The organism is Paenarthrobacter sp. NPDC090520 (assembly GCF_044769205.1).
In the GTDB taxonomy this organism is placed as follows: domain Bacteria; phylum Actinomycetota; class Actinomycetes; order Actinomycetales; family Micrococcaceae; genus Arthrobacter.
The window spans coordinates 1-57,252 of sequence record NZ_JBIVXM010000011.1 but is presented as its reverse complement, the minus strand read 5'-3'; the positions used below and the strand labels follow the sequence as shown (position 1 = coordinate 57,252).

General features: G+C 64.3%; 52 protein-coding genes, 1 tRNA gene, 1 other RNA gene and 1 pseudogene (1 of these 55 only partly in view). 31 read left to right on the top strand and 24 right to left on the bottom strand.

All coding sequences use genetic code 11. The features are described from left to right. A protein-coding gene (locus ACIQTZ_RS14580) for a proline dehydrogenase family protein (protein ID WP_402981856.1) crosses the window boundary here: on the bottom strand, positions 1-2,309 show its 5' portion. 1,153 nt of this gene lie to the left of the window's left edge; only the first 2,309 of its 3,462 coding nucleotides appear in the window; it begins with the start codon at positions 2,307-2,309; the stop codon falls past the left edge of the window. A 124-nt stretch (positions 2,310-2,433) separates the two neighbouring features. Between ACIQTZ_RS14580 and ACIQTZ_RS14575 the strand changes: the two genes are divergently transcribed. Beyond that, positions 2,434-3,336 carry a LysR family transcriptional regulator gene (locus ACIQTZ_RS14575; protein WP_400336221.1) on the top strand — a complete coding sequence of 301 codons (903 nt, stop codon included), beginning with the start codon at positions 2,434-2,436 and terminating at the stop codon, positions 3,334-3,336. 60 nt (positions 3,337-3,396) lie between these two features. Here the strand turns inward: ACIQTZ_RS14575 and ACIQTZ_RS14570 are convergent. Then, positions 3,397-3,481 (bottom strand) — tRNA-Ser (locus ACIQTZ_RS14570). A 303-nt stretch (positions 3,482-3,784) separates the two neighbouring features. Here ACIQTZ_RS14570 and ACIQTZ_RS14565 point away from each other — a divergent pair. Next, positions 3,785-4,108 (top strand): hypothetical protein, encoded by a 324-nt coding sequence (locus tag ACIQTZ_RS14565; RefSeq protein WP_402981854.1) that lies wholly within the window; start codon positions 3,785-3,787, stop codon positions 4,106-4,108. 62 nt (positions 4,109-4,170) lie between these two features. On the opposite strand, the gene ACIQTZ_RS14560 is transcribed toward ACIQTZ_RS14565, so the two are convergent. Beyond that, positions 4,171-4,740, bottom strand: coding sequence for a recombinase family protein (locus ACIQTZ_RS14560; RefSeq protein ID WP_402981852.1), 570 nt, complete (start codon positions 4,738-4,740; stop codon positions 4,171-4,173). Between the two features lie 197 nt (positions 4,741-4,937). On the opposite strand from ACIQTZ_RS14560, the gene ACIQTZ_RS14555 reads away from it, so the two are divergent. From ACIQTZ_RS14555 to ACIQTZ_RS14495, 13 genes are all read left to right on the top strand, one after another. Next, the gene (locus tag ACIQTZ_RS14555; RefSeq protein ID WP_402981850.1) at positions 4,938-5,198 is read left to right on the top strand and encodes a keywimysin-related RiPP; all 261 of its coding nucleotides are present in this window, start codon (positions 4,938-4,940) and stop codon (positions 5,196-5,198) included. 251 nt (positions 5,199-5,449) lie between these two features. Next, entirely contained in the window at positions 5,450-5,581 is a 132-nt protein-coding gene (locus tag ACIQTZ_RS14550; RefSeq protein ID WP_400336226.1) for a lasso RiPP family leader peptide-containing protein, read from the top strand. A gap of 102 nt (positions 5,582-5,683) precedes the next feature. Beyond that, positions 5,684-7,324 (top strand): asparagine synthase-related protein, encoded by a 1,641-nt coding sequence (locus ACIQTZ_RS14545; RefSeq protein ID WP_402981848.1) that lies wholly within the window; start codon positions 5,684-5,686, stop codon positions 7,322-7,324. After that, positions 7,321-7,620 (top strand): HPr-rel-A system PqqD family peptide chaperone, encoded by a 300-nt coding sequence (locus tag ACIQTZ_RS14540; RefSeq protein ID WP_402981846.1) that lies wholly within the window; start codon positions 7,321-7,323, stop codon positions 7,618-7,620. Before ACIQTZ_RS14545 ends, ACIQTZ_RS14540 begins: the two co-directional genes overlap by 4 nt. After that, positions 7,617-8,042, top strand: coding sequence for a lasso peptide biosynthesis B2 protein (locus ACIQTZ_RS14535; protein ID WP_402981844.1), 426 nt, complete (start codon positions 7,617-7,619; stop codon positions 8,040-8,042). The genes ACIQTZ_RS14540 and ACIQTZ_RS14535 overlap by 4 nt, the downstream gene beginning before the upstream one ends. Then, on the top strand, positions 8,039-9,871 hold the full coding sequence (locus tag ACIQTZ_RS14530; RefSeq protein WP_402981843.1) for an ABC transporter ATP-binding protein: 1,833 nt from the start codon (positions 8,039-8,041) through the stop codon (positions 9,869-9,871). Before ACIQTZ_RS14535 ends, ACIQTZ_RS14530 begins: the two co-directional genes overlap by 4 nt. A 40-nt stretch (positions 9,872-9,911) precedes the next feature. Further along, the gene (locus tag ACIQTZ_RS14525; protein WP_402981842.1) at positions 9,912-10,667 is read left to right on the top strand and encodes a hypothetical protein; all 756 of its coding nucleotides are present in this window, start codon (positions 9,912-9,914) and stop codon (positions 10,665-10,667) included. Between the two features lie 21 nt (positions 10,668-10,688). Further along, positions 10,689-11,405: an ABC transporter ATP-binding protein gene (locus tag ACIQTZ_RS14520; RefSeq protein ID WP_400336237.1), complete on the top strand. Its 717-nt coding sequence runs from the start codon at positions 10,689-10,691 to the stop codon at positions 11,403-11,405. Further along, a complete protein-coding gene (locus ACIQTZ_RS14515) occupies positions 11,402-12,199 on the top strand; it encodes a hypothetical protein (RefSeq protein WP_402981840.1) in 798 nt (265 codons plus the stop codon). Before ACIQTZ_RS14520 ends, ACIQTZ_RS14515 begins: the two co-directional genes overlap by 4 nt. A gap of 94 nt (positions 12,200-12,293) precedes the next feature. Next, positions 12,294-12,390, top strand: an RNA gene (gene ffs, locus ACIQTZ_RS14510) — signal recognition particle sRNA small type. 33 nt (positions 12,391-12,423) lie between these two features. Further along, positions 12,424-16,131, top strand: a complete 3,708-nt coding sequence (locus tag ACIQTZ_RS14505) for a DNA polymerase III subunit gamma and tau (protein WP_402981838.1) — start codon at positions 12,424-12,426, stop codon at positions 16,129-16,131. 42 nt (positions 16,132-16,173) lie between these two features. Then, on the top strand, positions 16,174-16,773 hold the full coding sequence (gene recR, locus ACIQTZ_RS14500) for a recombination mediator RecR (protein WP_387434538.1): 600 nt from the start codon (positions 16,174-16,176) through the stop codon (positions 16,771-16,773). 1,283 nt (positions 16,774-18,056) lie between these two features. After that, a complete protein-coding gene (locus tag ACIQTZ_RS14495; RefSeq protein ID WP_397323637.1) occupies positions 18,057-19,403 on the top strand; it encodes an aspartate kinase in 1,347 nt (448 codons plus the stop codon). Between the two features lie 226 nt (positions 19,404-19,629). On the opposite strand, the gene ACIQTZ_RS14490 is transcribed toward ACIQTZ_RS14495, so the two are convergent. Continuing rightward, positions 19,630-20,223, bottom strand: a complete 594-nt coding sequence (locus ACIQTZ_RS14490) for a TetR/AcrR family transcriptional regulator (RefSeq protein ID WP_402981836.1) — start codon at positions 20,221-20,223, stop codon at positions 19,630-19,632. A 102-nt stretch (positions 20,224-20,325) separates the two neighbouring features. Here ACIQTZ_RS14490 and ACIQTZ_RS14485 point away from each other — a divergent pair, with 102 nt between their 5' ends. Further along, a complete protein-coding gene (locus ACIQTZ_RS14485; protein WP_402981834.1) occupies positions 20,326-22,821 on the top strand; it encodes a beta-glucosidase in 2,496 nt (831 codons plus the stop codon). 146 nt (positions 22,822-22,967) lie between these two features. Continuing rightward, entirely contained in the window at positions 22,968-23,267 is a 300-nt protein-coding gene (locus tag ACIQTZ_RS14480; protein ID WP_211713967.1) for a DUF4193 domain-containing protein, read from the top strand. A 107-nt stretch (positions 23,268-23,374) separates the two neighbouring features. Here ACIQTZ_RS14480 and ACIQTZ_RS14475 read toward each other — a convergent pair whose 3' ends face one another. The 3 genes from ACIQTZ_RS14475 to ACIQTZ_RS14465 all read right to left on the bottom strand — a co-directional run bounded on the left by ACIQTZ_RS14475 (position 23,375) and on the right by ACIQTZ_RS14465 (position 24,519). Further along, positions 23,375-23,818 (bottom strand): lipopolysaccharide assembly LapA domain-containing protein, encoded by a 444-nt coding sequence (locus tag ACIQTZ_RS14475; protein WP_400336247.1) that lies wholly within the window; start codon positions 23,816-23,818, stop codon positions 23,375-23,377. Between the two features lie 122 nt (positions 23,819-23,940). After that, positions 23,941-24,174 carry a hypothetical protein gene (locus ACIQTZ_RS14470; RefSeq protein ID WP_400336249.1) on the bottom strand — a complete coding sequence of 78 codons (234 nt, stop codon included), beginning with the start codon at positions 24,172-24,174 and terminating at the stop codon, positions 23,941-23,943. A 120-nt stretch (positions 24,175-24,294) separates the two neighbouring features. Then, a complete protein-coding gene (locus tag ACIQTZ_RS14465) occupies positions 24,295-24,519 on the bottom strand; it encodes a hypothetical protein (protein ID WP_397323627.1) in 225 nt (74 codons plus the stop codon). 106 nt (positions 24,520-24,625) lie between these two features. On the opposite strand from ACIQTZ_RS14465, the gene ACIQTZ_RS14460 reads away from it, so the two are divergent. Genes ACIQTZ_RS14460 through ACIQTZ_RS14445 form a run of 4 tightly spaced genes read left to right on the top strand, consistent with a single transcriptional unit; the run spans position 24,626 to position 27,020 of the window. Then, positions 24,626-25,093 (top strand): MarR family winged helix-turn-helix transcriptional regulator, encoded by a 468-nt coding sequence (locus ACIQTZ_RS14460; protein ID WP_402946308.1) that lies wholly within the window; start codon positions 24,626-24,628, stop codon positions 25,091-25,093. A gap of 9 nt (positions 25,094-25,102) precedes the next feature. After that, positions 25,103-25,684: a serine protease inhibitor gene (locus tag ACIQTZ_RS14455; protein ID WP_402981832.1), complete on the top strand. Its 582-nt coding sequence runs from the start codon at positions 25,103-25,105 to the stop codon at positions 25,682-25,684. Then, positions 25,641-26,600, top strand: a complete 960-nt coding sequence (locus tag ACIQTZ_RS14450; protein WP_402946304.1) for a 3-methyladenine DNA glycosylase — start codon at positions 25,641-25,643, stop codon at positions 26,598-26,600. Before ACIQTZ_RS14455 ends, ACIQTZ_RS14450 begins: the two co-directional genes overlap by 44 nt. 30 nt (positions 26,601-26,630) lie before the next feature. Then, complete coding sequence (locus tag ACIQTZ_RS14445; RefSeq protein WP_402981830.1) at positions 26,631-27,020, top strand: serine protease inhibitor; 390 nt, start codon at positions 26,631-26,633, stop codon at positions 27,018-27,020. 1 nt (position 27,021) lies between these two features. Here ACIQTZ_RS14445 and ACIQTZ_RS14440 read toward each other — a convergent pair whose 3' ends face one another. Beyond that, positions 27,022-28,407, bottom strand: a complete 1,386-nt coding sequence (locus ACIQTZ_RS14440; protein ID WP_402981982.1) for an MFS transporter — start codon at positions 28,405-28,407, stop codon at positions 27,022-27,024. A 238-nt stretch (positions 28,408-28,645) separates the two neighbouring features. Here ACIQTZ_RS14440 and ACIQTZ_RS14435 point away from each other — a divergent pair, with 238 nt between their 5' ends. Beyond that, positions 28,646-29,527, top strand: coding sequence for a helix-turn-helix transcriptional regulator (locus ACIQTZ_RS14435; protein ID WP_402981829.1), 882 nt, complete (start codon positions 28,646-28,648; stop codon positions 29,525-29,527). 98 nt (positions 29,528-29,625) lie between these two features. Here the strand turns inward: ACIQTZ_RS14435 and ACIQTZ_RS14430 are convergent, their stop codons facing one another. Both ACIQTZ_RS14430 and ACIQTZ_RS14425 read right to left on the bottom strand, forming a co-directional pair. After that, positions 29,626-32,739: a S8 family serine peptidase gene (locus ACIQTZ_RS14430; protein WP_402981980.1), complete on the bottom strand. Its 3,114-nt coding sequence runs from the start codon at positions 32,737-32,739 to the stop codon at positions 29,626-29,628. Between the two features lie 323 nt (positions 32,740-33,062). Next, positions 33,063-36,056 (bottom strand): exo-alpha-sialidase, encoded by a 2,994-nt coding sequence (locus ACIQTZ_RS14425; RefSeq protein WP_402981827.1) that lies wholly within the window; start codon positions 36,054-36,056, stop codon positions 33,063-33,065. A 152-nt stretch (positions 36,057-36,208) separates the two neighbouring features. Between ACIQTZ_RS14425 and ACIQTZ_RS14420 the strand changes: the two genes are divergently transcribed. Further along, a complete protein-coding gene (locus tag ACIQTZ_RS14420) occupies positions 36,209-37,147 on the top strand; it encodes an NAD(P)-dependent oxidoreductase (protein ID WP_402981825.1) in 939 nt (312 codons plus the stop codon). A 123-nt stretch (positions 37,148-37,270) separates the two neighbouring features. Then, positions 37,271-38,219, top strand: a pseudogene (locus ACIQTZ_RS14415) (manganese catalase family protein). A 60-nt stretch (positions 38,220-38,279) separates the two neighbouring features. Here ACIQTZ_RS14415 and ACIQTZ_RS14410 read toward each other — a convergent pair. Both ACIQTZ_RS14410 and ACIQTZ_RS14405 read right to left on the bottom strand, forming a co-directional pair. Beyond that, the gene (locus ACIQTZ_RS14410; RefSeq protein WP_397326439.1) at positions 38,280-38,570 is read right to left on the bottom strand and encodes a DUF1540 domain-containing protein; all 291 of its coding nucleotides are present in this window, start codon (positions 38,568-38,570) and stop codon (positions 38,280-38,282) included. Positions 38,571-38,683: 113 nt separating this feature from the next. Continuing rightward, positions 38,684-38,890 carry a hypothetical protein gene (locus ACIQTZ_RS14405; protein WP_402946295.1) on the bottom strand — a complete coding sequence of 69 codons (207 nt, stop codon included), beginning with the start codon at positions 38,888-38,890 and terminating at the stop codon, positions 38,684-38,686. 284 nt (positions 38,891-39,174) lie between these two features. Between ACIQTZ_RS14405 and purS the strand changes: the two genes are divergently transcribed. The 3 genes from purS to purL are packed head-to-tail and all read left to right on the top strand — an operon-like array spanning position 39,175 to position 42,492. Then, the gene (purS, locus tag ACIQTZ_RS14400) at positions 39,175-39,426 is read left to right on the top strand and encodes a phosphoribosylformylglycinamidine synthase subunit PurS (RefSeq protein ID WP_011773385.1); all 252 of its coding nucleotides are present in this window, start codon (positions 39,175-39,177) and stop codon (positions 39,424-39,426) included. 1 nt (position 39,427) lies between these two features. Then, entirely contained in the window at positions 39,428-40,186 is a 759-nt protein-coding gene (gene purQ / locus ACIQTZ_RS14395) for a phosphoribosylformylglycinamidine synthase subunit PurQ (protein WP_402981824.1), read from the top strand. Next, complete coding sequence (gene purL, locus ACIQTZ_RS14390; protein WP_402981822.1) at positions 40,183-42,492, top strand: phosphoribosylformylglycinamidine synthase subunit PurL; 2,310 nt, start codon at positions 40,183-40,185, stop codon at positions 42,490-42,492. The genes purQ and purL overlap by 4 nt, the downstream gene beginning before the upstream one ends. A gap of 48 nt (positions 42,493-42,540) precedes the next feature. Here the strand turns inward: purL and ACIQTZ_RS14385 are convergent, their stop codons facing one another. The 3 genes from ACIQTZ_RS14385 to ACIQTZ_RS14375 are packed head-to-tail and all read right to left on the bottom strand — an operon-like array spanning position 42,541 to position 45,559. Next, positions 42,541-43,884 (bottom strand): putative bifunctional diguanylate cyclase/phosphodiesterase, encoded by a 1,344-nt coding sequence (locus ACIQTZ_RS14385; RefSeq protein ID WP_402981820.1) that lies wholly within the window; start codon positions 43,882-43,884, stop codon positions 42,541-42,543. Then, positions 43,881-44,384, bottom strand: coding sequence for a hypothetical protein (locus ACIQTZ_RS14380; protein ID WP_400270966.1), 504 nt, complete (start codon positions 44,382-44,384; stop codon positions 43,881-43,883). The genes ACIQTZ_RS14385 and ACIQTZ_RS14380 overlap by 4 nt, the downstream gene beginning before the upstream one ends. Next, entirely contained in the window at positions 44,381-45,559 is a 1,179-nt protein-coding gene (locus ACIQTZ_RS14375) for a GGDEF domain-containing protein (RefSeq protein WP_402981818.1), read from the bottom strand. Before ACIQTZ_RS14375 ends, ACIQTZ_RS14380 begins: the two co-directional genes overlap by 4 nt. A gap of 396 nt (positions 45,560-45,955) precedes the next feature. On the opposite strand from ACIQTZ_RS14375, the gene ACIQTZ_RS14370 reads away from it, so the two are divergent. The 4 genes from ACIQTZ_RS14370 (at position 45,956) to ACIQTZ_RS14355 (ending at position 49,059) form a co-directional block, all read left to right on the top strand. After that, positions 45,956-47,206 carry a hypothetical protein gene (locus tag ACIQTZ_RS14370; protein ID WP_402981816.1) on the top strand — a complete coding sequence of 417 codons (1,251 nt, stop codon included), beginning with the start codon at positions 45,956-45,958 and terminating at the stop codon, positions 47,204-47,206. A gap of 653 nt (positions 47,207-47,859) precedes the next feature. Next, positions 47,860-48,306: a DNA/RNA non-specific endonuclease gene (locus ACIQTZ_RS14365; RefSeq protein ID WP_402981814.1), complete on the top strand. Its 447-nt coding sequence runs from the start codon at positions 47,860-47,862 to the stop codon at positions 48,304-48,306. Further along, positions 48,299-48,760 carry a hypothetical protein gene (locus tag ACIQTZ_RS14360; RefSeq protein WP_402946284.1) on the top strand — a complete coding sequence of 154 codons (462 nt, stop codon included), beginning with the start codon at positions 48,299-48,301 and terminating at the stop codon, positions 48,758-48,760. The genes ACIQTZ_RS14365 and ACIQTZ_RS14360 overlap by 8 nt, the downstream gene beginning before the upstream one ends. Positions 48,761-48,765: 5 nt before the next feature. Beyond that, positions 48,766-49,059, top strand: a complete 294-nt coding sequence (locus tag ACIQTZ_RS14355) for a DUF503 domain-containing protein (protein WP_402946282.1) — start codon at positions 48,766-48,768, stop codon at positions 49,057-49,059. Positions 49,060-49,174: 115 nt separating this feature from the next. On the opposite strand, the gene ACIQTZ_RS14350 is transcribed toward ACIQTZ_RS14355, so the two are convergent. The 9 genes from ACIQTZ_RS14350 to ACIQTZ_RS14310 form a co-directional block, all read right to left on the bottom strand. Further along, positions 49,175-49,498, bottom strand: a complete 324-nt coding sequence (locus tag ACIQTZ_RS14350) for a putative quinol monooxygenase (RefSeq protein ID WP_400336275.1) — start codon at positions 49,496-49,498, stop codon at positions 49,175-49,177. 135 nt (positions 49,499-49,633) lie between these two features. Then, entirely contained in the window at positions 49,634-50,527 is an 894-nt protein-coding gene (locus ACIQTZ_RS14345) for a carbohydrate ABC transporter permease (protein WP_400336277.1), read from the bottom strand. Then, positions 50,527-51,552: a carbohydrate ABC transporter permease gene (locus tag ACIQTZ_RS14340; protein WP_402981812.1), complete on the bottom strand. Its 1,026-nt coding sequence runs from the start codon at positions 51,550-51,552 to the stop codon at positions 50,527-50,529. Before ACIQTZ_RS14340 ends, ACIQTZ_RS14345 begins: the two co-directional genes overlap by 1 nt. Beyond that, the gene (ngcE, locus tag ACIQTZ_RS14335; RefSeq protein ID WP_400336281.1) at positions 51,549-52,958 is read right to left on the bottom strand and encodes an N-acetylglucosamine/diacetylchitobiose ABC transporter substrate-binding protein; all 1,410 of its coding nucleotides are present in this window, start codon (positions 52,956-52,958) and stop codon (positions 51,549-51,551) included. Before ngcE ends, ACIQTZ_RS14340 begins: the two co-directional genes overlap by 4 nt. Positions 52,959-53,215: 257 nt before the next feature. Next, complete coding sequence (locus tag ACIQTZ_RS14330; RefSeq protein ID WP_402981810.1) at positions 53,216-53,638, bottom strand: MmcQ/YjbR family DNA-binding protein; 423 nt, start codon at positions 53,636-53,638, stop codon at positions 53,216-53,218. A 33-nt stretch (positions 53,639-53,671) separates the two neighbouring features. After that, entirely contained in the window at positions 53,672-54,505 is an 834-nt protein-coding gene (locus tag ACIQTZ_RS14325) for a polysaccharide deacetylase family protein (protein ID WP_402981808.1), read from the bottom strand. 114 nt (positions 54,506-54,619) lie between these two features. Next, on the bottom strand, positions 54,620-55,045 hold the full coding sequence (locus tag ACIQTZ_RS14320; RefSeq protein ID WP_400336286.1) for a CoA-binding protein: 426 nt from the start codon (positions 55,043-55,045) through the stop codon (positions 54,620-54,622). Positions 55,046-55,083: 38 nt separating this feature from the next. Further along, complete coding sequence (locus ACIQTZ_RS14315) at positions 55,084-55,884, bottom strand: hypothetical protein (protein WP_402981806.1); 801 nt, start codon at positions 55,882-55,884, stop codon at positions 55,084-55,086. Beyond that, the gene (locus ACIQTZ_RS14310) at positions 55,881-56,435 is read right to left on the bottom strand and encodes an RNA polymerase sigma factor (protein ID WP_402981804.1); all 555 of its coding nucleotides are present in this window, start codon (positions 56,433-56,435) and stop codon (positions 55,881-55,883) included. Before ACIQTZ_RS14310 ends, ACIQTZ_RS14315 begins: the two co-directional genes overlap by 4 nt. Between the last annotated feature and the right edge of the window lie 817 nt (positions 56,436-57,252).

Genomic DNA, 57,252 nt, shown 5'->3' with positions numbered 1-57,252 from the left:
GACTTGGCCACGGAGCCAACCAGGATCACGAGGGACGCGGCGGAGCACTTCTGGCCGGCGTGGCCGAACGCGGAGTACACAACGTCCTTCGCTGCCAGGTCCAGGTCCGCGCTCGGGGTGACGATGATGGCGTTCTTGCCCGAGGTTTCCGCGAGCAACGGCAGGTCCTGGCGGAAGGAACGGAACAGCTCTGCGGTTTCATAGCCACCGGTGAGGATCACGCGGTCAACGCTCGGGTGCGAGACCAACTGGGTGCCCAGCTCCCGCTCTTCGAGCTGCACGAGTGCCAGCACGTCCTTCGGAACGCCTGCCTCCCACAGGGCCTCCACCATGACGGAACCTGAACGGCGGGCCTGCTTTGCGGGTTTGATCCCGACGGCGGAACCTGAGGCGAGTGCCGCGAGCGTCGAGCCCGCGGGAATCGCCACCGGGAAGTTCCACGGCGGGGTCACCACGGTGAGGTTGGCTGGGACGAACGTGGCGCCGTCCACCGTTTCAAGGTCCTTGGCGCGCTCGGCGTAGTAGTGCGCGAAGTCGATCGCTTCGCTGACCTCGGGATCGCCCTGGTCGATGGTCTTGCCGGTCTCGGAAGCCATGACCTCGAGGAGTTCTGCGCGGCGGGCTTCGAGGACCTCACCGGCGCGGTGCAGGATTGCGGCACGCTCGGCGGCGGGGCGCGTACCCCAGGCCTTGCCGGCGTCGACAGCGGTGGTGATGATGCGCTCAAGGTCGGCAGCATCGGAGACCTTGGTGGACTCGACGGTCTTGTTGCCTGCCGTGGAACCGGGGATGCGGGCCAGGATGTCACGGCCCCAGACGCGGTTTTGGGGGAGGGCGGGATCGGTGTCCGGGGTGTTGCGGAAGCCCTCGGTCGGGGCAGGCTCAGCCGGGAGGCGGCGGTCCTGCGTGCGGTTCGGTCCGGGGACGGTCTCGCTGAGGTTCGCCAGGGAGTTCAGGAAGCGCTGCTTCTCGCGCTCAAAGAGGGGTTCGTTCTCACTGAGCTCGAAGACCGCGGACATGAAGTTTTCCTGGCTGGCACCCTCTTCGAGGCGGCGGATCAAGTACGCGATGGCGACGTCGAATTCGCCGGGGTGGACTACGGGTGTGTAGAGGAGCAGGCTGCCAACGTCCTTGCGGACCGCCGTGGCTTGGCCGGTTGCCATGCCGAGCAGCATCTCGAACTCGATGCCCTCAGTGACACCACGCTGCTTGGCCAGCAGCCAGGCGAAAGCAACGTCGAACAGGTTGTGCCCGGCGACGCCGATGCGGACAGCGTCCACGCGCTCCGGCGTGAGGGCGTAGCTGATGACGCTCTTGTAGCTGGTGTCCGAATCCTGCTTGGTGCCCCATGTTGCCAGCGGCCAGTCGTGAAGGGATGCCTCAACCTGCTCCATGGGAAGGTTGGCACCCTTGACCACGCGGACCTTGATGGGAGCACCCCCCTGGGCACGGCGGGCCGCGGCCCACTCCTGGAGTTCCTGCATTGCAGCCAACGCGTCCGGAAGGTAGGCCTGCAGGACGATGCCGGCCTCGAGGTTCTTGAATTCAGGCATGTCCAGGATCCGCTTGAAGACGGCGATGGTCATGCTCAGGTCCTTGTATTCCTCCATGTCCAGGTTGATGAACTTGGGCTTGCTGAAGGACGCAGCGAGGCGGTACAGCGGGGTGAGCTTCTCCACCACGTGGTTGACGGCTTCGTCGAAGGCCCACGGGGAGTGCGGGGCCACGGTGGAGGATTCCTTGATGGAGACGTAGTCCACGTCCTCGCGGGCAAGGAGCTTGAGCGTCCCGTCGAGGCGGCGCTGTGCCTCGTGTTCGCCCAGCACTGCCTCCCCCAGGAGGTTGACGTTGAGGTGGACGCCGTCCTGGCGGATTTTGGAGATGGCCGGGCCGAGCTTGGCATCAGTGGCATCCACGATCAGGTGACCCACCATCTCACGGAGCACGCGGCGGGCGATCGGAATGACCACCTGCGGCATGACCGGGGCCATCAGGCCGCCGACGCGGACCGCGCTGCGCATGTACCACGGCAGGAACGTGGGCACCTTGGGGGCAAGTTCGGCGAGTTTCCGGGCGGCGACCGAGAGATCCTCGGGGCGGATGACGCCGTCGACGAATCCCACCGTGAAGTCCAATCCGTTCGGGTCCTTCAAGACGCCGGCAAGGCGCTGGGCGGAGACATCAACGGGGATCTTGCTGGCTTCTGTCAGCCAGTGACGGACCAAGGCAATGGCTTCGGTGGCCAGTGCGTCGAACTGCCCGGAATCCTGGGTGCGCGGGGAGGTCGCATCCGGGAGAGTGCTGGTCATGAAGGGCTCCTTATGGGACGGAGTAGTTTGCTTGTTTCCATCAGTATGGATCTACAATCCCATTAGGAAAAGCGATCTTTTCTGACGAATATTCGTTATCCATCCCGATGTTTTGGAGGCAGCCGTGCTGGACGTCCGCAGGCTCCGTTTGCTGCACGAATTGAAGATCCGCGGGACGCTCGCGGAAGTGGCCGATGCCATGCAGTACAGCCCTTCCTCGGTGTCCCAGCAGTTGACGCTCCTGGAAAAGGAAGCCGGCGTGGAGCTGCTCCGGAAGGCCGGACGCCGCGTGCAGCTCACACCGCAGGCGGAGATCCTGGTGGCGCACACAGCGGCACTCCTGGAAACGCTGGAACGCGCCGAGACCGAACTGGCCGCCTCCCTGTCCACGGTCACCGGAACTGTGCGGCTGGCGGTCTTCCAGTCCGCTGCGCTCGCGTTGCTCCCCGATTTCCTCACCATCATGCGCCAGGAGTACCCCGAGGTCCGGGTGGAAATGACACAGCGCGAACCGGAGACAGCCCTCTATGAGACGTGGGCCCGGGACTTCGACATTGTGGTGGCCGAGCAGTACCCCGGTCACGCCGCCCCGCACCACACGGGCCTTGACCGCGCCACCCTGACCAGCGACGCCATCCGGCTCGCCACTCCCCCAGTGGGCCTGGGCGGCGAACACATCGCGTCGATCGCGGACACGGCATCCATGCCCTGGGTCATGGAACCCCGCGGAGCGGCGTCACGCCACTGGGCAGAGCAGGCCTGCCGCTCGGCCGGCTTCGAGCCGGACGTCCGATACGAAACCGCGGACCTCCAGGCACAGATCCGGCTCATCGAGTCAGGAAACGCCGTGGCTTTGATGCCCGATCTTGTGTGGACGGACATGGAGCGGCCGGTGCAACTGCTTGACCTCCCCGGATTGCCCGCCCGGACCATCTTCACGTCCACGCGGACAGCAGGGCGGATCCACCCCGCCATCCTCGCCTGCCGCGAGGTTCTGGAGCGGGTGGCGGCCGCGCACCGCCAGTAATCCCGGGCACTATCCCCGGGGCACGCAAAAGGCCCCGGTCCAAGGGACCGGGGCCAACCGCGGAGAATGGGGGATTTGAACCCCCGAGGGCGTTAACCCAACACGCGTTCCAGGCGTGCGCCATAGGCCGCTAGGCGAATTCTCCTTGCTTTCGAACCGAAAGCAGATACCACTGTACCCGAGATTTTCGGCATCGCCCAATCGGGGGTTGGCACTCACATCAGGCAGCGTTTTCGGCCCACGCTTTAACGGAAAAATGGACGCCCCCAACGCGCCCATTCTTGCGGTATCACCGTTGAGCTGCCGGGTCCGGCCCCTCTTGCCCAGGCCCCGCAGCTCACAATCTGGAAATTGCCCCAATCGGTGTACATACTTATGGTCCGCTGTGACTCGCGGATATGCAATGGTTTGGCCGCCATTTGGGGTTCTTTACTGACAGGATGTGCCCATGATGCAGCTCCATGCCCTGGTCGCCTACGTGCCGGCAGACCACGCCGACGCGGTTCTGCGGGCGATCGGAAATGCCGGCGCCGGGCGGATCGGCGACTACTCGCATTGCGCCTTCACGTCCCTGGGGACGGGTCATTTCACGCCCCTCGCGGGAGCCCAACCCTTCATCGGTGAAGTGGGCGTGGCGGAGCAGGTGCCTGAAGCGCGGGTTGAGTGTGTGGTTGCCGAGGACATGCTCGACGGCGTGGTGCTGGCTTTACGGGCAGCACACCCGTATGAGGAACCGGCTTTCATGACCTGGCCGGTACAGGGGTGGCGGTGAGGGTCTGGGCCCCCACATCCGGGGATTCGCCTGCTTGATCGGTTGGGTTCACTACCCAGGCCCTAGGGTGGGCCACCGCCCAAGGCCCTGGCGACGGTGGAGATACTGACACCCAGCGTGCTGGCTATTTCGCCGAGGGTCATCTTCTTGAGCCTGAGGTCGCGGGCCGTCTCCAGCTTGTTCTGCGTCATCGCGGGAGGCCTCCCGCCCAGCCGGCCCCGGGCACGCGCCGCATTCAGCCCGGCCCTGGTCCGTTCGGACATCCTGTTGCGCTCGTACCTGCCAATCGATTCGAAGATCTCAAGGATGAGTTGACCGCACGGGCTCCCCGTATCCAGCCACGGTTCGGCGAGGGCGCGAAACCTGACGCCTTTCCCGGCGAGCGAGGCAACAATATCGGCGAGATCCACCGCACTGCGGCCCAGCCGGGACATGTCGCTGACCATGAGCGTATCTCCGCTCTTCAGGTCCTCGATGCAAGCCCGCCACTGCTCCCTGATTTCAGTAGCTCCCGAGGCGCGCTCCTCATACACCTTCACTGCTCCCGCCGCCTTGAGGGTTGCGATTTGGAACGAAAGCGATGGACCCACCGTCCCTTCCCTCGCGTAACCAACTGAAATATTTCCTTCCAACAATTTCCCAAAAACCTCCCTTTCTTGGGTTTCTCGCTTTTTGATTCAGAGAACGACTTTTGACATGCAAACCCTTTCGTTCAAGCGCATGAAACCCGGCGGGAAGTTTCGTTTGCGGAAATCGACTTTAGAGGGAACCCCCCGGGAGCCGACCACGGAAACCACTTATGGCCTCCGCACGGCCATTATGACACACGGTGAAGAACGCGGACCGGAATTGCAAAATCGCTGGTTATGGGGATTTTGCGCTGTTCCCATCGATGGCAATACTCAATTCACGTCAGGCAATCCGCCTGATCACGTTTCCTTCAAAAGGATGGATCACGATGGAAAACAGCTATTCAGCTCCCCGCATTGCCCACGCCGGCTCGTTCCGCAAGGTGACCAACGGAATTTGGTGCGGCCGCTACCGCGACCTCTTCTGCGGCCGCTCCATTTTCAAGCCCTGGTTCTGCTAGAACCTTGAACCCACCCAAGACGGGTCCCGCCTCTTTGCGGTAACCCGTGTTGATTTCGGCAACGGGTTTTGGCAAAGGATCATCCCTTGCACGAGGTGGCCCACCCGGCTCCGAGCCGACTTTCCCGGAATTGACTTTCGGGAATTAGCTGGTGGAACAATGAATTTCAAACCAAGGGAATCCCCGGGTTTGTTCGTTATCCAGCAAACAACTCAGTGAAACCAGACTCTCCAAGGGAAGGAGGGAAAACGATGGAAAACACCTATTACGCTCCGCGCGTCGCACGGGTCGGTTCGTTCCGCAAAGTGACGAATGGTTATTGGTTCGGCCGTTGGCGTGACATCTTCGGCGGTCATGCCTTCATCAAGATCACCATTGGCTAATCCGCGTCACGCCGTTCAGGCGGGAGCCCCACCCTCGGGACGGGGCTCCCGCTCTGCGCCACTCTCCATCCTCCGACGAAGACCGCAGGTGCCATCGATTCCATGCATGAATACTTCCTTCCCCACCACGCTTCCGCCGCTGGCCAAGCCGGGTTGATTCCTGCCGGCGCCCAGGCCACCTTCCTCGATCCGGACTACGACTCCGTTGCCCGGCACAGCCGCAACCACAAACCGGCTGAAGGTCCGGAGCCGCGCTACGCCCCTTTCGCGTACGGCTCGCTTTCCACGGCACGGACGCTGTACTGGACCGACATCGAGGGAACCCCCGTCGGATCAACATCCCAGGGCGCCCTGCGTCGTATCGCCAAGAGGAAGCTGGACCAAAACCGTGTCCGGTTGGCCCTGTGCTCCAACCTGCCTGGCTTCCTCCGCCACTTGCCCTTTTGGGAAGGTGTTCACGCCGTACAGCCCGGCTTCGCCCTGACATTCAGCGATGGCCGCGCCAAGTCCGTGGACCTCGCACCAGTGGCGGGTGAACCTTTCGCCGACCTGTCGGACGCGGCACATGCCATGTCCGGTGCACTCAAGGAGTCCATCGCCGGACGGCTGGCCAGCTACGGAACGGTGAGCGCCGATGTCTCAGGGGGCATGGACTCCACAAGTTTGGCCTTCTTCCTGGACTCGCTGCAGGAAGGAAGCATCTTCTACCACGCGGGCACCGACGATCCGCAAAACCGCGATTCCGAGTTCGCCCGGAGGGCAGCCGACGACTTGCGGGGGCAACTCATTGAACTGGAATCGCTGACGTCCACCTCTGCCGCCTTCGGCGAACCCGACCCCGCCATTGGCGCCCTCGACGACGGTCCTCCCGGGTGGGCTGCAAACTCCCACCACCTGGGCGCGTTGTTCGCGGATGCCGCCCGACGCGGAGTGCGCGCACATTTGACCGGGATTGGCGGAGACGAATTGTTCGATCCCCTTCCCGCCATGGCCCTTGGACTTCTCTCCACGTCATCCTGGAGAGCCGGCGTCCGCGTCCTGCGACGGCTCGGCAAAATGCAACGATGGCCGGCCCTCGCGCTCGGCCGGGCAGTCGCCTCAAAAGTCGGATTCGACACGGAGGTGCTGCGGCGCGCCGGGAATCCAGGCACTACGGTTGACGGACCCGGCGAAGCCTTCTCGTGGGCTCCGGGGTTCGGCCTGTCACGGTTCGCCACCAAGGAAGCCCGTGAGGCGGTGGCATACAAAGTACGCGAAGGCCTGGAACGGGGAGCAAGACCCCACCACGCTGAACGCTTCAGGCACCAAATGACCGAATCCTTGATGTTCCAAGGCGAGATCGCCCGCCAAGTCAACCATGCGTACAGCCAGTTGGGCGTCGCATGGGAAGCGCCCTTCCTGGACGACCACGTCATACGGCTGGTCCACAACCTGCCTGTCGAAGCGATCCTGGGCGTCGTGGAAAGCAAACCGCTCCTGGCCCGCGCCACCAACGGAGTGGTACCCCGCTGGATCTTCACCCGCGAAGACAAAGGCGAATACAGCTCGGACCTCTTCCAGGAGTTCAAGGCAAGGCGCCGCGAACTGTCCAGGCTGTTCGATGACAGCTGCCTGGTGGACATGGGACACGTTGACCCGACTGCCGTACGGAGTGCGCTCAGCATGCCGGTCATCGGCACGGACGAGCTGTATGAACTGGAGCACCTGGCTGGTGTGGAGCGATGGATAAGGAGACTCATATGAGGAAAGCCACCAAGGTGATCGCCGCTGCGGATGTTTTTGAACCCGCGCCCAAGCTGACGTTCAACCTCGACGACGACGGCCTGACGGTTTTCGACGCACGCGGCGGCTCGTACTGGCGCGGAAACGCAACGGCGGGAGAGGTGATGGAAGGCATCCGGCTGGGCCGGCCGGTCAACACCCTCATCACGTCCATCGCAGAGGCCTACAAGGTGGACCATGAACGAGTACGTGAGGACATTCATGCACTCCTGGCAGAGCTGGAGCAGCACGGAATCATCCGGCGGGTGCGTCCATGAGCCTGCCCATCGTCCCCCAGCGTGCCATCATGCCCCGGGGACTGGCATTGCTGAGGACACGGGCTGTTGTTGCTTTGGCGTGGCCCATGACCCTGCTTCCCCCGGCGCTGCTCGAGTCAGCCTTCCGGACCGTAGTGCACCGTTCCCGTCCAAGCAGCCACGCCCAAGCGCGCCGCATCCGGGCTGCCGTGTGCGCGGTCAGCTCCCGGTGTGCGGGCGAGGGCTGCCTGCAGCGTTCCATCGCCGTGTTCCTCCTTTGCCGTTTGGAGGGCCACTCCCCGGCGTGGAAGACCGGCTACCGGCTTGAGCCGTTCACCGCACACGCGTGGGTAGAGGTGGGTGGTCAGCCAGTCGACGAGCCGGCGGCCATCAGCGGCTACATCCCGGTGCTCTCCGTCAGCCAACCAGGAACCGCCTCATGACCATCGAAACCCAGGCTGTGGGTTCCCGGCGGGCAGGGCTGGCCGAATTGTTCCGCCACGTCGCCGTCCAGCGCAGATTGCTTGCGGTAATCATCGTCCTGAGCCTCGCCGGGTCCGGTCTGTCCCTCGCACAACCGTTGCTGGTGCGCGAGGTGATCGACCGTGTCACCGGATCGCGGCCCTTGGAACTTTTGCCGTGGCTGGTAGGCGGGCTCGTCGTCGTCGGCGGAATCCTGGGCGGGGTCAACCAATACCTGATCCAGCGCACCGCGGAGACGGCCATCAGGAGGTCAAGGCACGGCCTGATCCAGCACATCCTCCACTTGCCCGTGGCCACACTTGACCAACGCCGCGTGGGAGACCTCGTAGCTCGGGTTACGACGGACACCACTGTGGTCCGCAACATGCTCAGCCAAGGTTTCGTCGAGTCCTTCGCCGGCATCTTCACTGTCATTGGTGCACTGGTTTCCATGTTTTTCCTGGACCCGATCCTGCTGCTCATTGCCGTGGGCGCCGCCGTTGCCGCGGTCATTGCCGTGGCCTGGGTGACATCCCATATTGAACGTGCCAGCCTGGGTGTGCAGAACTCCCTCGGCAAGCTTGCGGCCTCAATGGATCGCGCCATCAGGGCGACCCGGACGGTCCGTGCCGCCAACGCCACGACGCACGAAGCACGCCGCGTGGAGGACGACGCCACAGGAGTGTGGAACGTCGGACTCAAGGTTGCGGCCACAACCGCACTCGTTTCGCCCATCTCGTCCATCTCCACACAGGCCACGTTCCTCGCCGTCATCGGCGTGGGAGGCTGGAGGGTGGCGTCCGGAGCACTGACCGTGGCCGACCTGGTGTCCTTTATCCTCTTCCTGTTCCTCCTGATCGTGCCGCTCGGTCAGCTCTTCGGTACCGTCACCGCCATTGGCGAGGCCCTGGGCGGAGTGGCCCGGATCAACGAAATCCTCCGGCTTCCCGTGGAGAACGACCAACCAAAGCGTGGGCCTTCCAACAACATTGGCGACTCGAGCCTGGTGTTTGAGGGCGTGGGTTTTGAATACACCGACCACGACGGCGGAGAGCCGGACCGGCAGGCGACGCTCAGCGATGTCTCGTTCCGGGTGGAATCCGGGCAAACAGTGGCCATCGTCGGCCCCTCCGGAGCCGGCAAGAGCACCATCCTGAACCTCATTGCCCGCTTCTACGACGCTTCGGCGGGACGCATCCTCTTCGGGGGCGCCGACGTCGAAACCATCACCCGCTCAGCAGTCCGCTCACGGATTGCCTACGTTGAACAGGACGCACCGGCGCTTGCGGGAACGCTGCGTGACAACCTCAGCATCGGCAATCCAAACGCCACTGATGCGGACATGGTGTCCATCCTTGAGCACTTGAACCTGGGGTCCGTGCTCCGGCGGTCAGGGCACGGGCTCGACGCCGGAATCGGAGAGGGAGCCGTCCTGCTGTCCGGCGGCGAGCGCCAGAGAATCGCGGTGGCCCGGGCACTCCTGGGAAACCCCGCGATGCTGATCCTGGACGAATCAACATCCAACCTTGACGGCGTCAGCGAGGACCGGGTCCAGGAACTCATTGCCGGGCGCGCGCCCGGGTGCACCCTGGTGATCGTTGCCCACCGGTTGGCCACCGTGCAGGGCGCTGACATGATCCTGGTCCTGGACCGGGGCAGGGTGGCCGCCTCGGGTACGCACGCGGAGCTGGTCCGGAACTCACCCTTGTACCGGGAACTGGCCGCCAAACAGTTCCTCAACAGGGAGTCCGACGGCGGGATAGAGGCCGACGGCGGGGTGCTGCCTTACGCGCACGACGCCGTTGGTTGAGGCAGCCGGGGACATGCCAGTCCGTGACCAAAAGTGGACCGTGACGCTTGCGCGCGCTGTCAGGGCGGAAAGCACCAAACTCCTGACGCTGCCGTTGTTCCTTTACACGGCAGCTGGAACCGTCCTGCTGAGTATCGGCTTTTCATGGATCACCACCGCGTTGGTGGCCTCGGCACTGGCGGCGGGAAAACCCGAAGAGACCGGTGGATTGGACGCGGGGAGCGCATTCCTCACAATCCTTCATTTCGGCCAGATAGGCGTCATTCTGTTGGGCGCGTGGACAGTGCACCAGGAGCTGGACTCCGGTTCGCTCCGCAGCACCCTCATTGCCGTTCCGCAACGCTCCGCGGTTTTCGCTTCCAAGGCCTTGGTTGTTTCCGGTGGCGTAGTGCTGACGGCAATCCCCAGCGTGGTGGGGTCAACGGCGGTCCGGTGCGTTGCCGTGGACTGTTCCACCGAGGATGCCCGGATAGCGCCCGACGTACTCCTGGGTGTGGTCCTCTACTGGATCCTCATTGCCCTCTTCACTTATGCCCTGTCCGTCATCCTCCGCAGCGGCCTGGCAGCGATGAGCGCGGTCCTGGCTTTGGCCCTGATCGTGTCCACGTATCTGCTTCCCATCACACCCGCAGCGAAGTTTCTTCCGGACCAAGCCGGCGCGCAACTCTACCAACAGCCTCCAGTGCCCGTTGATGCCCTGGGGCCGGTGGGAGGTGGGCTGGTCCTGCTTGCCTGGGTGGCGGCCGCAATGGGTGGTGCCGTGGTGCTGTTCATCCGCCAACCGGTCCGAAGTTGAGAACCAAGGGAGAAGAATCCAGTGATTGAAATCAAGAACCTGTGCAAGCGATACGGGAAATCGGCCGGCATAGAAGATGTCACGCTGACCGCCGAGCCGGGAAAGGTGACGGCCTTCCTTGGACCCAACGGCGCGGGAAAGTCCACCACGTTCCGGCTGCTCCTGGGGCTGGACCGCGAAGACAGCGGATCGGCGCTGATCGAGGGAAAGCCCTACCGGGACTTCGCCTCGCCCCTGTGGACCATCGGTGCACAGTTCGATGGCTCCGGCGCGCACAAGGGCCGCACCGCACGCGCCCATCTCACCTGGATGGCCCAGTCCAACGGCATCCCCACCTCACGCATCCCTGAGGTCCTTGAATTGGTAGGCCTTAAGGACGCGGCCGGGAAACGCGTTGGCAAGTACTCCCTGGGGATGGGCCAGCGGCTTGGAATCGCAGCGGCGCTTCTGGGCGATCCCCGGATCGTGGTCCTCGACGAGCCAACCAACGGTCTGGATCCTGACGGCATCCGCTGGATCCGCATGCTCCTGCGCAGCCTCGCCGAGGCGGGCAAGACCGTCCTGCTCTCGAGCCACCTCATCAACGAGGTGGAGCACATGGCAGATCACGTAGTCGTCATCTCCCAGGGCCGTATTGTGCGTTCGGGCAGTGTTCCAGACCTGGTTGCGGGCTACCCGGACCTTGAGTCGGCGTACTTCGGGCTGACCGGCAACCCAGCGCTGGGACGTGCATCGTGAGTGCGCCCGCCATCGCCAGGAGCCGTCCCCGGCTCCTGGTCTCGGAACTGACGAAACTCATCACGCTGCGGACGGTGTGGATCAGCGCCCTAGTGACTTTTGCCGTCGTCGTCCTCATAGGGTGGTCACAAGCGGGGCCGGTGGCGGAAGGGCTCCGGCGCCACGATCCGGATCTGGCACCTGGCGCAAGCCCGGCGACCGTCGGCTTCGACTGGGTGGCGCTTGGCCTCATCGGGATCATCGTCATCGGAGTCATTTCAGCGAGCAGCGAGTTCGTCTCAGGGCAGTTGCGTTCCAGCATGGTGGCAGTCCCCCAGCGTTGGCGCCTGTACAGAGCCAAGTGTGCGGCTTTGATGCTGTTCACCACCGCACTCGGTTTGGTGACCATCCCCTTGTTGAGCTTGTTGTCGCAGGCGGCCATCGGTGAATTGTCCGTGTTGGACGGCGGCTTTCCGGCACAGTTGGTTTTCCGCTGGCTGGGCGCCATCGCGTTCTGGGATGCGTCGGCGTTGATCGGCTTCTCGCTGGGCATCCTGCTGAGGCAGGGCTTGATCCCCCTGTTCCTGCTGATCGTCCTGTCCCAGCTCTCGCTGATGCTGCTTCTTCTGGGGCCCGTCCTTGCGTACCTGCCAACCATCGCCGGAGTCCAATTGTTCGACGCCGGTTTGGTCACCGGTTCGTTCCCGAACGCTGCCCTCGGGCTTCCCGTGGCGGCCACTGCAACTGCTGCCTGGACGGCCGGTTTGCTTCTGCTGGCCGGCTGGAAGTTCGTGGCCCGGGACGTCCGGAACTAGCCGGTTCAGCGGCACGCCGCCACCCGCCGTCGGGCGTTTTCCACACCCCTCACCAGCCGATTCGAACCCCGAAGTAAGTTCGGGTAAGCTTGTCGACGGCCCCTCATGTGGCGTCATCCTGTTGAACTCCCCCAGGACCGGAAGGTAGCAAGGGTAGATGGGCTCTGGCGGGTGCATGAGGGGTCTCTTATTTAAATGTCAGTCCCTATAGGTAGGTTTCCCCTGTGACTGTTACAACTGCCCTGTACCGACGCTACCGCCCGGACTCGTTCGCGGACGTTATCGGGCAGGAACACGTCACGGAACCGTTGATGACGGCGCTGCGCAAGAACCGCGTCAACCACGCCTACCTCTTCTCCGGTCCCCGCGGCTGCGGCAAGACCACCTCCGCGCGCATCCTCGCCCGTTGCCTGAACTGCGCCGAGGGTCCCACCGATACCCCCTGCGGCACATGCCCCAGCTGCGTTGAGCTGGCCCGCGGTGGGTCGGGTTCCCTGGACGTAATCGAGATCGACGCCGCCAGCCACGGTGGCGTGGACGACGCCCGGGATCTCCGCGAGCGCGCTACGTTCGCCCCGGTCCGCGACCGCTACAAGATCTTCATCATCGACGAGGCCCACATGGTCACGTCCGCCGGGTTCAACGCTTTGCTCAAGATCGTCGAAGAGCCGCCGGAACACATCAAGTTCATCTTCGCCACTACGGAACCTGACAAGGTCATCGGGACCATCCGCTCCCGGACGCACCACTACCCGTTCCGTTTGGTGCCGCCCGAGCCGCTCATGAAGTACCTGGAACTGTTGTGCCACCAGGAGAACGTCCCGGTGGCCCCGGGTGTCCTGTCGCTCGTGATCCGGGCCGGCGGCGGTTCCGTCCGTGACTCGTTGTCCGTCCTGGACCAGCTCATGGCCGGCGCCGGACCCAACGGCCTTGACTACGAACTCGCGGTGGCCCTCCTCGGTTACACCCACGCTTCGCTGCTGGACGACGTCGTTGATGCCGTCGCCGCCGCAGACGCGGCAACAGTGTTCCGCGCCGTGGACCGCGTGATCCAAACCGGCCATGATCCCCGGCGCTTCGTCGAGGACCTGCTGGAGCGGTTCCGCGACCTCATCATCGTCCAGGCCATGCCGGAGAGCGCCCAGGCAATCCTCCGTGGCATGCCCGAGGACCAGATTGCCCGCATGCGCAACCAGGCAACCAACCTGGGCGCTGCCGAGCTCTCCCGGGCCGCGGACGTCACCAACACCGCCCTCACCGAGATGACCGGCGCCACCTCCCCGCGCTTGCACCTGGAACTGCTCTGCGCCCGCATCCTGTTGCCCAGTTCCGAGCAGACGGAGCGGGGAATTGCCGCGCGCATCGACCGCGTGGAACGTCGCCTTAACTACGCGGGCGACGCCGGGACTCCCGCTCCCGCCGCCACGGCGCCCTCGGTTGGGGCTGCTTCCGCCGCGTCGGCAAGTAACGCTGGGTCCGGCGTCCTGCCAGCGGCACCTGAACCGCAGCAGGCAGCGCCCGCGCCGTCAGCGCGCCCCGCTTCCCAGGCGCAGGCTTCTCAGGCCCAGGCTGCACAGCAGCCGGGTCCGTCCGCTCAAGCCCCATCGGCCCCGGCGGAGCAGCCGGCACCGGCACAGCAATCCGCAGCGCCGTCGGCCCCGGCACAGCCGGCCTCCGCAGAATCCCGTTCCCCGCTCACCGCACCCCGGGTATCCACCAATGACTGGCCCGTGGAAGACCGGACGGCTTCTACGGCGCGCCCCACGCAGGAAACCGCAGGTGCGGCCGTGCAGGGCGGGTACCCCCAGGGCAGCAACGCCCCCGGTGCAGGCCCAACGCCACCAGCTGATCAGTCCCGCACCGCCACCCCACCAACGGCACAAACACGGCCACCCGCAAACGCGCCCACCCGCAGCCCTGAGCGGTCCAACCCTGAGCCGTCGAGCCTCGCGCCTGCTAACACGGCCCCGTCCAACACGGCACCGTCGAACCCTGCCCCGTCGAACCCCGTGCCATCCAACACGGCCCCGTCCACCACGCCCCCGTCCAACCCTGCTCCGTCGAACGCACCCACCGGTGCCGGGGACGTCGAGGCTCTTCGTCGTGCGTGGCCTGAAGTCCTGCAAACCTTGACCAAGATCAAGCGCAGCACGTGGGCCCTCGTGGAACCCAATGCCCAGGTTGCCCAGTTCGACGGCCAGGTCCTGACGCTCGCCTTCACCACAGGCGGCCTCGCGGGAGCCTTCGGCCGTGCCGACCATTCGGAGAACCTTCGACAGGCAATCCATAAAACCATCGGCATCGACTGCCAGATCGTGGCAGTCGCTGGCGGCAACAGCTCAGCGAGCTCTGAGCCAAACCCAAAAGCGCCTACTAGCCGGGAAACGCCGGCTCCGCCTGCTCCGGGGCCGGCGTCTGCGCCGGCACAAGCACCTGCGCCGACGCCTCCCACTGCACCGTCGACGCCCAGCGCCGTCTCGGCCGTAGATACGGCCTGGGGTCTGGCGCCCGCAGGCGCAGGCACCCCAACTGGCAGCAAGCCTCCCGCACGCGGCGGCAGCAACCCGCCTGCGCCGGGCGGCATCCACGCGCCCAACCCCTACCCCGCTGCAGAGCCGAACCACACCGGCACGACCAACCCCGGCCCCGCCGCCACTGCCGAGCCCAGCCCCGCCGTGCCCAGCCCTGCCAACCCCAGCCCCGCCAACCCCAGCCCTGCTAACCCCAGCTCCGCCAACCCCAGCCCCGCCGCGCCCGGCCACATCGGCTTTGCCGATGCCGGCCGCCAGGCTGCTCCGGACACGCGCACCACCGCCACTCCGGCAAGCAGCACCCAACCCTCAAGCGTCAGTGGCCCACCCTCAAGCGTCAGTGGCCCACCCTCAAGCGACCATGGCACAGCCCACACGGGTAACGCCGCGGAGGAGGCCGCACCAGCCTCCTCCGGCGGGCCGAACACCCCCGGTTCGCACGAAACCACACAGGCGCCCACGGCACAGCCCTCCATCCCGGAGTCGGCGGGCGATTACTCCTACCCCGACGACGATTGGGGTCCCCCTCTGGATGAGGATGCCCCGCCCCTGGACGAGGAACCGCCGATGGATTGGGAGCCGTCCCCGCGCTACGGCTCCGCCACGACGAACCAGTCCGCAGCAACCAACACCCGCCAGGCAAACGCCGGTCAGTCACACACCGGTCAGTCACACTCTGGTCAGGCAAACCCTGCCCCGGCGCCAAACCGGCCAAGCACCCCTGACGCCGGAACCACCAACCACGGCGGCGCTGATACCAGCAAAGCCACAGGCCCCAACAGCACCACCACCCCACCGGACACCTCCCAGGACCCGTGGTCCCGGGCCGTCGAGCACGCCCCGGGCACGTGGGTGGTCGGCACGGAATCCAACGTCGGCGCCAAGTCCACCCAGCCGGCCGAGGAAGCAGCACCGGCCAGCGTCCCGGACTACGAACCGGCAGCGGCGCAGGTCCCGGACACCGCGGAGTACGGCCGCCCAACCAGTGGCGAACAGACCGGACCGTCGGGATGGGACGTCGCACCGGCGTCGGACTGGCCCGGAACTGCGGGCGCACAAGCCCCAGCCCCCGCCGCATGGCCCTCAACAGCAGCGTCAGCTGTGCCCCAGGAAGCGCGAGGCTCCGTCGCGACGCTCGAGGAGGGTGCGCCGTCGGGAAGGCCGGTCAAGCAGAGCCTGTATCAGCGGCTGACCAACAGCCCGGAAGCCCAGATGGGTCGTGTCCAGGCGCCCGCCCGCACGCAGGTCCAGCAAGAACCCACGGCTGAGGACATCCCCAGCCCCGAAGACGAAACCATCGAGGAATCGCGGGTGTTTGGGCGGGCCGCCGTGGAGCGTATTCTGGGCGGAAAGCTGATCGAGGAACGGGCCTTGGACGGCTCGCCCCTCCACCAGCGCTGACGGTGCACTCAGCCCGCAAGCAACTAAACGAACGAGGAAATTGTGTACGAAGGTGCAGTTCAAGAGCTGATTGACGAGCTCGGCCGGCTTCCCGGCGTGGGCCCCAAATCGGCGCAGCGCCTGGCGTTCCACATCCTTGAGGCAGACCCCGAGGACATGAAGCGGCTGGTGGCTGCCATCACCACGGTCAAGGAGCGGGTGAAGTTCTGCTCGGTCTGCTTCAACGTGACCGAGCAGGAGACGTGCAACATCTGCCGCGATCCGCGCCGGGATCCCTCGGTGATCTGCGTGGTGGAAGAGTCCAAGGATGTCCTGGCCGTCGAGCGTACCCGCACCTTCCGCGGCCGGTACCACGTGCTGGGCGGCGCGATTAATCCGATCGCGGGCGTGGGCCCTGAACAGCTGAGGATCCGCGAGCTCCTGACCCGCCTTAATGATGGCGCCATCCAGGAGATCATCATTGCCACGGACCCCAACCTTGAAGGCGAGGCCACGGCAACGTACTTGGCCCGCATGTTGAAGACGATCGGGATCGCCGTGACCCGACTTGCGTCGGGCCTGCCCGTGGGCGGAGACCTTGAGTACGCCGATGAGGTAACACTCGGCCGCGCGTTCGAGGGTCGCCGCAACGCTTTGGCATAGACAGCTCTAACCCCCCGATGACGGCGGACGCATACACTGACGCAGCCACCGCGCTTTGGAGCGCCAGTCCCGTGAGGGCAACGGGCAGGGTGGGCGGCAGCCCGTCGCTGGATTCGCCGCCGAGGCACGGCACGTCGCGCTGGGGGCCGTCGGCTGCCCACTGCAGACCAGACAGTACCCAGGCGAGTTCGTTGTCTTGCGTCATTGATCCGGCCGCCATGCTTCCGAAAACCATGGCCGGGTTGCTGGCGGCGATCCACGCCACCCGGTCCGTGTGCGCAACCTCCACCGAGTGCAACTGTCCCACGCACTCGTAGGCAGTGATCCGGCCGGCATCGTCGCGTTCCACGTTCACCGGAACCGAAGCCTGCTCTACTGACATGGTGGACGGGAGCAGCAGGACGGTGAGCACAAAGTTGCCGGCGCCAAAGAACACCAGCAGCAATCCCAGCAAAATGGCCCCGGGAGCCACCCCGGCAAAGCATGCCCTGAGGCCCGAACCCATGAGCCCGAACAGCGCCACTTCCACGGCGGCGACCACGACGGCGGCACCCGCCATCGCGATCGGCCCACCGCTGCTGGCGCCCACCAGGGCAAGGACGATCCCGGCCGGCACGGCGAACGCAGCACCGCGCAGGAGTCCCACCATGAGTGCGATGAGGAAGCGCGACGCTGCGCGTCGAAAGCCCCACACCGCGCCCAGGACAGCTGCGGCAATGGCCAGCCATGCGCCCATGACCAGGTACACGGCTGCGGCAACCGGCGTCGAAAACCAGGCATTGGACTCCCCGAAAGCGATGAGGCCCGCCGCGAGGCCCCAGGAGGCCAGGATTCCGAGTCCGCAGGCCAGCCAGAACCACGCCGACCCGAATGATGCCCGCGCTTCACCCCACGCAGTCCAGGCCGCGTCAAGCATCACGGCCATGGGACCGGGCCTGGGAGGGCTCGGCTCGTCATCGACCACGTCTTCACGGTGCGGGAAACGGTCGTCGATCACGCCGCTGCCACCGATCAGTTCATAATCGGAATCGCTGCCCTGCGTGGAGTCCTGCCCGGGGCGGGCCACCGGCTCCTCAGGAACCTTGCGCACGGGTGCTCGCTAGCGTCATAAAGTGGATGGTACGCCGGGTGTTGCCTTGCCGAAACGCCCAGCTTAACCGCCATTTGGTCACAATTCCTATGCGGACAGTCCGCGGCGATAAACTTTCCAAATAAGCTACGCGGGCGTGCGCAAATTGGTGCGTGCCGCGTTCGAACCCTATTGATGCAGTGAGGGTGCGCGCATGACTATGCCCACTACCGAAGTGAAAATCGAAGAGCTCCCTGACGGGGCTGCCATTACCAAGCAGCTGATCGTTCAGAAGTTCGGCGGTTCCTCGGTCGCCGACGCTGATGGCATCAAGCGTGTGGCCCAGCGCGTCGTGGACGCACAGAAAGCCGGCAACGAGGTTGTGGTTGTTGTTTCCGCCATGGGCGACACCACCGATGAACTCCTGGACCTCGCAGCGCAGGTCACTGATTCCGCGCCCGCCCGCGAAATGGACATGCTGTTGTCTGCCGGTGAGCGCATTTCCATGGCACTGCTTGCCATGGCCATTAATAAGTTCGGTGCCTCTGCCCAGTCCTTCACGGGCTCGCAGGCCGGCATGATCACCGACGGTATCCACGGCAAGGCCCGGATCATCGACGTGGACCCGCACCGCATCCGCACCGCCTTGGACAAGGGCCACATTGCGATCGTGGCCGGCTTCCAGGGCATGAGCCGCAGCACCAATGAGATCACCACCCTGGGCCGCGGCGGTTCGGACACCACTGCCGTCGCTTTGGCAGCTGCCCTCGAGGCTGATGTGTGCGAGATCTATACGGACGTTGACGGCATTTACACCGCTGATCCCCGCGTTGTGTCCTCGGCACAGAAGATCGACCGCATCTCCAGCGAGGAAATGCTTGAACTTGCCGCTTCCGGTGCCAAGATCCTGCACCTGCGCTGCGTCGAATACGCACGCCGCTTCGGTGTGCCGCTGCACGTCCGTTCTTCATTCAGCCACCACGAAGGCACCTGGGTCATCCCGGGCGCCGACGAAAAGTTCAACATTCAAGAGGGAGTTGCCTTGGAGCAGCCAATCATCTCCGGCGTTGCGCACGACCGGTCCGAAGCCAAGGTCACCGTAGTCGGCGTTCCGGACATCCCCGGCAAGGCCGCAGCGATCTTCCAGGTCATTGCCGATGCCCACTCGAACATCGACATGATCGTCCAGAACGTATCCACCCACGGCACGGGCCGCACGGACATTTCGTTCACCCTGCCGATCGTCGAAGGCGCCGACGCCCTGACCGCACTGCGCGCCGCCGAAGGCCAGATCGGCTTCGAAAGCATCGAGTACAACGAGAACGTTGGCAAGCTCTCCCTGATCGGCGCCGGCATGCGTTCGCACCCGGGCGTTTCGGCCACCTTCTTCAAGGCCCTCTCCGACGCCGGGATCAACATCGACATGATCTCCACCTCGGAAATCCGCATCTCCGTGGTCACCAGCGCCGACAAGCTGGACGCAGCTGTCATCGCCATCCACAACGCCTTTGAGCTCGACGGCGAAGCGGAAGCTACCGTCTACGGCGGCACCGGCCGCTGACCCCAGCGAAAGCAACGCAAACGCACGACGGCGACTGCCGCCGTCGTGCGCTCGAAGGACCGGAGCACGCGCTCCGGTCCTTCGGCGTTTTGTAGCAGGATTGCCACCCAGGGGCGTACCGCCACGACCCACTTTGGGACCGGCCCCGCTGGACACGCCGCGTTTTCAGGCCTCTCCTGGTTTGTCCCCGTTCAAAGTCGGTGGTGGCGGCACGGCCGGGGGAGTGCTAGGCGGACCCGTCAGGGGCCAGCAGCACGTCTACCAGCTTTCGGAGCCCCTCCGCCATGTCCACGTCCTTGTCGTAGAGCCACTGGAGCTGCAGCCCGTCGAAGGCGGCGATGACCAGCCGGGCAAGCGTCAGGGAATCCACGTCCACCCTGACCTCGCCGTCCCGCTGGCGTCGGGCAATGTCCTCGCTGACCTCGCGAACCACGTTCTGGTAGCGCTCCTTGAAGTAGCCGTGGGAGTCATGCCCGGGATCGTTGGCGGTGGCGGAAGCGACGGCGTAGAGCGTAGTCAATCCGGGTTCGCGACGGTTCCGTTCAGCGATGGGCGCCATGAGACGGACACCCACCTCGGACTCTCCGCTCACGGCAACGGAGCGGCGGTCCCTCTCGGCCAGGACAGCAGTAAGCAACTCCTGCTTGCCCTTGAAGTAGTGGAACAGCGTGGCTTCCCGGACTCCGACCAACTCTGCGACGCGTTTGAGCGCGGTCCCTTCGAACCCCTCGGTGGCAAAAACATCGGTGGCAGTCTGGATGATCTGTTCCCGGCGCTCCGCACCTTTTGCATACTGGCCGCGCGCCTTCGAAGTTGACATTGGTTCAGTGTATTTCACCGTCCCCTCATAAAAATCTAGTCAGACTCGGTTTTTACGGATACAGTGAAAGCAGAGGTCCACGAAGCACAAAGGAGTCACGTCATGAACCCCGCCCTCTCCCCCGCGGTGACCACCCCGACCGCCGGTTCACCCGATGCCGAGGCGCGCATCCGCGAATTGGCGCAGAGCCTGTCCCTTGAACAGCAGGTGCAGTTGCTGACCGGAGCCGATGTGTGGTCCACCCACGCCATCCCGGAGATTGGCCTGAGCCGCATCGTGATGTCCGATGGCCCCGCGGGTGTCCGAGGCGAGGACTTCGATGAGCGTCACGACTCCATTTCCCTGCCCTCATCCTCGGCGCTGTCCGCCACGTGGAGCGTCGAAACAGCCCACCGCTACGGCCAGGTCCTGGGCCAGGAAGCCCGCCGCAAGGGTGTGCACGCCGTTCTGGGCCCCACCATCAACCTGCACCGCTCCCCACTGGGCGGACGCCACTTTGAATGCATGAGCGAGGACCCCCGGCTTACGGCCACCATCGCCGCAGGATATGTGGAAGGCGTGCAGTCCATGGGTGTAGGCGCCACACCCAAGCACTACATCGCCAACGAGGCCGAAACGGACCGCTTCACGGCCGACTCCGTGGTGGACGAGCGTCCCCTTCGCGAGCTGTACCTCGCGGCCTTCGAGGACGCCATCACCGAGGCCCGTTCGTGGCTGGTGATGAGCTCCTACAACTCCATCAACGGAACCACCGCCAGCGAGCACAAGCTCCTCGAGACCCCGCTCTCCAGAGAATGGGGATTCGACGGCGTCGTTGTTTCCGACTGGACCGGCGTCCGCTCGGTTGAGGCCGCGAACGCCCACCAGGACCTGGAAATGCCCGGCCCCGTAGGCCACTGGGGCCCCAAGCTCCTGGCCGCCATCAACGCGGGAAAGGTCAGCCGCGAAGCCATCCTGGAGAAGGTCACCCGCATCCTGCGCCTGGCGGCACGCGTGGGCTCCCTCGAAGGCTTCACGCCCGCTGTCACCACGCCGCCAGCCGAACTGAACGGTGCCGCCGTCGCACGTGAAGTAGCAACGCGCGGCGCTGTACTGGTCCGCAACCAGGGCACCCTCCCCCTGGACGCCACGCAGCTCACGAGTGTGGCCGTCATTGGCCACAACGCCGATGAGGCCCGCACCCAGGGTGGCGGCAGCGCCACGGTCATGCCGAAGCACACTGTCTCGCCTTTGGAAGGGCTCAGGAAAGGACTGCCCGACGGCGTCAAGGTCACCTACGCGCGTGGCGCCAAGGTTGCCGAGGGCCTCCAGGCGTTCCCCCGCACGGCCATCCACAATCCGGTTTCCAACGTTCCGGGTATTCGGGTCACCTTCTTGGACGCGAACGGCGCGGTGATTTCGGGCGAGGACCGGCTGGCTACGCACCTCATTTGGTTCGGCATCGGCATCCCCGAAGGTGCCGCAACCATCCGCATGGAGACCGACTGGACTGCGGAGAGCTCGGGTATCCACCACTTGGGAATCGGGACGGTGGGCCAGATCAGCTTTGCCGTGAACGGCGAGGAAGTGTTCAACAGCGAGCTTGAGGACGATACCGATGTCCTCGGCGCCGCCCTGTTCGATCCGCCCAAGACGGTCCACGCCATCCAGGCAGCTGCCGGCGAGGTGGTCCGGATCGAGGCCGAGTACCAGTTGCCGAAGCAGCAGGTCATCCCGTTCACGGCCATCCTCCTGGGTGAGGAAACCGTGGTGGAGGACCCGCAGGCCGAGATTGATGCCGCAGTTGCTTCCGCCAAGGCTGCGGACGTGGCCGTGGTGGTGGTGGGCACCAACGCAGCCATCGAATCCGAGGGCTTCGACCGGAAGAACCTTGACCTCCCCGGACACCAGAATGAGCTCGTGGCAGCCGTTGCCGCCGCCAATCCACGCACTGTGGTGGTGGTGAACTCGGGTTCACCGGTCCTCATGCCGTGGCTGGACGATGTGAGCGCCGTGCTCCTGGGCTGGTTCGGCGGCCAGGAGTTCGGCCACGCCATCGCGGACATCCTGCTGGGCAACGAGGAGCCCGGCGGCCGCCTCCCTACCACCTGGCCCGCCGCACTGGAAGACGTGCCCGTCCTCAACACCACCCCTGTGGACGGAAAAGTGGTCTACTCCGAGGGCATCCACGTGGGCTACCGCGCCTGGCTCAAGCAGCAGGCAGAGGGTGGCGCCGCTCCTGCGTTGCCGTTCGGTTTCGGCCTGGGCTACACCACGATCGAACTCGGCAAGGCCCACGCTCCGCAGTGCGTCCCCGCCGGCAAGGATGTGGTGGTGCACGTCCCGGTGAAGAACACAGGCACCCGCACCGGCCGCGAGGTGGTCCAGGTGTACCTTTCCCGGCCCGAATCCTCGGTGGAACGCCCAGTCCGCTGGCTGGCAGGATACGCAGGGACGCATCTGGCCCCGGCCGGCACGGACAGCGTCGAGGTGAGGATTCCAGCCAAGGCTTTCGCCCATTACGACGGCGGCTGGCAGTTTGAGCCGGGCACGTTCACCCTGCTGGTGGGTCGCCACTCGGCTGACGACTTCCAGGAATTGGAGATCGAACTGCGCTGAATCCGCCGTGACCGCTGCCACTTTGGGGACCTTCATTACCGTGGTTTTCCCCACATGTAGCTTCTTTACGGTATGGTATGGAATTTTCATGGCATGCTGTACGTTGCATAGCCGTAACTCCCCTATCTGAAGAGGCAAGAAAACAAGTGGCAGCCGATTACGACGAACTCCGCACAGACGTCAAAGAAAACCAGGAGCAGTCCCTCCAGGCGCTCCAGTCCGCCAGCGCCCCTACAGCCAAGAGCGTTGTGCTGGAACTCGACGAGACCGATGGCCTTGACGCCAACGGCCCCGGCGGCGAAATCGTCGCCGAGGAACTCGTCATCCAGGTCATCCCGCAGGCAAGCGACGAGTTCACCTGCAACTCGTGCTTCCTGGTCCGCCACCGTTCGCAGATTGCCCGCGAAAAGGATGGCGTCGCCTACTGCACTGACTGCGAAGGCTAAGACGACCCACCACCCGGGCGGTCTGATCGTCGTCAGGGAGTGCCGCCGTCGGGATTTAACTGCGGAAGGACCGGAGCACCTGCTCCGGTCCTTCCGCGTTTAATCGATCAGGCCCCCGAGCCCGGGCCGTCCACGGTCCCGCCGGGACCCCCGACGGGCCGGCCAGGAGCCCCAACCGCCCGCTGCCGGCGGTGATTGGCAATCCTCAACTGGAGGATCCGCGCGCCACCAGCGAGGGCCACCAGGACTCCACCGCCCACTGCGGCGATGAACAGGGTGGTCCCGAGGGCCAAGGATCCTTCCAGCCCGAAGAACCGCACGGTCACCCGGTCTTGGTTCTGTACGAAAAAGACAATCAGCAGGACCAGCACCACCAGCCCCACTGCCACCGCCGCCCACACAGCGGCCGTGCGGGTGGGCCGCCGGGATTCCACGCCGTTCGATCCCACAGCGTTGGGAGGCACAGCTCGCCGTGGCGCTTCACTGGGGGCTGGTCCCGTTTCTGCCGGCATACCCGCGGCACCGGCCGCGGCGTCATCCTGAAAACTCATGCTTGGCCCCCTGTCCCACACATCATTCACCCTGCCATCTAATAATAAGCATGCTGATTGACGGGCGGAAGGAGTGCGCAGACGAGGGGCCGGTCCATGTGGATCGGCCCCTCTGCGTCATTTCATTTCATGCTGTAATCAGTGCTTGTGGGCCCGGGGTCATCGTTCCGGACCGCGTAGTGGTGCCCTTCGGAATCCGTTTCGACATCGAAGTGCTTGAGGTCTTCCTCGGAGGCAGTCTCAAAATCATCGTGTTTGTGCACCACAGGCGAGTCCGTGTCCCCGTGCGTCGCGGGGCCGAAAACGAACTGCAGCCTCTCGGTCACATGCTGGAAGCCTTCCAACTTGCGTCCCATATCTTCCACCTCCCCTCCACAGGAAAATGAAAAACGGCAGGTCCGGTGAGCGCCGTACCAGTGAGCCAATTTTACGCCCGGCGGCAGGAAAAGGCGCTGGATCCGAAACCGGGATGCCTGTCAGCGCAGCGACTTATCCTCGGGATTCCGGGGCACCACGTATGTGCTGCCGTCCGGCCGTCGAATGGTTTCCCACTGCTGCGTCTCGGCTTGCCGTTGTGCCAGGAGGCGCCGGTTCTCCTCGGTCATTTCGTGGTCGAGGGAGCTGCTGTGCGCCGGACCGAAGATTACCCGCAGCTTGCCCGTTGCGCGCATGAACTTCCGGGCGAAGGTTTCCTGGGCCACTGGCGATCGACTCCTTCAGTTAGACATTTCGACCGATCAACACCTTCATAGTACGCTAATAATTAGTACACTAACTAATCTGGAGACCGGCCCTGGGAGGGAAGCCATGACAGCAGTCACCGACGCAACCGAAGAGACAGACGACCTCCTCCTGGAACGCCAACTCTGCTTCGCCCTGACGGTGGCATCGCGCAGCGTCGTGGGCATCTACAAGCCTGTCCTGGAGCGGATGGGGCTGACCCACCCGCAATACCTCGTGATGCTGGCCCTCTGGGAGCGGAGTCCGCGCACCCTCAAGGACATCAGCGACGCCCTCCTTCACGAGCCCGCCACCCTCTCCCCGCTCCTCCGAAGGCTGGAAGAAGCCGAACTGGTCACCCGCGAGCGCGTTCCGGGCAACGAACGCGCCTTGGCCATCAAACTCACGGAGAAGGGTGCCGCGCTCCGGGCGCAGGCAACGGCCGTGCCTGGCACCATCCGCGAGCGCCTGAACCTCAGCCGTGAGGAAGTAGCCGAGCTTCACCAAGCCATGACCGGCCTGATCGCCGCCACCCAACGAAACTTAACGTCGTAAAATAGCATCATGCGCCTGCCAATCGTTCGGTCCGCACTTGCAGTCCTGGCCATCGCCGGGCTGACCGCCTGCACGGGGACACCCGCCCCCGACAACAGCAAAAGCACCAGCACCCCAACATCAAGTGCCACTACCAGCGCCACACAAGCACCGTCGTCGTCCGCTCCCTCCAGCGGCACCCCCACGCAGGTGCCCACGAGCGTCGGACCCGGCGAACCGAACCCCAGCCTTCCCCCCGCAACACCGGGCCAGGGCAACGCCGAACTCTCCATCACCTTCCTGGCTTCCCCCGAGGCCGCACCGCAGAATTACACCTTGGTCTGCTCGGGCGGCGTACCGGCGGCTGAAAGCAAGCACCCCACCGCTGCGGCAGCCTGCGAGGCGCTGAAGACCTACCCCACCCTCCTGACTGCACCTGTTCCGGCCGACCAAAACTGCACCATGCAGTTCGGTGGCCCGGAAACTGCCACGGTCACGGGCTCCGTGGACGGTACTGAGGTGAACAGGAAGTTCAGCCGGACTGACGGCTGCCAGATTGCGCAGTGGGATGCTGCAAGCGTCCTCCTTGGTGCCAGCGGTGGAGCAGCCTAGCCCGCAGCACCTCCCGCAGGAGCAATGGCTCGCGCTGGAGGCTGCCCATCATGCCCGGGTGGCGCAGTACGCGGACCCCTATCTGGCGCGTCGTTCGGCCGGGCGGAAACACCCCGTGGAGGATTTCCTTTTCACGTATTACACCCAGAAGCCCGGCCAGTTGCTGCGCTGGCATCCCGGCGACGGCGTGATCCTCACGGGCGAGCGCGCCCTGGAACGGGCCGAATGGAAGTTCTACCACCGGCTCGACGACGGCCAGCTCGCATCCGTCGGACTGGCTCCCGGGACGCCCGCTGTCGCCTTCGACCGCGACGGCTTCGCATCCCAGCGCGCCGAAGCCGTCCGCTTCGCGGGAATCATCCTGCGGGGCACTGCCATGCGCCCGGCCCAGTTCGGCTGCTTCGGGCTGCACGAGTGGGCCATGGTGTACCGGCAGGAGAAGTTCGAGCTCCGGCACGAATACCTGCAGTTGCGGCTCGGCGGCGAAGGCACCGATGCCGTGGTGGAGCAGAACCGCATCCGGTGCACGCACTTCGACGCTTTCCGCTTCTACACGCCGGATGCCATCCCGCTCAACGAGCAGGCTCCCACCCGCGGGAACCAGCGGTTCATGGAACAGCCCGGCTGCCTGCACGCCAACATGGACCTGTACAAGTGGGCCTACAAGCTCACGCCCGCGCTGCCCAGCGAGCTCGTCATGGATTGCTTCGAGTTGTCATGGCGGATCCGTGCCATGGACATGAAGGCTTCCCCCTACGACCTCGAAGAATGGGGCTACCCGCCCATCAGGATCGAGACACCGCAGGGCAAGGCCGAGTACGTTGAGTACCAGCGGGCTTTCGCGGCCGAATCCCAGGAGCTGCGGGCCCGCGTGCTTAAGGCTGTTGGGCCGCTGCTGGACGCGTTGCCCGCCTGAAGCACCCGCCGCCACCAGCGAAAGGCAAGCATGGTTTCCACCGAAAAGACCGAGTACGACGTCGACCTGACGGTCACGCTGACAGAGGCACCAGGCGCTGAGCCACGGGAGTTCCGGTTGCGGTCCGTGGACGGCGTCCTGTCACCGGACGAAGGTTCGCTCGATTCGAACCTTCCGGACGCGCGCGCGGCGCTTGCCGCCGTCGAGCAATTCGGCGAGGAAATCTTCTTTCCCGTCCCCCGCCTGGACCGGATCTGCACGCAACTGTACGGCGGCCCGCAGACGGCGCTGGTGACGGGCTCATTCCGTGGCCGGCCGGTCAACAGTTACTTCAGCCGGACCGACGGCTGCGAGATCGCCCGCTGGAAAACCATGGCCCCCTTACTCGGCACTATGGGCGGCGCAACCGGCGCAACCTAAATCAACGCGGGGAAACAGGGCGACGGAGGAACAGTGCCACTGCTGAGGCCGTGGCTCCGCACAGACCCGCATTCACCCAAATCGCCGTGGTGACGCCGCTGAGCACGGACGGAGCGGCGCTGTTCCCGATGGCAAGGAGCTGTGCCGTGAAGATGGCGCTCATGACCGGAATACCCATGGTGATGCCGATCTGCTGGCTCATGGTTGCCAGCCCGGTGGCAAGGCCTTGCTCTGCATCAGGCAGGCCGGAGGTTGCGGTGACCATGAAACCGACAATGACCACGAGGTTGGCCACGCCACCCACGAACGTGGCGACCAGCAGCAGGGCAATCGACGCGGGCTGTGCGCTGAGCAGGACAAGGGCACCGGTGGCGATGGCCTGGACGATGAATCCGTAGACGACAGCCCTCTTGTTGCCGAACCTGCCGATGACCTTGGGACCAAGGACACCACCCAGTACCGTTCCGAGGCCGAGAACTGCGAAGGCCAGGCCTGCACCCAGCGGCGTGTAACCGAGAACCTGCTGCAGGTACAGCGTGAGCAGGAAGACCAAGGATGTCTCCGTGACGAACGCAAGGATGCCCGCGATGTTTCCCCACGCGACCGTGGAGCGCTTCAGGATCTCCAGCGGAACCAATGGTGACGCTGCCCGGCGTTCAACTGCAACGAAGACCACGAACAGCACCACGGCTGCTGCCAGCGGACCCAACGTCAGGGGATCGGCCCAGGAATGCTCGGCGGCGTTCGTCAGGCCGAAAACAAGTGCCAGGAGGCCCAGGGTCACCGTGATCGCGCCCGGAACATCGAGTTTGAGCTTCGTGGCCGGTTTGCTCTCGCCAAGGACAATGGGGGCAATGATGAGGACTGCGACAGCCACGGGAACATTGATGAAGAAGGCCCAGCGCCAGCTGAGCAGGTCCGTCAGGAGCCCGCCCAGGATGGCACCGGTAGTGAAGCCCGCGGCCATCAGCGAACCATTCAGCCCCAGGGCCTTGTCACGCAGTGGACCCTCCGGGAAGGAAGCAAGGAGCAAGGACAGCGCCGCCGGAACGACGATCGCCGTCGCAATGCCTTGGCCGACGCGGGCGATGAGCAGCAGTACAGGACCCGCAGCCAGGCCACCGGCCAGCGATGCTGCACCCAGCAACGCCATACCGATGATGAACATCCTTCGACGGCCTGCAATATCAGCGACGCGGCCAAACAGGAGCGTCAAACCCGCGGCGCACAGCGCGAACGCCGTCGCGATCCACTGCAGGTTCTCGAGGCTGAAGCCGACGTCGGCACCAATCGCCGGCAGGGCAACGTTGAGGATGGAGAAGTCGACTGCGAGGGTAAAGCTCGCCGCGAGCAGCACAATGAGCGCCAGCCGTTGACGCCCGTTGATTCGTTCAGGCGCACGGGCCGGCGCCTGGGCTTCCTCAGTCAGGGGCGGAACACCGGGTTCCGTGCTGACATCCGGTTGAGTTGTCATGGAGAGTTCCTTCTCTTGGCGTTATTGCCACCCGCGGGCGGCATCTTCACAACTCCACGTTCATCCAAGCCGACAGGATCAACCACACCCCCTTCTGCCTACCCCTGGCAGTGACAGGACACGACTGCACAAGACCGGCAGAATGGGGCCCATGAGTAATCCGAGTGAACTTGGGGAGTTCCTTCGCGTCCGAAGAGCTGCCTTACAGCCAGAGGACGTTGGCCTGCTGAACTACGGCATTCGCCGTGTTCCAGGACTGCGCAGGGAAGAGCTGGCCATGCTGGCCGGCGTCAGCAACACCTACTACACGCGGCTGGAGCAAGGACTCAGCAACAACGCCTCCGAGGCCGTGATCGACGCCATTGCCCGGGCGCTGAACCTGAATACCGATGAGCGCGCACACCTCTTCAACCTGGCGCGGCCGGGAACAACCAAGAGGCGGACCCTGTCCAAACCGGACAAGGTCAGGCCAGGCACGCTCCGGCTCATCCAGTCGATGGCGACCACGCCCGCCGTCGTCCTTGGACGCCGCAGCGAGGTCCTGGCTTGGAACCACATCGGCCACAGGCTCGTTGCCGGCCATCTTGAATTCACTTCCCCGGACACGCCTTCCACGCGGCCCAACATGACGCGGCTGCTGTTCCTGGACCAGCACACCCGCGAGCTCTACACCCGTTGGCAGGAGGAGGCCACCCGGGCCGTGTCGTCGCTTCGAATGGTGGCAGGGCAGGCAAACGACGATCCGGAGCTTGCCTCGTTGGTAGGGGAACTGACCTTGAAAAGCCCAGAGTTTGCCAGTCTTTGGGCGCGGCACCCCGTGAAGAACTGCATGTCCGGCCTGAAATACATGCACCACCCGGAAGTGGGCGATATTGAACTCAACTTTGAAGTCCTGACCCCGCCCGATGAATCCGGCCACCGCATCCTCATGTACACCGCGGATCCGGGCACGGCCGCCGCAGAGTCCCTCCAACTGCTGACATCCTGCGACGCCGTCATGGCAGATGGAGCCAAGCGCATCCCCTCCAGGTGATGTCAACGATCATCTGTCCAGGAACCGGCAGACGCCTGAACACAGCAGTGGCCGATGGGATTTCCCACCGGCCACGGCTGTTCGTCAGGAGTCCCGAGTTAGCCGGCGTTGTTCTCCTGGGTCTGTTCGTCACCACGGATCTTGCCGCGGTTCTTCTTGTCCTTCTTCGGATCCTCGTTGTCCGGAACAACAGCGGTTCCGCCCGGGCTCACCACCACCGTGACGAAGCTCGGCTCACTGGTTCCCGCAAAGGTCAGCCTGCCGATGTAGGATCCCGGCGCCAGGTTCTTCCAGTTCAGGGAGATGGTGCCCTTCTTGCCGTTGGCCAGCTTGATGGGATTCGGCGTCACCGAGGCGTTGCCTTCGTTGGCCCCCAGGACCGCGGCGTCAACGGAGGCCTTGGTGGGCTGGTTGTTGGGGCTCGCGTAGAGGTTGGCGAAGATGTAGTAATCGCCGGGGGCCGGGTTCGGCACCGACAGCGACTCGCTGGCCGAGGCCGTAGCGGCCGGCAATTGCTGGCCGGCCGGCGTGAGGACCAGCATGTCGAAGTCCGCGGCCTGGTCGGAGGAAATCACCGAGAACTTGGCCAGGGCACTGCCCGCACCCACGGTCACCTTCTTCACGAAGTTCGAGGCGTTGGTTTCACCGGCGAACGGACCCGGAACCAGTTCAATGGCCGAGGAGTCGGCCTTGGACAGCCCATCAACGGTGACACCCACTGGCAGGTTGGTGCCGGAGGTGATGTTGATGGTTCCGGAGCCGTTGGGACCCGTTCCCGTGAAGGCGAGCGCGCGGTCCGCGATCACTGACTGGGGACGGACGGCAATCGGCGACGTGACGGTCTTGTTGGCACCCTGCCAGCTCAGCGAACCCATGGCGAACTTGCCCAGAGCGGCGTTCTTGTTTTCGAACTGCACCTTGAAGGTCCGCTTCTCACCGGCACGGCTGAAGTTGAGCACGGACGGGGTGACCTTAACGTCCACACCCGGCACATTCACCGAAGCGCGGTACAGGCCCGGCGTCAGCGCGGTGACGGTGCGGGTGACCTCGATCTTGCCTGCGAGGTTGCCCAGCGCGAACGATGGCACGTTGACGTCGCGGGCGGCCGTGGTGCCGAGGCCGGGAATGCCCAGGTCCATGCCGGTGCCCTGGACGAACTTGAGGTAATCCTCGGTGGTGTTGTCGTACACCAGTCCCGGGGACAGCACCTTGGCGGGATCAACCTGCCCGGCGCCGGTAGCGAAGACGTCCGTGTTCGGGGCGCCGTTGGCCAGCTTCACCTGGCCGGCCGTGGTCATCATGGCCGACTTCACCGTGGCGGGCGACCAAGTGGGGTTCTTGGACAGGATCAGCGCGCCGAAACCGGCCACGTGCGGCGAGGCCATGGACGTTCCGGACAGGAAGCCGAAGTTGTCACCGCCGGTTCCGATCGGTGAAACACCCGCGAGGATGGCAACGCCGGGAGCGGAAACGTCCGGCTTCAGGAGGTCGGAGTCGGTGGCAAGCAGCGGTCCGCGCGAAGAGAATCCGGCGATCTGCGGCTGTGCTTCGAGCGGCAGGCCGGTGGTGTCGCGGTTGCGGAGGGAAACGGTGATGGCCGGCTTGGCCGTGACCTTGTCCTTGATGGCCTGGGTGGCCGGCGGGTTCACGTGGACCGTGGGGATGACGTGTTTGTCCGTGTCCAGCGAGGAGTCGGTCAGGTTCACCAGAATCATCCCCACACCGCCGGCGCGCTGTACTTCGGCGCTCTTGGCTGTGCGGTCTACCACCCCGCGGTCACAGACAACCACTTTGCCGGTCACCTTGGCCGGGTCGAGCGAACCGGGCGCGCAGAGTGCGGCGTTGCCGTTGCCGCTTGCGGCGTTGGTGGAAAGCACGACGCCGGCGCCGCTCACCTCTTTGTTCATGATGCTCGCTCCGCGGAACTTGCTGCCATCGGAGAATTCCACCGTGCCCTGCAGTTCCTGGGAGAACGAGGTAGCGGCAACCGTGGTCAGCCACGGTGCGCCATGGTTCACGGTGCTGGCGGTGGGGCCCGAGTTACCGGCGGACGTTGCCACGAAGATGCCTGCGGAAGCCGCGGACAGGAAGGCCAGGGAGACCGGGTCCGTGGTGGAGGTGGTGGAACCGGAGATGGAGTAGTTCAGCACGTCCACGCCGTCCAGGATGGCCTGCTCGATCGCGTCCACGGAAGAAGAGCCGTAGCAGCCGCCTGTTGCGGGATCGGTGTCTTCCCAGCAGACCTTGTAGATGGAGAGTTTCGCGGCCGGTGCGATGCCGCTGGTGGTGCCGAAGCTGCGGCCGTCCACTGTGGCTTCCACGTTGGCGTTGCCCGCCGCGGTGCTTGCGGTGTGGGTGCCGTGGCTGTCGACGTCCACGGGGGAGATGACTTCTTCGGGGGCGCGGTTTTCAGGCGGAACGGTTTCAAGGAAGGCGTCCGCGAAGTAGTGCGTGCTGAGGACCTTGGAGTTGCAGGCGCTGCCGTCGTAGCCGGCGCCTGTGCCCGTTCCTGCCTGGCATTCGCCCACGAAGGTATCGCCGTCTGCCTTCAGCATGGCGATCTTGCCGTCCCCTGTGCGGTAGGGAACACCCACCTGCGGGTTGCCGACGAGCGGACCGACCGGATCGCCGGCGAAGAAGGGGTTGGACGGGGTATAGCCGGTGTCGATCACGCCGACAACCGTGCCCTTACCCGCGTTGTCCACGCCGCCGTACTGGGTTTTCCACGTGCCGTTGGCTCCGCTGAGCTTCAGGTAATCGGTGGTGGAGTAGTCGGGGGCGTACTGCGTGTCCGGTGCCACCAGGAGGACCTTGGGGTCCTTGGCGAGGTTGATGGCCTGGTCCGCAGTGAGGTTGGCGCTGAAGCCGTTCACGGCAGTGGTGAAATCACGCTGGATGGTGACGTTTTCCTGCTGCGCCACTTCCTTTTGCTTCTGCTGAAGGTGTGACTGGTACTGCTTGACCGGGGCGCTGTCCGCGTCGAGCTTCTTGCCCTCCTCCGGCTTGGTTGGCGCAAGACCCGCGGTGCCGCCGTCGTACGTGGCTGCCGGCTTCTCTGCCAGGACCACCATGTAACGGCCGTCCTTGTATGCGCCGGGGTCAAGGTTCTTCTTGGCCACCGACGCAACATTCCCTGGCGCGTTCTCCGTCGATGGAGCCGCCTGGGCCGGCAACGCCACTGAAGAGAGCAGCAACGGCACGCCCACGGCCAAGGCCGCCGCCTTCCGAAGCCCCCCGCTTCTGACGAAGCTCTTTTCTTGTGATTTCACGAGTGCTTGCACCTTTCACTGGGAAGGACCCGGCGCCTTCGCCCGGACCTGTCAACTCAAGAAGGTTGCGTTTTTGACAGGTCCTGTCAAAAGAACGCAACCAACCGAGTCACAGAGTACAGAGCGGAAGGGAATTATGACATACAGCACATTTCGGGAAATTTGTCTTGTCACACGCCGAGCAGCAGGCCATGTGACGAAGAAAGAACGGCAGCGTGAGGGGAGGCCGCCCGTTCAGACACCGACGACCTCCCCGCAAAGCGGGTTCAGCCCTTCGGCGTCACTTGCAGCCGATCAAAGGAGACCTGCTTGCCGTCCTTGTCCAGCACCACCACATCGTCCCGGCCATTCTTCACATCGGAAGGAAGAATGAATTCCACGGTGTTATCCGTTGTTGGGAAAATCCAACCCAGGCGGTAACTGTTCTTATTGAGATATACGTAGTACCACTGCCCGTACTCCAGCCCTTTCAAAACTACCTTCTGGCCGTTGCGGTACTTGAACTCCGTACCGAGGTCGAAAGGCGGGGTCTGGCCATCAAAGTCCTGGACGGTCAGTCGCGGTTCAAGCGACGGCTGCGCGGGCTGCACCTTCAAGGCCAGTGCATCACCTTCCGCCGCCGCCACAACCTCCTTGGCACCGTTGCGCGCCGTCACTTCGAAGGACTGAGCGGGCAAGGACCCCGCAGCCACGTCGGCAGCCGTCAGCACATGCTCACGCGTGGCAGTCACGCTGTCACCGGCGGCCAGGGAAGCAACCGAAATCCCGGCCGCGGGAGCTTCCACCCCGGTCACTGCCACGTTCCCGGCATTGCCCACTGTGTAGGTGTAGGCCACGGGGTCGCCCGCACTGGCAAAGCGGTCGCCGTTCGCGTCCGTCCACTCAGCAGCGACGGTTGCCGACAACGCAGCGTCGCGGACCTTCAGATCCACCTCGCCACCGCTGATCTGGTAGGTCTTGGTGGACTGACCGGCAGCGCTGACCTCCCACGAAGTGACTGGAACAAAGAAGCCCTGCTCAGCCTCGGCCGCTGTCACGGTGTGGCGAGGAGTAGCGCACTGGTAGCTCTGCCCGGCAGCCAACGACGAGTACCGGCAGTTGCCCGCACCGTCGGGCAGGAACGGACTGAAATTGCCGGCCGTGGGTACTACCTTCGCCGCGAGCACACTCGTGTTCTTCACCGTGAACGTGTACGGGACCAGGTCACCGGCAGCGTAGGGCTGGGTCGCCAGGTCACGCCCGACGTCGGCACGCGCCCCGCTGATGTCGGCCGCCAGCAGTCCGTCGCGGAGGGCGACCGCGGCGCCGGTGAACGGCACCGTCTTGGTGAGTGACGGCGTCGTGGTGGCGGTGATGCTGAAGCTGGCTTCGGGGACGAAGTAGCCGCGCTGGATATCGGCCGCAGTCATGACGTGCTTCGCCGTGGTGCAGGTGTAGCTCGCGCCAGCGGCAAGGTTGTTGTACCGGCAGTTAGGAGCCGACGGCGGCAGGAACCCGGAGTCGAAAGTCCCGGACACGGGCACCGCGTTGGCGGTGACGTTGGCCGTGCTCTTGACGTTCAACGTGTAGCTCAACGTCTCGCCCACTTGGTACGGGCTGGCGACGACGTCCCGGGCCGGCGCCGAACCGGTGATCGCGAGTCCCACCTGCGGTGCCACGGGCACCGTGGCAGTGAAGGTGTACTGCGAAACCCGGCCATCCGCCGTCGTGAAGGCCGCGTTCAGGCTCTGCGGTCCACTGGCGTTGGCCGGCGCGGTGAGGGCGACATTAACGGTCACCGAGGCTCCGGGAGCAACCGCGGGCACGGGCACCGTGGTGGCGGACCATCCCGACGGCGTGTAAACCGTTGCGCTCGCCCCGGACAGGACCTCCGCTTCCTGGTTGGTCACAGTCACGGGAACCTGCTGCGTGGTGCTCGGAGCAGTGGTGACCGCTGGAACGGAGAGCGGAGCGCAGGCGTAGTTCAACCACGCGTCATCGAACGTGGCGAAGGGCATGTTGTCGGTGTAGTTGCCCTCGTAGAGCACGCCGAATTTTCCGTCCGCCAGGCGGCTCACCGTGGAGTAGGCCGAGAAGCCCGAACGGATGGTGCGCACGCCAGGCCACGTGGCACCGTCGTCGCAGGACACCCGGGCGGAAACGTTCTCGCGTCCGGTCTTGGAGTTGGCGTTGGTGAAGATGAGCTTCTTCGCGTCGGCCGAACCCTGGGCGGCGTTGGGGAACATCCGCGAGATGGCGCCGTTGTTGGCGGGGTCCGGCAGCTCAGTGTCCTGGGTAACGGGACCGTACGTGGCGCCGCCATCCGTTGAGATGGCCACCTTGCGGTAGCCCTGGTTGGCGTTGTCGCGGGAGTTCAGCAGGACGCGTCCGTCGGAGAGCTCAACGGTCTTGTTCTCGTCCATCCGGTCGCCCACGTTGGCGCCCTTCTTCCAGGTCACCCCGTGATCGTCGGAGTAGACGCTGTAGGCCTGGATCTTGTTGGTCCCGTCGGCCTGGCGCACATCGCCCGCGTATTGCTGGATGAGCCTGCCCTTGTGCTGCCCGTACTTGAGCTGGATGCCCTCGCCGGAGGACGCGAAGTTGGAGCGGACATCCCCGGCCACGGGGCTGGTCTTGCTGGTGCCGGGCTTGGTGACGTTGGTAATCAGCCGCGGCTGGCCCCAAGTGACGCCACCGTCAGAGGACTCGATGACGGCGGAGGAAATGACGTTCCTGTCAGCGTCGTCGTTGCCGAACTGGCTGCCGCCGAAGCCCTGGTCCTTCGAATAGACAAAGAAGGCGAAGACTTTGTTGGCCTCGGCGTCGTAGATGTAGGAAGGGTCGCTGTAGCCGTACTTCGGGCCGCTCGCATCGCCAACGTGTCCGGCGGCAATGACCTGAACCGGGCCCCACGTTTTGCCGCCATCGGTGCTGCGGCGCTGCACGATCGAGTTGGGGTTGGGGGCGTCCGCTGCCGACCCCGGCCGGCCGTCCCACGCAGCGAGGACCACGTTATTGGCCAGGTACGTGAGGGCGGGGATCCGGTAGAAGAAGTTGTCCGTGGTGCGGTCGGCAGCGAGGTTGGTTTCGCTGAAACTTCCGGGGGCCAGCGTGGGGTCGTTGGCAGGAATGGGGGCGGCATTGGCAGGCAAGCCCAAGCCAGCCACCAGGCTGACGGCCAAGGCACAGACCACGGCACCTACGGAGGATAAACGGGCGAACGAGAGTGCGGGGGATCTCAAATCCAGTGTCCTTTCGAAACGGCGGGATCGATCCAACATGACCATTGGTGTTACGTGCCACGTCGAACGTCCTACAACCATAGAGTGTTGGTCGTCACATTGCCAGAGATGAACCGGTGGAATGCGTCCGTCTGCCTGCAGGCACTAACGTCGAACACATACCGGCAAACCCTCAGTAATGGAGCTGCGCAGTGAAAATCCTCGTCCCCCACACCATCGCCCTGGACCTGAGCGCATCAGGGGAAACGGTCGCCACGTACCAGGTCGACCAGCCGATTCCTGATGAGCACACGGACGCCGAGGTCCTGGTGGTCTGGCAGAACACCGCGGCGAACCTCAGCGACGCAGCGGAACGACTCGGAGACCTCAAGCTCGTCCAAACACTCGCCGCAGGCCCGGACTCCGTCCTCGCCGCAGGCTTCGCAGAGAACGTGGCCATAACCTCGGGCCGCTCACTCCACGACGGCCCCGTGGCCGAACACGCCCTGGCCTTGGTCCTGGCGGCCGTCCGGCGCCTGGACGTGCTGGCCGAGTCCCAAAAAGCTTCCGCCTGGAACCGCGATTACAACGTGGCCCAGTCGTCGCCGGATACCGAGCAGCTCTACACGCTCGACGGCGCCAAGGTCACCATTTGGGGGTTCGGCTCCATCGCCGGCCGGCTCGCTCCCCTGCTGGCCGCGTTGGGTGCCAAAGTCACGGGCGTCGCGAATTCCGCCGGCGAGCGGTATGGGTTCCCGGTGGTCGCCACCTCCGAACTCCCCGAGGTACTGAAGACCACGGACGTGCTGGTCTCCATCCTGCCGGCGACTCCGGAAACCGAAAGCTCACTCAACGCCGAGGTGCTCAATGCCCTTCCGAGGACGGCAGTGTTCGTCAACGTGGGCCGCGGCGCCACCGTGGACGAGGATGCCCTGCTGACGGCACTGCGTAACGGCAGCCTGCGCGCGGCTGCGCTGGACGTCACCAAGGTTGAGCCCCTGCCTGCGGATTCGGAGCTGTGGTCGGCGCCCAACCTGATCATTACCCCGCACGTTGCAGGAAACCGGCCCAAGGGCTCATCGGCCCTGGTGCTGTCCAACCTGGCAGCCCTCAAGGAAGGCCGGGAACTGACCAACCTGGTAGCCGGCTAGGCCACAGGGGGTATGCAGGTGCCCCTTGCCCACGATTAGTAAGCATGCTTATGGTTAGCGGACCCGGGGTGGCCAGCAGAGGGTTTCCGCTCCACAAAGCATGTATCAACGTGAGGAGTCGCAATGTACCTGCATACCCAGCTTCTCATCAACGAAATCGCAGCAGACAAGCCGGATCCCGCCGCAGCAAACGCCCTGCAGGAAGGGCTCGGTGGGCAATTCGGTGAAATGCGCACCATGATGCAGTACCTGTTCCAGAGCATGAACTTCCGCGGCGACGCAGCATCAAAGCCTTATAAGGACCTCCTCCAGGGCATCGGCACAGAGGAGATCAGCCACGTGGAGTTGATCGGGACCACCATTTCCCAACTCCTGGATGGATCACCGCGCTACCAAGGCAAGAAGAACGATCCTGTAGACGAGCCCGGAGCAGGCGGGGCCACTCCCCTGAAGATCGCTTTGGACACCAGCAACATCCACCACTACCTCGTGGGCGCCCAAGGCGCACTCCCCGTTGACGCCGCCGGCAACCCCTGGAGTGGCTCCTACGTCTACAACAGCGGCAACCTTGTCCTGGACCTCCTGTACAACCTCATGCTCGAATCCACCGGCCGGCTGCAGAAGTGCCGCATTTACGAGATGACGGAAAACGAAACCGCCCGATCCACCATCGCGTACCTGATCGTCCGCGACCAGGCCCACGAAAACGCCTACGCCAAGGCCCTGGAAAGCCTGGGCGTCAATTGGGGCAAGGTCCTGCCGATTCCCAAAACCAACGCCGAGCAGTTCCCGGAGGTCAAGAAACTCCTGGACAAGGACCTGCAAAGCATCCAATACACTTTCAGCGCCGATAACCTCAGCGAGGCAGGCAAGCTCTTTCGCGGAACCTCCCCCTCCAACGACGGAACGGAATTGTCCACGGACACCATGCCCAAGGGGAGCCCCCATCACCATCTCACCGGAGCGCAAGGAAGAATTCGCACCCGGACTGGATCCCGAACTCATCGCCCTGATCCAAGCCACTGCGGAGCAGGAACTCAAGGACGCGAACAGCCCCAAGGAAACCACGTAGGAATCCGCAAAAAAAGCGGGCGCGTCCGTCAGGGACGTGCCCGCTTTTCGCGGATGGGTATCAGGCGTGCTCGTACGTGAGGCAGTCAGCGGAATCGGCGCCGGGGCCAACCTTCACATCGTGGGCTTCGCACATCAAGTTGTTGTTGTGGACGCATTCGGAACGCTGGCAGGCACCAACGTGCGCAAGGACCTTGGGCAGTCCGCCCATGGTGTTCGTGTCGATGAACGTGGCGCAGGATGCGTGGTCCTGAGTGCCACCGATGGTGATTCCAAAGGCGGTACAACCGTTGTGGTTGAACCCGCACGTTCCGACGCTGCAGGCGGATACTTCGGCAACATGTTCGGTCATTGTTCCTCCTGGTGTGGGCCAAGGGGCTGAACCCCGGATGTACTACCCAAAGTACGCCTGATTCCGGGGGTTTAACCCGGTTGATTAGCGCATTTGTACGTTCGCTAATCCGTTCATTTGCCTGGAGCCCGCAGGAACTGGCCTGGAGTCCGGACCGCGCGGCTGATCTTCTCCAGCGTTTCCTTGTCCAGGGGGGCCACCAGCCGCTGCTCGCGGGCAGCCCTGTCCGCCTTGATTTTCTGGACGACCATGCGCCCCAGCCCGGCGAAAACAGCTACGGCCATCACGCCCAGCACCATCGACTTCGGTTTCTCAGCCATGCCGCCATCCTAGTGACGCCACGCACCTGCTGCCAGACCGCCGTCGGGCCCTGATCGCAGGGAATTTCCCCCCGAATCGGCGGGGGCTCCTCGCGCAAACGCGCTGAATAGGGTATGTGCGCTCCTCCCGGTAGGATAGACGTGCAAGCTCGCGGAGCGCCCCCACACCGTTTCAGGACACCGTTTTCGGGACATAGTTCGAACGCGGCTGAACGGCGTGAGACGGCATCCTCCGCGGCAGCCTTATTTAAAGGTTCACCCAACTCACGCACAGGAGTTACCGGATGCCCCGGATCGTCGTTGACGTCATGCCCAAGCCCGAGATTCTGGACCCCCAGGGGAAGGCCATCGTGGGTGCACTGCCCCGCCTCGGCTTCAACAGCTTCAGCGCAGTCCGCCAGGGCAAGCGCTTCGAACTGACGGTCGACGGCGAGGTGACCGACGCAATCCTGGCACAGGCACGCGAGGCGGCTGAGACGCTGCTCTCCAACCCGGTGATCGAGGATGTTGTCAACGTCGAGGTCGTCGAGGCCTGAGATGACGTCACTCCCCCTGATTGGCGAGGCTGTGGCCGTCGCCGCAGAGCCCCGCTTGGCCGGCGCCAAAATCGGCGTCGTTACCTTCCCCGGTACCCTGGACGACCGCGACGCCGCCCGCGCGGTACGGCTTGCAGGCGCCACGGCGGTTCCGCTCTGGCACGCGGACACCGAACTCGGCGACGTTGACGCCGTGGTGGTCCCCGGCGGTTTCTCCTACGGCGACTACCTCCGTGCAGGCGCCATTTCCCGCTTCGCACCGCTGATGTCCAAGATCATCGACGCCGCGAACTCCGACGCCAAGCTGCCCGTCCTGGGCATCTGCAACGGTTTCCAGATCCTGACCGAGTCGCACCTGCTGCCCGGTTCCATGATCAAGAACGACCATCTGAAGTTCATCTGCCGCGACCAGGTGCTGCGCGTGGAGAACGCCAACACCGCATGGACCGTGGACTACCAGAACGGCCAGGAAATCACTGTGCCCCTGAAGAACCAGGATGGCCAGTACATTGCCGACGAGAAGACCCTCGATGCCCTGGAGGCCGAGGGCCGCGTGGTGTTCCGCTACGTGGGCTTCAACCCGAACGGCTCCCGCCGGGACATCGCCGGCATCTCCAACGCCGCCGGCAACGTGGTGGGCCTCATGCCGCACCCCGAGCACGCCGTTGAGGCAGGCTTCGGCCCGTCAACCAACGACGGCACCGACGGCCTCGGTTTCTTCACCTCCGTTTTGACCAAGATTGTGGGAGGCGACAAGTGACCACGGAAACCACCAAGAAGTTCAACATCGATACCGTTGAGCACGCTGCCAAGACCCCGGACACGGAACTTCCGTGGGCCGAACTGGGCCTGAAGCAGAACGAATTCGACGAGATCGTCAAGGTCCTGGGCCGGCGCCCCACCGGCGCCGAGCTGGCCATGTACTCCGTGATGTGGAGCGAGCACTGCTCCTACAAGTCCTCCAAGAACCACCTGCGCCAGTTCGGCGACAAGGTCACCGAGGAGATGAAGAAGGACATGCTGGTGGGCATCGGCGAGAACGCCGGTGTCACCAACCTGGGCGACGGCTGGGCCGTGACGTTCAAGATCGAGTCCCACAACTCGCCGTCGTTCGTTGAGCCGTACCAGGGTGCCGCTACCGGCATCGGCGGCATAGTCCGCGACATCATCTCCATGGGTGCCCGCCCGGTTGCCGTGATGGACCCGCTGCGTTTCGGCGCGATCGACCACCCTGACACCGCCCGCGTCATGCACGGTGCCGTTGCCGGCATCGGCGGCTACGGCAACTGCCTTGGCCTGCCGAACATCGGCGGCGAGATGGTCTTCGACTCCGTCTACCAGGGCAACCCGCTGGTAAACGCACTGGCCGTTGGCGTCATGCGCCACGAGGACATCCGCCTGGCCAACGCTTCCGGCAAGGGCAACAAGGTTGTCCTGTTCGGTGCCCGCACGGGTGGCGACGGCATCGGCGGCGCTTCGGTGCTGGCCTCGGAGTCCTTCGACGACACCAAGCCCTCCAAGCGCCCCGCCGTACAGGTGGGCGACCCCTTCGCCGAGAAGGTGCTCATCGAGTGCTGCCTCGAGCTCTTCAAGGGCTCCCTGGTTGAAGGCATCCAGGACCTCGGCGCCGCAGGCATCTCCTGTGCAACGTCCGAGCTCGCTTCCAACGGCGACGGCGGCATGCAGGTTGAGCTGACCTCGGTGCTGCTGCGCGACCCCACGCTGACCCCGGGCGAGATCCTCATGTCCGAGTCGCAGGAACGCATGATGGCAATCGTCACCCCGGAGAACGTGGAAGCGTTCGAGGCTGTGATGGACAAGTGGGCCGTGGAGTACTCGTGGCTGGGTGAAGTGACCGATACCGGTCGCCTCATCATCACCTGGGAAGGCGAGGTAATCGTCGACGTCGATCCCCGCACCGTTGCGCACGACGGCCCGGTCTACGACCGCCCGTACGCCCGCCCGGAGTGGCAGGATTCCGTCCAGGCCAACGCCTTCACCGGATCCGTGGAAGACGCCAACCGCCCGTCCGCTCCCTCCGAGCTGGCCGCGGCCGTCACCGAACTCGTTGCGTCGCCCAACATGTGCAGCAAGTCCTGGATCACCAAGCAGTACGACCGCTACGTTGGCGGCAACACGGCCATGGCCTTCCCGGATGACGCCGGCGTGATCCGCGTTGACGAGGAGTCCGGCCTGGGCGTCGCCTTGGCCACCGACGCCAACGGACGCTACACCTACCTGGACCCATACCAGGGTGCTCAGCTGGCACTGGCCGAGGCCTACCGCAACGTCGCCACCTCCGGCGCGGTGCCCATGGCCGTCAGCGACTGCCTGAACTTCGGTTCCCCCGAGGACCCGGATGTCATGTGGCAGCTCGCCGAGGCCATCCGCGGCTTGTCGGACGCCTGCATGGAACTGGGCGTTCCGGTGACCGGCGGCAACGTGTCCCTGTACAACCAGACCGGCACCACGCCCATCCACCCCTCCCCCGTGGTGGCAGTCCTGGGCAAGCTCGACGACGTCGCCCGCCGCACGCCGTCGGGGTGGCGCGAGGACGGGCAGGCAATCTACCTGCTCGGCACCACCGCAGCTGAACTGGATGGCTCCGAGTGGTCCAACCTGCGCGGACACCTCGGTGGACAGCCGCCGAAGGTGGACCTCGCGGCCGAGCGTGAACTTGGTGAGATCCTCATCAACGCTTCCCGCGATGGCATGGTGGACGCCGCGCACGACCTCTCCGAAGGTGGCCTCGCGGCTGCGCTCGTGGAGTCCTCGCTGCGCTACGGCGTTGGCGCTCGGATCGCCCTCGAGGAACTCATGGAGCGTGACGGCGTGGACCTGTTCACGGCCCTGTTCTCCGAGTCCCAGGCCCGTGCGATCGTGTCCGTGCCGCGCTCCGAGGAAGTCCGTTTCAAGGACATGTGCACCGCCCGTGGCTTCGCCCACCTCCGGATCGGCGTTGTTGACGCCGCCGGTGGAAAGCTGGAGATCAACGGCGTTGACGCACTCTCCCTGGACGCCCTCAACGAAGCCCACGAAGGCACGCTGCCGAAGTACTTCGGCTAGCAGAAGCCAAAAAACGCGGGACCACGCACGTGGTCCCGCGTTTTTTGTTTACCCAGGCCAGGTCTGCTGCCGCTTCAGGTTCTCCGTGAACTCGGGCCCCGGCACGGGACGCCCAAAATAGTAGCCTTGGCCGCTGGTGCATCCGATGCTCCGCAGGGCCTCGGCCTGCTCTGCCGTCTCGATCCCTTCCCAGATCCCGTCCAGCCCGCAGGACCGGATCACTTGCTGGATGGCGGCGAGGAACGTCAGCTGGGTGTCGTCCTTCCCCAGGTCCCGGACGAACTCCCGGTCCACCTTCACGTGGTCCACAGGCAGTTTCCTGAGGTACCCCATGGAGGAATACCCCGTGCCGAAATCGTCGATCTCCAGGCCCACGCCCAGGCGGTGCAGGCTCATGAGCGTGTACCGGTCGAGTTCGTTGTTTTGGATGATGGCGCTCTCGGTGAGTTCCAGGACCAGCGACTCGGGAGGAAGCCCGGCCGCGGACAGGGCTTCGCGGACGTCGTCCACGAATTCCAGGCTTTGCAGGTCCGGTGCGGAAACGTTGATGCGCATGGTGAAGTCGTGGTGCACGGTTTCCGGGTCCTGCCGCCACTGGGCCAACTGAGCCACGGAGGTCCGCAGTACCCAGCGGCCCAGCTTCGCGATCAGGCCGGAAGACTCGGCGATGGGAATGAAGCGGTCCGGCATGATGAGCCCGTGCTCGGGGTGGTTCCAACGGACCAGTGCTTCGCTGCCTTGGAGGCGTCCGGTAGCCAGTTCAACGATCGGCTGGTAGTACAACACCAACTGGTCGGAGTCTATGGCTTGGGCCAAGTCCCCCACGATTTGCCGCTGGAGTTGGCGCGCCAGAAGGGTGGAGGGATCGAAGTTCTTGACCTTGTTCCGGCCCTCGGCCTTGGATTCCTCCATGGCCATGTCCGCTTCAAGGAGCAGCTCACTGGGCGAGTGGTGCGGTTCAACCATCCGCAGCCCCACGCTGGCCCTGCACTGGACGCTTTCGGTCCCGAGATCGATCTCGGGTTCCAGCGCTGCCAGGATGCGGTTCCCGGCGGCGGTAGCCCTGGCAAGAGGGGTGGCGCGCAACAGCACCGCGAATTCGTCGCCACCCAGGCGAGTGACGACGTCGTGCTCCCCCACTGTTTCGCGGAGGCGCATGGCGACGGTCATCAGGACCTGGTCCGCGGCCGCATGGCCCACCGATTTCTTCAGGGCTTTGAAGCCGTCAAGGTCCAGCAACAGCAAGGCTGCGGGCAAGCCTCCCTCTGCCTTTTGTACCTCCACCAGGACGCTCTCCAAGGCAAACCGGTCGCCGAGCCCCGTCAACGGGTCCGTACGCGGCTCGCGTCCCTCGGACTGGCGGGCCGGGTGAAGCTCGCCCTTGGCGTTCAAGACAATTCCAAGCGGCGCAAGCTGTCGTCTACCACGGACTTCGGTTTGGCAACGGGGTTGCTGCGCTCGTCCAGGAAGAGCCGGTAGGACGCAACATCCAGCTTCCCACCCGGCTCCGGACTGGCCCCGGAACGGTAAACGTGGGTGATCCAGGAGCCGCCGAGGATCGCCTCGATCCAGGCGTCACATTCGGCCAGCGGCAAGGAAAGACGCGTGCCGGTGGCGCGGCGGTGTCCCGCGATGGAAAGGGTGATGCAGCTCCCCTGCAGGCCCTTGTCCGCCGTGAACCACGCGAGGCCTTGGACGTCGGCCACGATGGTCAGGCTCGCATTACCGTCCTCCACCGACTGGACCGGATTCATCCGGACCGACCGGCGGGCAGTGTTCAGCGCTGTGGCGGTGCCGGCCTGGTAGGGCGGGCTGGTGATGTCCTGCCGGAACGCGTTCAGCTCCTGGGTGTGCTGGATCTGGATCCTGGTGGTCAGTCCATTGATGGTCATGATCGTGCCTCATCAGCGATAGTGGCCGCCCCGAGGCGGTCTGCTCCGACAATCCTGTTTCGTCCTTGCGCCTTGGCGCTGTAGAGTGCCGCGTCCGCAACTTCGATCATGAAGGTGAGGTCCGCGGTGGCCGGAGTGCTGGATGTGACCCCGTAGCTGACTGTTGGGAACGTGCCGCCTCCGGGCACTTCCATGGTGGACATGCGGCGGCTGATCTCCACCGCCACGTTTTCCGCACGCTCCTGCGTGGCACCGGGCAGGAAGAGGACGAACTCTTCCCCGCCGTAGCGGCCCACAAGATCCGTGGAACGAACACTGGCACGGCAGGCCTCGGCGAACGCCTTGAGGGCGGCATCGCCGGCACGGTGGCCGTGTTCATCGTTGACCGCCTTGAAGTGGTCCAGATCGGCCAGCACGACGGCGGCACTCGAGTCGGTGCCCCGCAGGCGGTTTAGTTCGGTGCCGGCCAGGTCCAGGAACGTGCCGCGGTTGAGGAGCCCGGTCAGGTGGTCCCTGCTGGCGCGTTCACGGAGTCCCTTGATCAGTTGGTCGCTGCTGAGTGCCGTCATGCTGAAGGACACGGTGACCAGCAGCACCAGCGATACCAGGCCCGACGGTGCCGGACCGAAGTAGGTTTGGAACATTGGGCTGACGGGCCCCTCCACCGCATACACGGCCCACCGGCCCAGATAGTAGACGGCCAGCAAGCCTGCCGCAATGGACAAACCCTTGTGCACTTGCGAGAGCGAGGCCTTGATGAACCAGAGATCCTTGGCGGCCAGCGCAATGCCAATAGTCATCATGCCCAGGTACACAAAGCCTCCGGACCACACGTTGGTGGCGGGATTCTCCAGGGCGGAGGCCACGGCCGTAATCAAAGGTGCGATGGCAAGCTGCCAGGGAGCTGCCTTCTTATCCCGCAACGTGCGGGCTCCCGCCCAAACGCTGTAGGAACCGGCCACCACCAGGACGTTACCCAAGGGGTTCGCCCAGGTTTGGTGGAGCGTACCGTTGAGCAGGAAGGCCGCGTTGCCGAGCATGTATTCCAGCAAGGCAATGCCCCACCAGCCCGCATATGGCGACTTGGTGCGTCGGTACGAGGTGAAGAACAGCACAAAGAGGGTCAGGGTGACCACACCGAGGGCTACCCTCACCGAGAAAGCGTCGAGCACCATGGTTAGCTCCTGCCAGTTGGTCCCACGCCAATTTCTACCATGACGGGGTTCCTGTCAAAGCAGCACCTGCCCACGTGTTGCACCGGCCAGCAATATTGCCCATGTCCACTCATCTCCCCCCTGGGTGATCCGTGGTTTCAGTGTGATCCCGTTGGCTCAACCTCCCTGCGGCATTTCCTCAAGATTGGATCAAGAAAGCCCAAAGCCACCACCTAGACGATTTCTCAAAACCCCTAATTTTTAGCTTTTGACCGATTCGGCATTACAGGAACCCCGAGATTCCGCGGATGGCCAACACCTACGGAATCTATATCGCCACCTAGACGCGATTTTGTGGGGCAGGCTTCCTCGTGAAGCAACGGCGGATTGGGGCTGGGCCATGAACGGGATCGATCAATGAGTGGGGATTTCACGCAGGTGTGTGTCCCGTCCGGTGGTGGTGGGTCGGGGATCAATCTGGACGCGTTGCCGCCGTTGCCGGATCCTGAGGTGTTGGACGCCCAGGTCCAGTCGATGATCGTTGCCGGGGTCGGGTTCCATCACGGGGTGCAGGACGCGGCCCGGAACTGGTCCGGGCTCCGGGCGTTCTACCGGACCCCGGAAGCCGAACAAGTGTTCGGCGCGTTCACCCCGGCCCTGGCCAAAGCCGCCCGGCTGAAGGACCTGACCGGGGCGGCGGCGCGGGCCCTGTACGGATACGCGGACAGGGCAAGGGACTTCAAACGCCGCATCACCAGGCTCCGGGCTGAGGTGCAGGCGTTGGACGCGGTGATCCTGGCCAACGACGACTGGCACACGAAGGCCCAGATCGTGGACACCCACCAACAACTCATGTCCTCCGCGTCCGGGCTCGCCCAGGCGATCCTGGACTCCGACACCCAATGCGCCAACGAACTCTCCGCCCTGACGCACGGGCCCGGCTACACCCCGGTGGAGGTGCCGCGGCGGACCGTGTTCTCCTCCACGGACCAGGTCGCCAACGGGTTCAGTTGGCTGCAGCACCAGTTGGGTACCGACGCGGCGGTCCCTGACCTGCCGTGGGGGCCGGCGGTGTCTATCCGGCATGAGGGCCGCCTGTCCGCGGTGCAGGGTTTCGGGACCGCCGCCGTCGGCGCGGTCCAGGGCCTGTACACGCTGTTCGGAACGAAAGACAAAACCCAGCAAGCCCAGACCTGGCAGGGTGTGGGGGCGTTGGGTGCTGCGGTGTTCCGGGCCAAGGCCGTGATCGACCGGGGCTTCACGGACATGGACGAGGGCGATATCGAAGCGCTCCTGACCGCCGCCGCCGCGATCCGGGAAACCGTGCACGCCGACGAATGGGCCACCGATTACTGGCGCGCCGGCGGGCAAACCGCCTTCGACCTCGCCACCGCAGCAACAGGGGCGCCGGTGGCGGCCTCACCCTCGAGGCCCGCATCACGGCCCTCACCAATCGGCTCCGTGGCCTGCCCACCACAATCACCAAAACAACGACGATCACCGAAGCCGGTGCCGGTGCCGGTGCGGCGGGAACGGCCGTGCCGGAGGAAGCCGCTGCCGCGCTCGGGACCACGGCCACTAAATCCAGCGCCGTGCTCGGGTCCGCAACGGCCGCCGAGAGGGCGAAGAACCTCGACACGGGCATCGCCCGCGTCCAGGAATTCCTGACCACCGTAGGTAGAACCATCGAGGACTACACCAACCCCGCACCAGCCACCGCAGGCGTCCCCACAGGAACGACCACACCAGGGGCTGCCTCTGCCGGTACTGGTGGGCCTGGGCCGGCCACCCGCTGGCTCAACGAACACCACACCAACCCCACCCCGGCAACCCGGACACCGTCAAATGGCCGCTGGACCGACGACATCGACAACCGGGCCAGGAACACCCCCGCCCCCGAAACCGGACCCAACCCCGACCCCATCGACAGAGCCCGCCTGACCCACCGCTTCAACCCCACCACCACTGACCCCGTCGGCGTCCCGCACACTCGCCCTGAACCGACGGTGCCGCCGGAGCTACACAGTCCCACCCCCCAGCCACGCCGCGGTCTTAGCAGCATTGATCTCCCTCGCAGTCCGCGAGACCACCCACGCCCTCCGGTGGAGCGACTCGTTCACGTGCCAAGGGCAAGTGGACCATCGTCGAGAACGGCGTTCGCAGCACGCGAAGATCTGGAGCCCAATACTGTCTATTCAGTTGAAGGCAGAGGGGACTTCTACACCGACGACAACGGGAAAGTGTCGTATGTGGAGACGCGATACGGCGACCGTGGAAGTCTAAATGCCGACTTGATACACACCCAGCCAAACACCACTTACGTGGTTCATCCCGAAGTGCCCAATCCAGTCGCCGGGGCAAGTCACGCGCATGTATTTGTCACTGATGCGGAGGGGCGTTCGGTTCTGGGTCACACAGATCAACTCGCGCTGGGCAGCGCCGATCGATCCGAATCCATACAGTCGCGCATAGGCCGCATTGGTGGAGACGGGTACGAAGGTGGCCATGTCTTTGCCAACGGCTTCGGCGGAGGCGGAGAAGACATCAATATTCTTGCTATGCTGCAACAGCTCAATAGAGGGGCTGGCGACAGCTTTTTCAACGTTGAAAACATGTGGCGTTCATTGTTGAAAGCCGATCCGTTGACCAAAATTGAAGTTGATTTCCTGTCCAACTTTCCCACTCCGAATCGTCTGGCTGACGTGTTTGCCGTGGAATTTCGCATAGATGATAGGCCAAAGGTCAGAAAGGAATTCCAGAATGACTGAACAAGGGAATCTCCTCGCCGAACGCGAAGCCTTCGATAAACTCGGCTCACTGCTTCATCGACTGATCGGCCCGGCGGACGACCGCGTGGAGTTCATTGCCAGCGTCACGTCAACCACGAATGAGCAGCATATACGCGTCTACAACCCGGCTGGACAATTCGCCTCCAGCGAAGGACGATTCAACGACCATGGCGGATCCTTTGAGATCTCCCGTGCAATGCAGGAGCTCCGGCAGGCCTCTTATCGCACAGGGTTGGGGACATGGTTTGGAATACGCACCATAGTTACTGCTTCCGGAAGCGTCACGATAGACTTTAATTTTGACGACGAACCGCAGTGGGAGATCGATGTCGATCCCGAAGTTTACGCCAAAGACCAGTCGCGATTCCCGCGGGCTGCGGCGAAGCAACCAGGGTGGCTGAAACAAAAACTGGAAGAGGCCGCGGGACAATAGCATCCATGTGGATTGGCTGGATCGAATTCGATGTGCTCCTGGGCGACGTGCACAGCCTGAAGGAAAAGCGCTCCCTGGTCAGGCCGCTGGTCGCCGAGCTGAAGCGGCGCTTCGACGTCTCGGCTTCGGAAACGGGCCTGCAGGACCAACACCGCCGCGCCATGGTGGGTGCAGCGATGGTCGCCTCGGATCACGCGCACTTGAGGGAAGTGCTCGACGCCGTTGAACGGTTCGTGGCGTCCCGGCCTGAGCTTGAGCTGCTCAGCGCGCGGCAGAGGGAACTCCACAGCGAGGACTAGTGGCCACCTGCTGGCGTGCCCACACGAACCACTTTGGCGCGCAAACGCCCCCAACAGGCCTGTAGCAAGGGCGTGTCGGGGGCGTTCGAGGTCAAAGTAGGTGGTGGCGGTACGCCTATGCCTCGATGGTCAGCTCGCCCATCCGGTCCCAGCCACTGCCTTCGAGCTGGCGGCTGATGATGTGCGGCGTCTCGGCGAGGGCCTGGGGCATGTCAGCCATGGCCTTCTTGAAGTGATCGCTCGTGACGTGGGCCTCTGCGGCGTCATCCTGGAACGCTTCGACCAGGACGAACTCGTTGGGATTGTCCACGCTGCGGGACCAGTCGAACCACAGGTTGCCGGGCTCGGCGCGGGTGGCCTCGGTGAAGTCGGCCACCAGGTCCAGCCAACGTTCCGACCAGTCGGGCTTGACGTTGAATTTAACGACGATGAAGATCACGGGCTTCGGCCTTTCGGTGGACGGTAGGTTTCCTTCCATCCTTTCAGAAGTAACGCCCGACGGCGGTCCGCACCCAAGGTGCGAACCGCCGTCGGGCGTTTTTAGCTGGCTTGCGCTACTTAATGGTTCCCCGTCTTACTTCATGGTTCCCTGTGAAACAGAGCCCTGCAGTTGGCGCTGGAAGATGATGTAGACGATCAGCACCGGGACCACCGTCACTGTCACGGCCGCGAACAATGCTCCGAAGTCCACTGCATAGCCCATCTGGCCGGCAAAAGCGGCGAGACCCTGCGACAGGACCCGCGGGCCGGCTGCGTTGATGGACACCGGGATGAGGAACTGGTTCCAGAGGCCCAGGAAGTTGAAGATGGCAACCGAGGCGAGGCCCGGCTTGGCCATCGGCAGCATGACCTGGAAGAACGTCCGCCACTCCCCTGCTCCGTCCAACGCCGCAGCCTCCGTGATTTCGTGGGGCAGCGACTTGAAGAAGGAGAACAGGAAGAACACCGTGAACGGCAGCGCGAAGCCGACGTACACCAGGATCAGGCCGGGCAGGGTGTTGAGCAGCCCGATGTTCCGCATCACAAAGAACAACGGAACCATGGCCAGGAAGATCGGGAACGTCAGGCCGGCGAGCATCAGGTAGTAGATGGCCTTGCTGCCCGGGAAGGTGTAGCGGGCCAGGACGTAGGCACACATGGCGCCAAGCACCATGACGATCACCAGCGCACAACCCACCACGATCACGGAATTGAGGAAGTAGCTGCCAATTCCGGCCTCGCTCCACGCCTTGACGTAGTTGTCGAAACGCCACTGGGAGGGCAAGGCGAACGGGGAGGCGAAGATCTCGCTGGACGTCTTGAACGAGGACATGAACGTCCACAAGAGCGGCAGGATCACGATGAGCGACCAGATGGTCAGCGCCGTGTGCGAGATGGCGCCAACTACTTTGTCGCCGGGCGTGGTGGCGGGGGTGCGCGGTTGGAAGTGCAAGGACTTCATTTCCGGAGGTGCGACCTTGGTAGTCATCAGTTGCTCACATCCTTATCGCCGCCGGTGAGCCTATTAACAACGAACACCAGGCCGGAGAAGATCAGCGTGGTCACTGCCAGGACGACGCCCATGGCACTTGCCAGCCCGAATTGGCCCTTGCTGAAGGCCGTGAAGAACAGTTGCTGGGACATGACCAGTGTTGAGTTGTCCGGACCACCGCCGGAGTTCAGTGCGGCCATGTAGACAAAGGCGTCCAAGGCCAGGATGCCCATGTAGATGTAGGCGGTCTGGATGTTGTCCCGGATCAACGGGATGGTGATGGAGACGGCGGTGCGGAACCGGCCGGCCCCATCAATCCTGGCCGCCTCGAACAATTCAGCCGGAATGCCCTTGATGCCTGCTACGAACAGCACCATGTAGAAGCCAACAAAGCCCCAGACGATCACGAACATCGTGGCGATCATGGCCGTGTCCTTGTTGCCCAGCCACGCGAAGTCCTTGAACTGCTCCAAGCCGATGCCCCGGAGGAGGCCGTTGAGCAGGCCGCCCGAGGGATCGTAGATCTGCCCCCACATGATGCCGATGGCGATGGCCGGGATGGTGTAAGGGAAGAAAGAAACAACCCGGTAGAAGCTGGAGTTCCGCAGGCCCTTGATCTGGCCTTTGCTGCTCCCGCCCACAGTCACCAGCGTGGCCAGGACCAGGCTCAGGATGATGGTGATGATCGGCAGGAAGATGACCAGGAGGATGTTGTTCCCCATGGCCTTCATGAAGATGTCGTCGGTAAAGATCTTGGCGTAGTTATCCAGGCCGATGAAGTTCTGGTTGGGCGAGAAGCCGGACCAGTCGGTCAATGAGTAGCCGAAGGCCTGGATAAAGGGCCAAATCACGAACACGAGATAAATGACCAGCGGCAGTCCGAGGAACACCAGGAAGAAGCTGGCTTTGTCCCACGTCAGCGGCTTGCGGCGCCGCTTGACCATTAGTGGTGGAGCCGTGGCCGGAACGACGGCGGCCGTGCCGTCATCGTTCCGGCTCGCTTGCGTTTTCACTGCTGTCACTTCACTTCAATCTTCTTGACCGAGCTGTCGTTGCGGACCTTGTCCGTGATGTTCTGCAGCGCCGAGGTCAGCGTTGCCACGTCCGACTTGCCGTCGAGGAACGTGTTCCACACAACCAGTTGGTCCTTGTTGGTGCCGTAGAGGTCAATGAAGTTCCAGGTGTAGATGTTGTCCCCGGCGTCCTTGAGCAGCTTGGTCTGCGAAACGAGTGCCGTGGAGCCGAAGCCGTCTTCGGGAACGGTGTCCTTGACGATGGTGGGGGCCAGTTTGGTCTTGGCGAAGTTGGTTGCGGCGTCCTTGGACAGCATGACGCGCAGCAATTCCTTGCCACCGGCCACGTTCTTGCCCTGGGACGGAACAACGAACGGCTCGCCGGCTGCACTGTGCAGGGAGGCGTACGGCATTTTCGGGCTGGCGCTGACCGACGGCACGGGCGCACCCGTCATGTTGAAGCCTGCCTTGGTCTGGTCCTTCATTTCGTTCTCGATCCACGAACCGGACGGGTAGAACACGGCTTCCTGGGCGTTGCTCCACTGCGCCTGGGCTGCCGTGAACTGTGTTCCGGAACCGCCCGGCTTGAAGAAGCCGGCCTTGACGATCTTGTCCAGTGCGGTGAACACGGACTGGATGGCGGGGTGCGACCAGCAGTCTGCCTTCAGGTTCTCCAGTGACAGGCGGACCTCGTCGCCGCCTTCCTTGATGGCCGACGCGATGGCCATTTCCTGGTAGTACGTGGCGGCTTCCTTGCCCCAGACGAACAAGTACTTGCCCTTGGCCTTGGCCTGCTCGCCGAGGGTGTACATCTCATCCCAGGTCTTCGGAACGGTCCAGCCGTTGTCCTTGAGGAGGGCGTCCGAGTACCACACGGCGAAAACGGTAAGGACGTAGTTCAGGGCAGCAAGCTTGCCATCGAAGGTCCCTGGTGCCAGGACACCGGTGTAAAGGGTGTCCTTGATGACCTTGCCCTCCAGGTTCTTGGCCTCCACCACGCTGTTGAGGTCCTCAAGCTGGGCCAGGATGGTGCTGAAGCCGATGGCCTTGGCACCGGAGTTGTCGATCAGGTCCGGCGGGTTGCCACCGACGAAGCGCGGCTGGAGTTCCTGGGCGATATCCGTGGACGGGGCAATCTTGGCGGTTGAGCCGTCATGCGCCTTTTCGAAGGCCTTGCCGGCGAACTCGACATAGTCGATCCCGTAGCCGCCCTTGAAGATCACGGCGTCAACGGTGGCTTTGTCCGCCATGCCAAACGGGTTGGTGTCCGAGACGGTACCCGTGGGTCCGGTGGAGGTTCCGCCACCGCCGGCTGCACACGACGCGATGGTCCCGCCCATGGGGACGAGCACAGCTGCAGCAAGTGCTCCGCGCAGGAATCCGCGGCGGCCAAGGGACTGGTGCTGAATGGTCATTTCAATACCCCTTTAGTGACTCGTTATGTCCACCTGATCCAGCTGGGGCCGGAGGGTGGGACAGTCTGGGGCTGGCGCTCTGGGACGCCAACCTTCGTGTGACATACTTCACCACGAATGATCGAAAATCAATATTTCTTGGCAGTTTCAATCAAGATTTGTCAAAGCGTGATCAAATGTAAGAACCAGGTTTTGCCGGTGTGCACTCTCAATCTAGACCCAACATGGCGGCGTGGGGAGTGCTTGCACAGGGCGTTTTACCCGGCGCTGGAGTCCCTTCGAGGGCTGGCCAGCCGTGCCCAACCAAGCTGTTCCTGCTGCTTGCGGCTGAGCGTCGCAACCACCAGGTCATAGGAATCCTCAACCATGTCCCGGATCATGTCATCCGGCAGGCCACCGTCCAGGCGGACGCCGTTCCAGTGCGTCTTGTTCATGTGCCACGCACCCGTGATCTCAGGGTGGGCTGCCCGCAGCTGCTCCGCCAGCGCTGGTTCGCACTTCAGGCTCACGGACCAGTCGTCCGGATTCATGGCCGACAGCGCAAACATCTTGGCCTCGTGCCGGGCACCGCCCGCAACGGCCGACCGTACTTTGAATACCGACGTTTCGGGCCCGAACGGGAAGTCCTCGAACGCACCGGGAAAGCTGAGGCAAATCTCGCGAAGGCTGGGAACGTCCATTGTTCGAGGGTACTAGTACACCTGTGCGCACCCTTAGGCGACGCCCAGGAAGTCCTCCAGCAGCACCACTTCCAAGCCCGCGGCGAGCTGGGCTGCACGGAACGCGGCGAGGTCGGCGGCGAATTCGGCCCGGAAATGCATGAGCACAATGTCGCCTGGCCGCAGCGAGTTCCCCACCTGATAGTCCATCTTGCCGGCGTTCGCTTTGGCTTCCCAGGTGACGATCGCCTTCATGCCCGCGGCCGCGACGGCCTGGCGCATCACGTTGGAATACGCTCCACCCGGCGGACGGAACAGCGTGGGCTTGCGGCCGTACTGTTGCGCGGCGTAGTCCTGCATCCCCACCATGTCATTGAGCTGCTGCTGGTAGCCCCACTGCCGCACCATGTTGATGTTGTGGCTTACCGTGTGGTTTTCCACCAGGCTGCCCTGGGCTTGGAAGGCTTTGAAGAACGCCGGGTTGTCGGCGATCGTGTCCCTGGTGAGGAACAGCGACGCCGGGTAGTCATACTCGGCCATGAGCTTCACCGACTCCGGCGTCTTGATGTTGCCGTCGTCGATGGTCAGGAACACCACGGGATGCTGCGTGGGAATCTTGGTGATCACCGGGGCGAGACCGCCCACGATCGGCGGCAACTGGTAGTCCGGGATGAACGTGCGGCGGATCCGCTTGGTGGCTGTCGGAGTCGGCGTCGGTGATGGAGCGGACGACGTCGGGATCTCGCCACCCGCGGCCAGGGCGCCGTTGCCGGCGGGCGGGTCGGGCGAGGCAGTCGGCGTAGCCGGCGGCAGCCCCGTCGTCGTACTTTCGCCGACGCTGCACGCCGTCAGTCCGGCGACCACCGATGCGCCAAGTACGCCCAACATGGCCCGCCTGCTGGGCGCGGAAAATTGCACCGCAGAATGCTGCTCACACACGGCTGTCCCCCATGGACTAAGGAATGATTCAGTCGCAGATTAGCAGGAGAATCGGCGCGCTCTTTACAAGCCGTAGTGCCAGCCTTCGCGCGCCGGGCAGGAGTTGACTACCACATCGAGTCCGGCATCCCGCGCGCGTTGGCAAGCGGCGTCGTCGAACACGCCCAACTGAAGCCAGACGGCCTTGGCGCCCACCGCTATCGCTTGGTCTATGACCGCGCCGACGCGCTCGGAATTGACGAAGCAATCCACGACGTCGATGGGGTGCTTTTCGGCAGGGATCTCGGCGAGGGTCTGATAGCCCTTCTCGCCGTGGACTTCCTCGCCCTTGAGATTCACGGGGATGATTTCCATGCCCATCTTGTCCCGAACGTAGAGCGCGACATCGTAGGCCGAGCGCCACTCGTTGTTGCTGAGGCCCACAATGGCCCAGGTGCCTTTTGTCCGCATCAACCGCTCGACGACGGCCGGGTCGTTGACCTGCATCATCGCTCCAGCCTACCTGTCGAGCGCGGCGCGTCCGCGGATCAGCGCGTTGACGGCGTGAACCACTCTTTCAGTTTGTCCATGAACGAGGGCAAGCGGCCGGCAAGGTCGTCGCCGTCCTGACTTTGTCCGTCGGCGTTGGCTTTCGTGTGGCCGTTGCCTTGCTTTTTGTCCTGTCCGTCCTGCTCCGGCTTGGTCGGTTTGCTGGGCTTGACCGGACCGGGCTTGGCAGCCGGGTCGCTTGGCTTGGTCTCGGCGGGCTTGGCCGCCTGGCCCCGGGTCGCCTCGGTATTTGGGGCTGCTGGCTGGGCGGCAGGCGCTTGCGCCGCTGGGTCTGCTGCCGGAGTGCTTTGAGCTGAAATCACCGGGGCGGGCGCCGTTGTGGGCACCGGGTCTCCCGTGATCGCCGGAGCCGGAATCGCCGCCGGGTCCACCTGACGCCCCTCCTCAGTGGCCACCTTGGGGGCATCAGGGGTGGGCAGCGCCGTCGGACCGGCCGTTGCATGCGGTGCCAGGTTTCCGAACAGTTCGTCGATGAAGGCCGGATGCCGCGTGAACCCGGAGCTCGCCGCCGCCACCCCGCTGACGCCAAGTCCCATGGCAGCCGCCACTGCAACGCTGACGACGGCGGCACGGTGCTTGCGCTTCCAGCGCCGCTTGCTCAATTCGTCATGGGGACCGGCCAACATCGCTGCGAGTTCGGCGTTCGGGGTGGGCGCCGGAAGGCTGGCGTACGAGCCCACGGAAAGCAGTGTTGTCCGAAGATCGGAGTCGCCGTCCAGGTCGGCGTCAAGCAGGAGCTCGTCAACCACAGCCCTGCGTTCCACATCCTTATATGTCATGACGACACGTATTCCTTTACCACCGAGTGCTCACGGAGCGTGATCAATGCCCGCCGTTGCAGCTGCTTAACTGCTCCGGCCGATTTCCCCATGATGTCGGCAACCTGTTCCACCGTCAGTCCCGCGACAATTCGGAGGGCAAGGACCTCCCGATGGTCCTCTCCCAAGCCGTCCAGAAGCTTCAGGACCTCGCCGGGGCCCAGCAGTTCCATGGCCACCGATTCGGCAGACTCCGAAGCGCGGGTGTCCCGGTCAGCCTCGAACTCGTGCTGCTCAGGAGCCCGGCTTTGCTTCCGATGCTCGTCAACCATGCGGGCGTGCGCCACCGAAAAGACGAAAGTCCGCAGCCCGCTGACGCCACCGCTGAGATCATCAAGCCTGGGCAGGACGGCCAGGAACACGTCCTGGGTGACGGCTTCGGGATCGGGTACACCTTTGGCCGTCAAGTAACCGAGGACCTGGCCCGCGTAGGCCTGGTAAACGGCGCTGAACAGTTCCGCGTTATTGCCCTTCAGCGCGTGCAGCGCTTCATCGGTCAATGCGTCGGTCACAGAAGAGACTTTCGATCGGTGGCAGGTCCGCGGCTTTCAGCCAAGCTGTGCGCCGTCGATGGGCGCACAACCTCACCTAGGTTATCTGTTCTGCCGGGCGGCCCAAAGGACACCCTGCATGTCTCCCGGAAATCTCCGTTGAATCCGGAAACCGCCTTGAGACGAAAGAAGAGCCGAGCTGGAACATGATGGGGGACAAATTCCAGCTCGGCCCTTTCAAAGAGGTAATCGTTGGGGGACGCCAAAGGGTTACGCGGGGTACGAACTTTTTTGAAAAGTTTTTTGGCGGGCGTTTTTGGTGGGCTGCCTTGGATGCCTCGGCTTGGCTGCTGGCAGCCAACGGAATGGCTGCTTGCGACCCACGGCCAGGCTGCTTGCGACCCACGGCAGCGCTGCTAGCGACCCACGGCGGACCTGTCGAGGTATGCCTCAGGTGGGCCGGAAGAGCCCCGTGGCTCTTAGCGTCAGGTACTCCCACTAACGAGCCGTCGCCGTTGCTGTTGCCCGCGGCCGGGTTTGCTTCCCAAACCTGGCTTCGGGTCGGCTTCCCGGGTTTCCTGTCTGCCCCTCCGGGTCTCCCGCCCCCAGGTTCCCGTCGACCAGCCGCCCGTCCGGGTCTCCCGCCCTAAGGTTCCCGTCGACCAGCAGCCCTCCCGGGTCTCCCGCCACAACGGACCCGTTAACAGGTGACCCGTCAGCATGTTCAGCGGCTGGGTTGCCGCTTCCGGGGAGTGGTGGGGCTGTGGATTGGTAGCGGTGTCCCGTGGGGGTTCTGACCTCCAGACTTCGTGGTCCCTGATCGCTTGGGTTGGTGTTC

Bases quoted from the DNA above. Each gene is read 5' to 3' on its own strand.
- ACIQTZ_RS14540 (WP_402981846.1), top strand. From the start codon at position 7,321: ATGAGGAAAGCCACCAAGGTGATCGCCGCTGCGGATGTTTTTGAACCC.
- ngcE (WP_400336281.1), bottom strand. From the start codon at position 52,958: ATGACCATTCAGCACCAGTCCCTTGGCCGCCGCGGATTCCTGCGCGGA.
- ACIQTZ_RS14490 (WP_402981836.1), bottom strand. From the start codon at position 20,223: ATGTCAACTTCGAAGGCGCGCGGCCAGTATGCAAAAGGTGCGGAGCGC.
- ACIQTZ_RS14565 (WP_402981854.1), top strand. From the start codon at position 3,785: ATGATGCAGCTCCATGCCCTGGTCGCCTACGTGCCGGCAGACCACGCC.
- ACIQTZ_RS14445 (WP_402981830.1), top strand. From the start codon at position 26,631: ATGGTTTCCACCGAAAAGACCGAGTACGACGTCGACCTGACGGTCACG.
- ACIQTZ_RS14375 (WP_402981818.1), bottom strand. From the start codon at position 45,559: ATGGTGCTCGACGCTTTCTCGGTGAGGGTAGCCCTCGGTGTGGTCACC.
- ACIQTZ_RS14495 (WP_397323637.1), top strand. From the start codon at position 18,057: ATGACTATGCCCACTACCGAAGTGAAAATCGAAGAGCTCCCTGACGGG.
- ACIQTZ_RS14380 (WP_400270966.1), bottom strand. From the start codon at position 44,384: ATGACCATCAATGGACTGACCACCAGGATCCAGATCCAGCACACCCAG.
- ACIQTZ_RS14360 (WP_402946284.1), top strand. From the start codon at position 48,299: ATGACTGAACAAGGGAATCTCCTCGCCGAACGCGAAGCCTTCGATAAA.
- ACIQTZ_RS14470 (WP_400336249.1), bottom strand. From the start codon at position 24,174: ATGGGACGCAAGTTGGAAGGCTTCCAGCATGTGACCGAGAGGCTGCAG.
- ACIQTZ_RS14460 (WP_402946308.1), top strand. From the start codon at position 24,626: ATGACAGCAGTCACCGACGCAACCGAAGAGACAGACGACCTCCTCCTG.
- ACIQTZ_RS14345 (WP_400336277.1), bottom strand. From the start codon at position 50,527: ATGACTACCAAGGTCGCACCTCCGGAAATGAAGTCCTTGCACTTCCAA.
- ACIQTZ_RS14485 (WP_402981834.1), top strand. From the start codon at position 20,326: ATGAACCCCGCCCTCTCCCCCGCGGTGACCACCCCGACCGCCGGTTCA.
- ACIQTZ_RS14315 (WP_402981806.1), bottom strand. From the start codon at position 55,884: ATGACATATAAGGATGTGGAACGCAGGGCTGTGGTTGACGAGCTCCTG.
- ACIQTZ_RS14535 (WP_402981844.1), top strand. From the start codon at position 7,617: ATGAGCCTGCCCATCGTCCCCCAGCGTGCCATCATGCCCCGGGGACTG.
- ACIQTZ_RS14405 (WP_402946295.1), bottom strand. From the start codon at position 38,890: ATGGCTGAGAAACCGAAGTCGATGGTGCTGGGCGTGATGGCCGTAGCT.
- ACIQTZ_RS14330 (WP_402981810.1), bottom strand. From the start codon at position 53,638: ATGGACGTTCCCAGCCTTCGCGAGATTTGCCTCAGCTTTCCCGGTGCG.
- ACIQTZ_RS14550 (WP_400336226.1), top strand. From the start codon at position 5,450: ATGGAAAACACCTATTACGCTCCGCGCGTCGCACGGGTCGGTTCGTTC.
- ACIQTZ_RS14435 (WP_402981829.1), top strand. From the start codon at position 28,646: ATGAGTAATCCGAGTGAACTTGGGGAGTTCCTTCGCGTCCGAAGAGCT.
- ACIQTZ_RS14530 (WP_402981843.1), top strand. From the start codon at position 8,039: ATGACCATCGAAACCCAGGCTGTGGGTTCCCGGCGGGCAGGGCTGGCC.
- ACIQTZ_RS14370 (WP_402981816.1), top strand. From the start codon at position 45,956: ATGAGTGGGGATTTCACGCAGGTGTGTGTCCCGTCCGGTGGTGGTGGG.
- purS (WP_011773385.1), top strand. From the start codon at position 39,175: ATGCCCCGGATCGTCGTTGACGTCATGCCCAAGCCCGAGATTCTGGAC.
- ACIQTZ_RS14475 (WP_400336247.1), bottom strand. From the start codon at position 23,818: ATGAGTTTTCAGGATGACGCCGCGGCCGGTGCCGCGGGTATGCCGGCA.
- ACIQTZ_RS14545 (WP_402981848.1), top strand. From the start codon at position 5,684: ATGCATGAATACTTCCTTCCCCACCACGCTTCCGCCGCTGGCCAAGCC.
- ACIQTZ_RS14455 (WP_402981832.1), top strand. From the start codon at position 25,103: ATGCGCCTGCCAATCGTTCGGTCCGCACTTGCAGTCCTGGCCATCGCC.
- ACIQTZ_RS14355 (WP_402946282.1), top strand. From the start codon at position 48,766: ATGTGGATTGGCTGGATCGAATTCGATGTGCTCCTGGGCGACGTGCAC.
- ACIQTZ_RS14410 (WP_397326439.1), bottom strand. From the start codon at position 38,570: ATGACCGAACATGTTGCCGAAGTATCCGCCTGCAGCGTCGGAACGTGC.
- purQ (WP_402981824.1), top strand. From the start codon at position 39,428: ATGACGTCACTCCCCCTGATTGGCGAGGCTGTGGCCGTCGCCGCAGAG.
- ACIQTZ_RS14425 (WP_402981827.1), bottom strand. From the start codon at position 36,056: ATGTTGGATCGATCCCGCCGTTTCGAAAGGACACTGGATTTGAGATCC.
- ACIQTZ_RS14450 (WP_402946304.1), top strand. From the start codon at position 25,641: ATGCTGCAAGCGTCCTCCTTGGTGCCAGCGGTGGAGCAGCCTAGCCCG.
- ACIQTZ_RS14325 (WP_402981808.1), bottom strand. From the start codon at position 54,505: ATGTTGGGCGTACTTGGCGCATCGGTGGTCGCCGGACTGACGGCGTGC.
- ACIQTZ_RS14320 (WP_400336286.1), bottom strand. From the start codon at position 55,045: ATGATGCAGGTCAACGACCCGGCCGTCGTCGAGCGGTTGATGCGGACA.